Source organism: Streptomyces sp. NPDC048483, from assembly GCF_040651455.1.
Classification (GTDB): Bacteria; Actinomycetota; Actinomycetes; order Streptomycetales; family Streptomycetaceae; genus Streptomyces.
Genome location: NZ_JBEZJZ010000001.1, coordinates 169,333 through 219,038 on the forward strand (window position 1 = coordinate 169,333; position 49,706 = coordinate 219,038).

50 protein-coding genes are annotated in these 49,706 nt (G+C 71.0%); 32 read left to right on the forward strand and 18 right to left on the reverse strand.

Going from position 1 to position 49,706, the window contains the following annotated elements; all coding sequences use genetic code 11:
- Positions 1-314: 314 nt before the first annotated feature.
- Together AB0D04_RS00830 and AB0D04_RS00835 are read left to right on the forward strand one after the other, a co-directional pair.
- Entirely contained in the window at positions 315-905 is a 591-nt protein-coding gene (locus tag AB0D04_RS00830) for a dihydrofolate reductase family protein (protein ID WP_362697527.1), read from the forward strand.
- A gap of 66 nt (positions 906-971) precedes the next feature.
- A complete protein-coding gene (locus tag AB0D04_RS00835) occupies positions 972-1,361 on the forward strand; it encodes a VOC family protein (protein WP_362697530.1) in 390 nt (129 codons plus the stop codon).
- A gap of 174 nt (positions 1,362-1,535) precedes the next feature.
- Here AB0D04_RS00835 and AB0D04_RS00840 read toward each other — a convergent pair whose 3' ends face one another.
- From AB0D04_RS00840 to AB0D04_RS00850, 3 genes are all read right to left on the reverse strand, one after another.
- A complete protein-coding gene (locus tag AB0D04_RS00840; RefSeq protein WP_362697533.1) occupies positions 1,536-2,393 on the reverse strand; it encodes an oxidoreductase in 858 nt (285 codons plus the stop codon).
- 206 nt (positions 2,394-2,599) lie between these two features.
- Complete coding sequence (locus AB0D04_RS00845; RefSeq protein WP_362697536.1) at positions 2,600-3,034, reverse strand: hypothetical protein; 435 nt, start codon at positions 3,032-3,034, stop codon at positions 2,600-2,602.
- Positions 3,028-3,675, reverse strand: coding sequence for a TIGR03086 family metal-binding protein (locus AB0D04_RS00850; protein WP_362697538.1), 648 nt, complete (start codon positions 3,673-3,675; stop codon positions 3,028-3,030). The genes AB0D04_RS00845 and AB0D04_RS00850 overlap by 7 nt, the downstream gene beginning before the upstream one ends.
- Before the next feature lie 52 nt (positions 3,676-3,727).
- Here AB0D04_RS00850 and AB0D04_RS00855 point away from each other — a divergent pair, with 52 nt between their 5' ends.
- Together AB0D04_RS00855 and AB0D04_RS00860 are read left to right on the forward strand one after the other, a co-directional pair.
- Positions 3,728-4,231 (forward strand): MarR family transcriptional regulator, encoded by a 504-nt coding sequence (locus AB0D04_RS00855; protein WP_362697541.1) that lies wholly within the window; start codon positions 3,728-3,730, stop codon positions 4,229-4,231.
- A gap of 156 nt (positions 4,232-4,387) precedes the next feature.
- Positions 4,388-4,717 (forward strand): antibiotic biosynthesis monooxygenase, encoded by a 330-nt coding sequence (locus tag AB0D04_RS00860; protein WP_362697544.1) that lies wholly within the window; start codon positions 4,388-4,390, stop codon positions 4,715-4,717.
- A gap of 70 nt (positions 4,718-4,787) precedes the next feature.
- Here the strand turns inward: AB0D04_RS00860 and AB0D04_RS00865 are convergent, their stop codons facing one another.
- Entirely contained in the window at positions 4,788-5,396 is a 609-nt protein-coding gene (locus AB0D04_RS00865; protein ID WP_362697547.1) for a hypothetical protein, read from the reverse strand.
- Positions 5,397-5,612: 216 nt separating this feature from the next.
- Between AB0D04_RS00865 and AB0D04_RS00870 the strand changes: the two genes are divergently transcribed.
- The 5 genes from AB0D04_RS00870 to AB0D04_RS00890 are packed head-to-tail and all read left to right on the forward strand — an operon-like array spanning position 5,613 to position 11,277.
- Complete coding sequence (locus tag AB0D04_RS00870; protein WP_362697550.1) at positions 5,613-7,238, forward strand: ABC transporter substrate-binding protein; 1,626 nt, start codon at positions 5,613-5,615, stop codon at positions 7,236-7,238.
- A gap of 18 nt (positions 7,239-7,256) precedes the next feature.
- Entirely contained in the window at positions 7,257-8,180 is a 924-nt protein-coding gene (locus AB0D04_RS00875; protein WP_362697553.1) for an ABC transporter permease, read from the forward strand.
- Positions 8,173-9,168 (forward strand): ABC transporter permease, encoded by a 996-nt coding sequence (locus tag AB0D04_RS00880; RefSeq protein WP_362697556.1) that lies wholly within the window; start codon positions 8,173-8,175, stop codon positions 9,166-9,168. The genes AB0D04_RS00875 and AB0D04_RS00880 overlap by 8 nt, the downstream gene beginning before the upstream one ends.
- Positions 9,169-9,179: 11 nt before the next feature.
- Positions 9,180-10,196 carry an ABC transporter ATP-binding protein gene (locus AB0D04_RS00885; RefSeq protein WP_362697559.1) on the forward strand — a complete coding sequence of 339 codons (1,017 nt, stop codon included), beginning with the start codon at positions 9,180-9,182 and terminating at the stop codon, positions 10,194-10,196.
- A complete protein-coding gene (locus AB0D04_RS00890) occupies positions 10,183-11,277 on the forward strand; it encodes a dipeptide ABC transporter ATP-binding protein (RefSeq protein ID WP_362697562.1) in 1,095 nt (364 codons plus the stop codon). The genes AB0D04_RS00885 and AB0D04_RS00890 overlap by 14 nt, the downstream gene beginning before the upstream one ends.
- A gap of 102 nt (positions 11,278-11,379) precedes the next feature.
- Here AB0D04_RS00890 and AB0D04_RS00895 read toward each other — a convergent pair whose 3' ends face one another.
- From AB0D04_RS00895 to AB0D04_RS00915, 5 genes are all read right to left on the reverse strand, one after another.
- Positions 11,380-12,543, reverse strand: a complete 1,164-nt coding sequence (locus AB0D04_RS00895; RefSeq protein ID WP_362697565.1) for a dipeptide ABC transporter ATP-binding protein — start codon at positions 12,541-12,543, stop codon at positions 11,380-11,382.
- Between the two features lie 12 nt (positions 12,544-12,555).
- Positions 12,556-13,620, reverse strand: a complete 1,065-nt coding sequence (locus tag AB0D04_RS00900) for an ABC transporter ATP-binding protein (protein WP_362697568.1) — start codon at positions 13,618-13,620, stop codon at positions 12,556-12,558.
- An 11-nt stretch (positions 13,621-13,631) separates the two neighbouring features.
- Complete coding sequence (locus AB0D04_RS00905; RefSeq protein WP_362697571.1) at positions 13,632-14,603, reverse strand: ABC transporter permease; 972 nt, start codon at positions 14,601-14,603, stop codon at positions 13,632-13,634.
- A gap of 159 nt (positions 14,604-14,762) precedes the next feature.
- Positions 14,763-16,565 carry an ABC transporter substrate-binding protein gene (locus AB0D04_RS00910; protein ID WP_362697574.1) on the reverse strand — a complete coding sequence of 601 codons (1,803 nt, stop codon included), beginning with the start codon at positions 16,563-16,565 and terminating at the stop codon, positions 14,763-14,765.
- A 104-nt stretch (positions 16,566-16,669) separates the two neighbouring features.
- Positions 16,670-17,704, reverse strand: a complete 1,035-nt coding sequence (locus AB0D04_RS00915; protein WP_362697577.1) for an ABC transporter permease — start codon at positions 17,702-17,704, stop codon at positions 16,670-16,672.
- Between the two features lie 488 nt (positions 17,705-18,192).
- On the opposite strand from AB0D04_RS00915, the gene AB0D04_RS00920 reads away from it, so the two are divergent.
- Complete coding sequence (locus AB0D04_RS00920) at positions 18,193-19,293, forward strand: hypothetical protein (protein ID WP_362697580.1); 1,101 nt, start codon at positions 18,193-18,195, stop codon at positions 19,291-19,293.
- A gap of 22 nt (positions 19,294-19,315) precedes the next feature.
- Here the strand turns inward: AB0D04_RS00920 and AB0D04_RS00925 are convergent, their stop codons facing one another.
- The gene (locus AB0D04_RS00925) at positions 19,316-21,499 is read right to left on the reverse strand and encodes a prolyl oligopeptidase family serine peptidase (protein ID WP_362697583.1); all 2,184 of its coding nucleotides are present in this window, start codon (positions 21,497-21,499) and stop codon (positions 19,316-19,318) included.
- 248 nt (positions 21,500-21,747) lie between these two features.
- Between AB0D04_RS00925 and AB0D04_RS00930 the strand changes: the two genes are divergently transcribed.
- From AB0D04_RS00930 to AB0D04_RS00965, 8 genes are all read left to right on the forward strand, one after another.
- Positions 21,748-21,942 carry a hypothetical protein gene (locus AB0D04_RS00930; RefSeq protein ID WP_362697586.1) on the forward strand — a complete coding sequence of 65 codons (195 nt, stop codon included), beginning with the start codon at positions 21,748-21,750 and terminating at the stop codon, positions 21,940-21,942.
- A gap of 99 nt (positions 21,943-22,041) precedes the next feature.
- The gene (gene mshB, locus AB0D04_RS00935) at positions 22,042-22,977 is read left to right on the forward strand and encodes an N-acetyl-1-D-myo-inositol-2-amino-2-deoxy-alpha-D-glucopyranoside deacetylase (protein WP_362697588.1); all 936 of its coding nucleotides are present in this window, start codon (positions 22,042-22,044) and stop codon (positions 22,975-22,977) included.
- A complete protein-coding gene (locus AB0D04_RS00940; RefSeq protein WP_362697590.1) occupies positions 22,974-23,477 on the forward strand; it encodes a DUF6113 family protein in 504 nt (167 codons plus the stop codon). Before mshB ends, AB0D04_RS00940 begins: the two co-directional genes overlap by 4 nt.
- Before the next feature lie 215 nt (positions 23,478-23,692).
- A complete protein-coding gene (locus tag AB0D04_RS00945) occupies positions 23,693-25,906 on the forward strand; it encodes a hypothetical protein (RefSeq protein WP_362697593.1) in 2,214 nt (737 codons plus the stop codon).
- Between the two features lie 173 nt (positions 25,907-26,079).
- Positions 26,080-27,099, forward strand: a complete 1,020-nt coding sequence (locus AB0D04_RS00950; protein ID WP_362697596.1) for an ABC transporter ATP-binding protein — start codon at positions 26,080-26,082, stop codon at positions 27,097-27,099.
- Positions 27,096-27,833, forward strand: a complete 738-nt coding sequence (locus AB0D04_RS00955; RefSeq protein WP_362697599.1) for an ABC transporter permease — start codon at positions 27,096-27,098, stop codon at positions 27,831-27,833. The genes AB0D04_RS00950 and AB0D04_RS00955 overlap by 4 nt, the downstream gene beginning before the upstream one ends.
- Entirely contained in the window at positions 27,830-29,071 is a 1,242-nt protein-coding gene (locus AB0D04_RS00960; protein WP_362697602.1) for a sensor histidine kinase, read from the forward strand. Before AB0D04_RS00955 ends, AB0D04_RS00960 begins: the two co-directional genes overlap by 4 nt.
- A 117-nt stretch (positions 29,072-29,188) precedes the next feature.
- Positions 29,189-29,578, forward strand: a complete 390-nt coding sequence (locus AB0D04_RS00965; protein WP_362697700.1) for a hypothetical protein — start codon at positions 29,189-29,191, stop codon at positions 29,576-29,578.
- A 128-nt stretch (positions 29,579-29,706) separates the two neighbouring features.
- Here AB0D04_RS00965 and AB0D04_RS00970 read toward each other — a convergent pair whose 3' ends face one another.
- Positions 29,707-30,057: a hypothetical protein gene (locus AB0D04_RS00970; protein ID WP_362697605.1), complete on the reverse strand. Its 351-nt coding sequence runs from the start codon at positions 30,055-30,057 to the stop codon at positions 29,707-29,709.
- A 181-nt stretch (positions 30,058-30,238) separates the two neighbouring features.
- Here AB0D04_RS00970 and AB0D04_RS00975 point away from each other — a divergent pair, with 181 nt between their 5' ends.
- Positions 30,239-30,874 carry a response regulator transcription factor gene (locus AB0D04_RS00975; protein ID WP_362697608.1) on the forward strand — a complete coding sequence of 212 codons (636 nt, stop codon included), beginning with the start codon at positions 30,239-30,241 and terminating at the stop codon, positions 30,872-30,874.
- A gap of 76 nt (positions 30,875-30,950) precedes the next feature.
- Positions 30,951-32,060, forward strand: coding sequence for a PP2C family protein-serine/threonine phosphatase (locus AB0D04_RS00980; protein ID WP_362697611.1), 1,110 nt, complete (start codon positions 30,951-30,953; stop codon positions 32,058-32,060).
- 200 nt (positions 32,061-32,260) lie between these two features.
- On the opposite strand, the gene AB0D04_RS00985 is transcribed toward AB0D04_RS00980, so the two are convergent.
- Together AB0D04_RS00985 and AB0D04_RS00990 are read right to left on the reverse strand one after the other, a co-directional pair.
- Positions 32,261-33,121: a transglutaminase-like domain-containing protein gene (locus AB0D04_RS00985; RefSeq protein ID WP_362697614.1), complete on the reverse strand. Its 861-nt coding sequence runs from the start codon at positions 33,119-33,121 to the stop codon at positions 32,261-32,263.
- A gap of 17 nt (positions 33,122-33,138) precedes the next feature.
- On the reverse strand, positions 33,139-34,188 hold the full coding sequence (locus AB0D04_RS00990) for a GNAT family N-acetyltransferase (RefSeq protein ID WP_362697617.1): 1,050 nt from the start codon (positions 34,186-34,188) through the stop codon (positions 33,139-33,141).
- A gap of 140 nt (positions 34,189-34,328) precedes the next feature.
- Here AB0D04_RS00990 and fdxA point away from each other — a divergent pair, with 140 nt between their 5' ends.
- A complete protein-coding gene (fdxA, locus tag AB0D04_RS00995; RefSeq protein ID WP_033319951.1) occupies positions 34,329-34,649 on the forward strand; it encodes a ferredoxin in 321 nt (106 codons plus the stop codon).
- A gap of 163 nt (positions 34,650-34,812) precedes the next feature.
- Positions 34,813-35,910, forward strand: a complete 1,098-nt coding sequence (dapC, locus tag AB0D04_RS01000) for a succinyldiaminopimelate transaminase (RefSeq protein ID WP_362697620.1) — start codon at positions 34,813-34,815, stop codon at positions 35,908-35,910.
- A 75-nt stretch (positions 35,911-35,985) separates the two neighbouring features.
- On the opposite strand, the gene AB0D04_RS01005 is transcribed toward dapC, so the two are convergent.
- Positions 35,986-36,561: an ATP-binding protein gene (locus AB0D04_RS01005; RefSeq protein WP_362697623.1), complete on the reverse strand. Its 576-nt coding sequence runs from the start codon at positions 36,559-36,561 to the stop codon at positions 35,986-35,988.
- A 303-nt stretch (positions 36,562-36,864) separates the two neighbouring features.
- Positions 36,865-37,794: a heavy metal transporter gene (locus AB0D04_RS01010; protein ID WP_362697626.1), complete on the reverse strand. Its 930-nt coding sequence runs from the start codon at positions 37,792-37,794 to the stop codon at positions 36,865-36,867.
- Positions 37,795-37,834: 40 nt separating this feature from the next.
- Between AB0D04_RS01010 and dapE the strand changes: the two genes are divergently transcribed.
- Both dapE and AB0D04_RS01020 read left to right on the forward strand, forming a co-directional pair.
- On the forward strand, positions 37,835-38,926 hold the full coding sequence (gene dapE / locus AB0D04_RS01015; RefSeq protein WP_362697629.1) for a succinyl-diaminopimelate desuccinylase: 1,092 nt from the start codon (positions 37,835-37,837) through the stop codon (positions 38,924-38,926).
- A 150-nt stretch (positions 38,927-39,076) separates the two neighbouring features.
- The gene (locus AB0D04_RS01020; RefSeq protein WP_362697632.1) at positions 39,077-39,826 is read left to right on the forward strand and encodes a TIGR00730 family Rossman fold protein; all 750 of its coding nucleotides are present in this window, start codon (positions 39,077-39,079) and stop codon (positions 39,824-39,826) included.
- Positions 39,827-39,868: 42 nt separating this feature from the next.
- On the opposite strand, the gene folP is transcribed toward AB0D04_RS01020, so the two are convergent.
- Positions 39,869-40,729, reverse strand: a complete 861-nt coding sequence (gene folP, locus AB0D04_RS01025) for a dihydropteroate synthase (protein ID WP_362697635.1) — start codon at positions 40,727-40,729, stop codon at positions 39,869-39,871.
- Positions 40,730-40,821: 92 nt separating this feature from the next.
- Here folP and AB0D04_RS01030 point away from each other — a divergent pair, with 92 nt between their 5' ends.
- Positions 40,822-41,256 (forward strand): DivIVA domain-containing protein, encoded by a 435-nt coding sequence (locus AB0D04_RS01030; protein WP_362697638.1) that lies wholly within the window; start codon positions 40,822-40,824, stop codon positions 41,254-41,256.
- Complete coding sequence (locus tag AB0D04_RS01035) at positions 41,253-41,858, forward strand: DNA-3-methyladenine glycosylase I (protein WP_362697641.1); 606 nt, start codon at positions 41,253-41,255, stop codon at positions 41,856-41,858. The genes AB0D04_RS01030 and AB0D04_RS01035 overlap by 4 nt, the downstream gene beginning before the upstream one ends.
- Before the next feature lie 36 nt (positions 41,859-41,894).
- Here AB0D04_RS01035 and AB0D04_RS01040 read toward each other — a convergent pair whose 3' ends face one another.
- The gene (locus AB0D04_RS01040; RefSeq protein WP_362697644.1) at positions 41,895-42,695 is read right to left on the reverse strand and encodes an enoyl-CoA hydratase-related protein; all 801 of its coding nucleotides are present in this window, start codon (positions 42,693-42,695) and stop codon (positions 41,895-41,897) included.
- Positions 42,696-43,018: 323 nt separating this feature from the next.
- Here AB0D04_RS01040 and AB0D04_RS01045 point away from each other — a divergent pair, with 323 nt between their 5' ends.
- Positions 43,019-43,186, forward strand: coding sequence for a DUF3117 domain-containing protein (locus AB0D04_RS01045; RefSeq protein WP_003985072.1), 168 nt, complete (start codon positions 43,019-43,021; stop codon positions 43,184-43,186).
- A 145-nt stretch (positions 43,187-43,331) separates the two neighbouring features.
- Here the strand turns inward: AB0D04_RS01045 and AB0D04_RS01050 are convergent, their stop codons facing one another.
- A complete protein-coding gene (locus AB0D04_RS01050; protein WP_362697647.1) occupies positions 43,332-44,015 on the reverse strand; it encodes an O-methyltransferase in 684 nt (227 codons plus the stop codon).
- Between the two features lie 177 nt (positions 44,016-44,192).
- Here AB0D04_RS01050 and sigE point away from each other — a divergent pair, with 177 nt between their 5' ends.
- The 5 genes from sigE (at position 44,193) to AB0D04_RS01075 (ending at position 49,638) form a co-directional block, all read left to right on the forward strand.
- Positions 44,193-44,963 carry an RNA polymerase sigma factor SigE gene (gene sigE / locus AB0D04_RS01055; protein WP_362697703.1) on the forward strand — a complete coding sequence of 257 codons (771 nt, stop codon included), beginning with the start codon at positions 44,193-44,195 and terminating at the stop codon, positions 44,961-44,963.
- On the forward strand, positions 44,960-45,871 hold the full coding sequence (locus AB0D04_RS01060) for a zf-HC2 domain-containing protein (protein ID WP_362697650.1): 912 nt from the start codon (positions 44,960-44,962) through the stop codon (positions 45,869-45,871). Before sigE ends, AB0D04_RS01060 begins: the two co-directional genes overlap by 4 nt.
- A gap of 121 nt (positions 45,872-45,992) precedes the next feature.
- Entirely contained in the window at positions 45,993-48,275 is a 2,283-nt protein-coding gene (locus AB0D04_RS01065) for a trypsin-like peptidase domain-containing protein (protein ID WP_362697653.1), read from the forward strand.
- Positions 48,276-48,390: 115 nt separating this feature from the next.
- On the forward strand, positions 48,391-48,873 hold the full coding sequence (locus AB0D04_RS01070; RefSeq protein ID WP_362697656.1) for a sec-independent translocase: 483 nt from the start codon (positions 48,391-48,393) through the stop codon (positions 48,871-48,873).
- Positions 48,874-48,990: 117 nt separating this feature from the next.
- Positions 48,991-49,638, forward strand: a complete 648-nt coding sequence (locus tag AB0D04_RS01075) for a hypothetical protein (protein ID WP_362697659.1) — start codon at positions 48,991-48,993, stop codon at positions 49,636-49,638.
- Positions 49,639-49,706 lie beyond the last annotated feature (68 nt).

Genomic DNA, 49,706 nt, shown 5'->3' on the forward strand with positions numbered 1-49,706 from the left:
GCGCAATTCTCGATCGGACTGTGGGAGGGAACGCGGCTGGACAGCGAGCGAGAGGGGGCGGTCATCCCAAGCCCCTGTCAGTGGCTTGCAGTTGTCGGTCTGCCACACCCAGTCCGGCCAACTCGCATATTCAGCCTATGAGTTGCCGGGGCGGGCGCAGGGCGAAGGGGTCCGGTTGGTGTCCGGCCCGCCGGCCGCCGGGCGTAGGCCTATTGCGTAACCACTACGCATGAAGTACTTTACGCGGAGTGGTTGGCGTGCGGGTCGCTGTGGCGCGTCCCGGCGCATCGGTTACGGGGAAATGGGGGGCAACCTTGCGTAAGCTCACGTACTTCATCGCCTGCTCGATCGACGGCTTCATCGGTGATCCGAGTGGTGACGCGTCGTCCATGTTCCAGTTCCTGGACGAGGAGTTTGTCGGCTACCTCAAGGCGGAGTATCCGGAGACCATCGCGGTCCAGGGCCGTACGCCGCTCGGCCTCGAGGGCGCCGTGAACCGGAGCTTCGACACCGTGATCCAGGGGCGGGCCAGCTATCAGCTCGCCCTGGACATGGACATCACCAGCCCGTACGGGCATCTGCGCGAGTACGTCGCCTCGCGGACCCTGACCGAGTCGCCCGACCCGAATGTCACGCTCGTCTCCGGCGACGTGGTCGGCGCGATCCGCGAGCTCAAGGCGGAGGACGGCGACCTCGGCATCTGGCTCTGCGGTGGCTCGCAGCTCGCGGGTGAGCTGCTGGACGAGATCGACGAGCTCGTGATCAAGACCTATCCGCAGGTGTACGGCTCGGGCATGCCGATGTTCGACTCGGGCTTCGCGGTCGCCGACTTCGCGCTGGAGTCGGTCCGCACCTTTGACAACGGTGTGCTGGTCAGGACGTACAGCCGTAAGCGGCAGTCCTGACGCGGCGAAGCCCACTCCGGCCGCACGGGCCCTGCGCACTCAATCGACCACCAGCTTGGAGCACTTGTGAACGTCACCGCATCCACCGTGTCCCTGAACGTCGACGATGTCGCCGCATCCAGCGCATTCCTCACCACCCACTTCGGCTTCGTCGAGCGGATGGCCGCCGACGGCTTCGCCTCCCTGGGGCGTGACGACGCGGCCCTCGACATCGTCCTGCTCCGGCGCGGGAACGAGGTCCTGCCCGAGGAACAACGCGACCAGCACGCGGCCGGCCTCATCATCGCGCTGACGGTCACCGACCTCGCGGCCGAGGACGAGCGCCTGCGCGGCGAGGGCGCCAACATCACGATGCCGCTGCGCGAGGAGCCCTGGGGCGAGCGGCTGCTCCAGGTCACCGACCCCAATGGCGTCATAGTCCAGTTGGTGGAATGGGTCGCTCCCGCCGGAGCCTGATACGAGGGGCCCGAAGCCTGATGCGAGGGGCCGAAGTCCGATACGACGGGCCCGGCTGCGGATACGGCGACGGGGGTCCCGGCTCCGGGCAGGGTCGGCGCGCACATCATGTGCGGCCGGTCCTGCCCTCGTCCCCCCCCCCGCAAGGTCACGGCGATCCAAGGCTTCCCGAGGTCAGCGGAATGCGGTGTCCGCGCCGATCGCCTCCACCGCGTCCAACTCCTCCAGCCGGGCAAGGAGATGGGTGCGGATCCAGCCGAAGGCCTCCGCCCCCAGGGGGAGGCGGAGCGGCGGTTCGTCGAGGCCGATCGCGGCGATGATGGCCTCGGCGCCGCGGTAGGGGTCGCCCGGCTGGGTGCCGTGTGAGGCTTCGAGGGCCTTGCGGGCGGGGGCGATGAGGTCGGCGTAGTCCTCCATCGGCGTGCCCCAGCGCAGCGACCGTCCGCCGAACTCGGTGCGGAAGGGGCCGGGTTCGACGATGGTGACGCGAATGCCGAGGTGGGCGACTTCGGCCGCGAGGGCCTCGGACATGCCTTCCAGGGCGAACTTCGTCCCGGCGTACGCGGTGCCGCCCGGCCCTGCCTTCACGCCGATCACCGACGACATCTGCACGATATGGCCCGACCGCTGCCGTCGCAGAAGGGGCAGAACGGCGCGGGTGACCGCCATCGCTCCGAAGACGTTCGTCTCGAAGTTGCGGCGCAGATCGCTCTCGCTCAGCTCCTCGAACGCGCCGAGCAGCCCGGCCCCGGCGTTGTTCACCAGGACGTCGATCCGGCCGAAGGCCCGCTCGGCCTCGGCCACCGCGCCACGGACCGATTCGGCGTCGGTCACATCCAGCCGGACGGCGCGGATCCGGTCCGGCGCGATGCGCATCAGATCGTCGAGGGCGGCGACGTCCCGCGCGGTGGCCACCACCCGGTCGCCGTGAGCGATGACGGCCCGGGTGAGCTCTCGTCCGAAGCCGGAACTGGTCCCGGTGATGAGCCAGACCCGGTCCTTGCCCGGCCCTTCGCCGTGCTGATTGCTCATGGTGCTCCTGTGTTGGGGGGTGGCTCTCGGGGGGGCAGTTCGGCGGCCGCGTTCCGTATGCACCTCGTACGTGGCCCATGGCGGGGCGGGCCGATACGGCCCGACGGGCCCGTGCCCCGGCGCACTCTAAAGGTGCTCTGCCGCTGCTGGTAAACGATTTTTCCGGTCTCCGGTCTCAGGTCTCCGCCCTCCGTGCCTGAGTCGGCTCAGGTGGAACTGTTCGGCGGCGGCCGGTCGTTGAAGGGCCGCCGTCCAGGAGTCCGCGGCCGGAGGGCGGCATGTGCGCGGGCCCAGATCTCGGGGGGATCGAAGCGGGCCGCCGTCCAGGTGGTGGAGGTCACCGAGCCGCGCCCCCGGTAGCGCCGCATGATCGCGACATGCGGCGGCCAGGAGACGAAGCCGCGCAGCGCCGCCTCGTCGCGCCAGACGGCGACCGCGCCGCAGCGGCGGGCCGTCGGGGACGTCCAGAGCCAGAGGCCCAGCGCGCCGTCGAGGTCCGGCCAGTCGGCGGTGAGGCTGCGAGCGGCGCGGTGGACGCCGGGCAGGTCGGTGAGCCGCGCGAGCGTGAGGTCGGTGACGCTGACCAGTACGGGCCCGTGGTGGTCGCGCTCCGGTCCGGCCGTCCAGGACGACCTCAGCACGGCGGGGTCCAGGACGGCGAGCGGCCCAGGGTCGTCAGGATCCGGTCCAGCGCGCTCGCGTCGTCGTCCGCCGGGAGGCCGGGGCGGAAGGCGCTGCCGGGGGCCAGCCGGTAGTCGTCGCCGGACGGGACGGCCCGCGCGATCGGGAGCGCGGCCTGCAGCAGCGCCGGGTCCGGGTCGTACGGGAGGCCCAGCGTCCGGGCGACGTCCCAGCCGTGGACGACGTAGTCGATGAAGTGGAAGCCGATGGCCTGGAGGGCCGGGAAGCTCCGGTCGGTGGTGAATTCGGGGAGGGCGAAGGGGGCGTTGGGGGAGGTGACTTCGGCGAAGGCCGCGATGACGTCGTCGGCCGCGGCGGCGTACCGCGCCACCGGGTCCCGGGCGGGTGGGCCCGCCGCCCAGTGCGCCAGGTCCTGGCCGTCCCCGCGGGCGGCCGCCGCGAAGCCCCGGTGCTGGACCGTCATATGGGCGAGCAGTTCTGCCAGGGTCCAGGCCGCGCAGGGTGTGGGCCGGGACAGGTCGGCGGGCGTCACCCGGCGTACGACGGTCACGCTGTCGCGTACGGCCCGGTCGTCCAAGCCCCGGAGGAGAGTCAGGCGTTCGCTGTCCGATGCCGTGGAGGCCCGGCTATTCGTATGCATGTGCTTATGATGTGCGGACGCTTACGAACTGTCAAGGGGTATTTTTCTTGGCATGGCTGAACGCGCTGGTGGCAGGGACGACGCACCCGGGGGGACTGCGGGCGAAGAGGGCCGGCCCGCCCGCCCCGACCTGGCGGCGATGATCGTGCCGTTGGGCCGCGCGCTGATGGCCGCCGAGCAGCCGATCCTGGACGCGCACGGGCTGGCCATGTGGGCCTATTCGGTGCTGCTGCGGCTCGGTGAGACCCCGATCCGTTCGCAGGCGGCGCTGGCCGAGGCCATCGGGGCGGACAAGACGCGGATCATTGCGGTGCTGGACGATCTGGACGCGCGTGGGCTGATCGACCGCCGCCCCGATCCCGGCGACCGGCGGGTGCGGCTGCTGTCGCTCACCCCGGAAGGGCGCCGCCTGCGCGACGCCGTGCAGGCGGACATCCAGCGGGGAGAGGAAGAGCTCCTGGCCCGGTTCCCGGCCGCGGAACGGGACGGATTCGTACGGGTCCTGCGGGCGCTCTCCGCGGCCGCGGCGAAGGGGAACGTCGGCCTCGGTGGATGACGGCCCCATTCGGCTTGTTCGGCTGATCGCCCGTTTCCGCGCCGGTCAGTCGATTCCGCCCCGGTCGCCCGTTTCCGCCTCGTTGCCGGTGGCCCCCGGTACCAGTTGCGAGCGGCCTTGACGCGCGTTGTCAGTGGGCCTTGGCACGATGGGGGAATGACCTGGACCACGATAGAAACAGGGCGCGGCATCGCCACCTTGATCAATGTCTTCACCGTTGCGCCGGAGCGGCAGGCGGATCTGGTGGCATTGCTCGTCAGGGCGACCGAGGAGACGATGCAGGGTCGGGCGGGGTTCATTTCGGCGAATATCCACGCCGCCGACGACGGCCGGCGGGTCGTCAATTACGCACAGTGGGAAAGCGAGGCGCACTTCCGGGCGATGTTGGCCGACCCGGTGGCGCAGGAGCATATGACGCAGGCCGCCGAGATCGCGGAGAGCTATGACCCGCGGTTGTTCTCGGTGGAGTCCGTGCATCACGTGTAGCGCGGGCGGCCGGGCAGGGGGTGGGGTGGGCGCGGCGCGACAAGGGTGCCGGCCGTCCCCGCCCCCTGCGTCACTCCGGGCGTGGTGACGGGTCGGGGATGCCGTAGTCGAACTCCAGGGAGTCGGCCAACTCCTCGGCCACGCCGTCCCAGGCGGGGAAGGTCCCCAGCCACGCGGCGAACCGCCAGCCGTATTCCGCCATGGCGTCCCTGGTGATCGCCGCCTCCTCTTCCGCATCGGGCAGGGTGAGCCCGAAATTCCGCGCCAGCCAGGTGAGGTACTCCTGACGCGCCGGACAGAACTCGCCCAGGTCCTCGTCCTCGTCCGTGGCATCGCGTTCGAGCGGGATCAGCCGGAAGAATTGCGGCAGATTGCGCGCGTGAACCCAGATGTCACCCTCGTCGCCGCAGAAGATGACGGGCAGGGTGGCGAGGTCGCGCCGGTCGTCGCACCGCCAAAGTGACCAGAACGAACCGCTGGCAGTGGCCTCGGCAAAGGGGATGAGCCGGTCGACGAGCTCGGCGTCGTCCGGGTCCCGCGCGGAACTCCCCAGGCAATCCTTGCGGTTGTACTCGAAACCGTTCATCGAGAAGCCGTCCGCATAGCTGTGCACCCCCACCCGCTCCTCGAATTCCTTGAGCAGGTTCAACTCAGGTATGGGGGAGTAGGCATCACTCATCAGGGCCACCGTGCGGAAAAGGGGTGCGTCCGGGTGAATCCATCGTACGGATGCGGTCATCCGCCCGGGGCCATACGGGGGATTTCTCGGGTTTTCGGGGCGCCGACGGCCAACGCTGGGCGCATTATGTCGTCTTTTGCGTTCGTATAGAGCTCTCGTATAGGGCTCTCGAAGAGAGCCAGAGCGCTCCGGGAAGACCTGAGGAGGCATCACCCCATGCGTGGAGCTACGCGCGCGAAGTGGGCCGTATGCGCCGTTGCCGTCGCCCTTGCGGCCACGGCCTGTGGGGGCGGGGGCGGCGGTGGGGAGAGCGCCGGGGTGGTCAGCTCGTCCTGGGGGGATCCGCAGAATCCGCTGGAGCCCGCGAACACCAATGAGGTGCAGGGCGGCAAGGTCATGGAGATGCTCTTCCGGGGGCTCAAGCGCTACAACCCCAAGACCGGTGCCGCCGAGAATGTCATCGCGGACAAGATCGAGACGAAGGACTCGCAGAATTTCACGGTGACCTTGAAGGGCGGATGGACCTTCAGCAATGGGGAGCCGGTCACCGCCAAGTCCTTTGTGGATGCCTGGAATTACGGCGCGCTGCTCACCAACAAGCAGAAGAACGCTTCCTTCTTCCAGTACATCGACGGATTCGACGCGGTGCATCCGGAAAGTGTTACGCCCACCGCCAAGACCCTGTCCGGGCTGGTGGTGAAGGACGACAAGACCTTCACCGTCAAGCTCCGCCAGAAGTTCTCCAGCTGGCCCGACACCCTTGGCTATTCGGCCTTCATGCCGCTGCCCCAGGCCTTCTACAAGGACCACGATGCCTGGCTGCAGAAGCCGGTCGGCAACGGTCCGTACACGGTGGACGAATACACCAAGGGCACCGTGCTGAAGATGCGCAAGTGGGGCAAGTACCCGGGGCCGGATCCGGCGCAGAACGGCGGCATCGATCTGCGGGTCTACACGGACAACAACACCGCGTACACCGACCTGCAGGCGGGGAATCTGGATCTCGTCGACGATGTGCCGGCCGCGCAGCTCAAGAACGTCAAGAAGGATCTCGGGAACCGGTACATCAATCAGCCGGCCGGGATCATTCAGACCCTCACCTTCCCGATGTACGACAAGGACTGGGGCGGCGGCGGGAAGAAGGAGAAGCTGCGGCAGGGGATTTCCACGGCGATCGACCGGGACCAGATCACCCGGGAGATCTTCCAGAAGACGCGGACGCCCGCCACGGACTGGACCTCGCCGGTGCTGGGGAAGGACGGCGGATACAAGGCGGGGCTGTGCGGCGATGCCTGTGAGTTCAACGCGGAGAAGGCGAAGCAGCTCATCAAGGAGGGGGGCGGGCTGCCCGGCGGGAAGATGACCATCGGCTACAACGCGGACACCGGGTCGCACAAGGACTGGATCGACGCGATCTGCAACAGCATCAACAATGCGCTGGGCACCGACAAGGCGTGCGTCGGCGCCCCGGTCGGTACCTTCGCGGACTTCCGCAACAAGATCTCGGCGAAGCGGATGACCGGGCCGTTCCGGGCCGGCTGGCAGATGGACTATCCGCTGATCCAGAACTTCCTGCAGCCGCTGTATTACACGGATGCGGCGTCCAACGACGGGAAGTTCAGCGACGCCGACTTCGACGATCTGGTGAACGAGGCGAATGCGCAGACCGACACCGGCAAGGCCGTCGAGAAATTCCAGGACGCGGAGAAGATCCTGGCCGAGCAGATGCCGGCGATTCCGCTGTGGTACCAGAACGGCAGCGGCGGCTACTCCGACCGGATCAGCAATGTGTCGCTGAATCCGTTCAGCGTGCCCGTCTTCAATGAGATCAAGGCGGTGTGAGGCCCCGGAGGCCCACTCATGGGACGGTATGTGATCCGGCGGCTGCTCCAGATGATCCCGGTCTTCATCGGCAGCACGTTCCTGATCTTCTTCATGGTGTACGCGCTCGGCGACCCGGTCGCCGCACTCTTCGGTGACAAGGCCCCCGACCCCGCCACCGCCGCCCAGATCCGCGCCGATCTCTATCTCGACCAGCCGCTGTGGAAGCAGTATCTGCACTACATGGGGCAGATCTTCCAGGGGAATTTCGGCACCGCGTTCAACGGCCAGTCGGTTACCGAGCTGATGGCGGACGCCTTTCCGGTGACGGTCCGGCTGACGCTCGTCGCCATTGTCATCGAGATGATCGTGGGGGTGGTGCTCGGTGTGTTCAGCGGGCTGCGGCGCGGGCGCAGCGTGGACACCTCGGTGCTGCTGCTCACCCTCGTCGTCGTCTCCATCCCCACCTTTGTCAGCGGCTATGTGCTGCAGTTCCTGTTCGGGGTGCAGTGGGGCTGGGCCGCGCCCACCGTCGCCACCGACGCCCCGCTGAATGAACTCCTGCTGCCGGGGCTGGTGCTGGCGCTGGTCTCGCTCGCGTACGTCACCCGGCTGACCCGGACCTCGATCGCGGAGAACGCGCGGGCCGATTACGTCCGTACCGCCATTGCGAAAGGGCTGCCCCGGCACCGTGTCATCACCCGCCATCTGCTGCGCAATTCGCTGATCCCGGTCGTCACCTTCATCGGCACGGATATCGGCGCGCTGATGGGCGGCGCCATCGTCACCGAGCGCATCTTCAATATCCACGGTGTGGGATTCCAGCTCTATCAGGGAATCCTGCGGCAGAATTCACCGACGGTGGTCGGGTTTGTCACGATTCTCGTGCTGGTCTTTCTGATCGCCAACCTCCTCGTCGACCTGCTGTATGCCGTCCTCGACCCGAGGATCCGCTATGCCTGAGCCCTACGAGCCGTATGAGGCCTATGTGCCGAAGGAAGCCATCGGGCACGGCGACGGCGGCTCCGCCGCGCTGGCCATCGGTGAGGCCGAGTCGCTGGAGCGGCCCCCAGGAGCCGGCCCGCCCGGTGGCGAGCCCACCGGCAAGCCGCGCAGCCTGTGGAGCGACGCCTGGCACGACCTGCGCCGTAACCCCGTCTTCCTGGTGTCCGCGCTGGTCATCGTCTTCCTGGTGCTCATCGCGATCTGGCCGAAGCTGATCGCCTCCGGCAACCCGTACCGCGGCGACCTCGCCAGGGCCCAGCAAGGCGCCGCACCCGGCCACCCCTTCGGCTTCGACACCCAGGGCCGGGACGTCTACACCCGCGTGGTCTACGGTGCCCGCGCCTCCATCACCGTCGGCGTCTGCGCCACCGCGGGCGCCGCGCTGCTGGGCAGTCTGATGGGCGGGCTCGCCGGATTCTTCGGCCGCTGGTGGGACACCCTGCTGTCGCGGCTCGCGGACATCTTCTTCGGCATCCCGGTGATCCTCGGCGGTCTGGTCTTCCTCTCCGTCATCACCAGCAGCACCGTCTGGCCGGTGGTCGGCTTCATCGTGCTGCTGGGCTGGCCGCAGATCTCCCGTATCGCCCGGGGCGCCGTGGTCACCGCCAAACAGAACGACTACGTCCAGGCGGCGCGGGCGCTGGGCGCCGGCAACGGGCGGATGCTGCTGCGGCACATCGCGCCCAACGCCATCGCCCCGGTCATCGTCGTCGCCACCATCGCGCTGGGTACGTACATCGCCCTGGAGGCGACGCTGTCCTTCCTGGGCGCCGGCCTGAAACCGCCCACCGTCTCCTGGGGCATCGACATCTCCGCGGCCTCCACCTACATCCGCAACGCCCCGCACATGCTGCTGTGGCCCGCGGGCGCCCTGAGCATCACGGTGCTGGCGTTCATCATGCTCGGCGACGCGGTGCGCGACGCCCTCGACCCCAAGTTGCGCTGAGGAGTGGGCAGATGACCGAGGAGGAAGCGCCGGGCACGGGCGGTGACGCCCTGCTCGACGTGCGCGACCTGCACGTGGAGTTCCGTACGCGGGACGGGATCGCCAAGGCCGTCAACGGCGTCAGCTACCGCGTCGCGGCCGGACAGACGCTGGCGGTGCTGGGGGAGTCCGGCTCCGGCAAATCCGTCACCGCGCAGGCCGTGATGGGCATTCTCGACTCGCCACCGGGGTTCGTGACCGGAGGCGAGGTCGTCTTCCAGGGACGCGATCTGCTCACGATGGACAAGGACGAGCGGCGCAAGGTCCGCGGCGCGAAGATGGCGATGATCTTCCAGGACGCGCTGTCCTCCCTGAATCCGGTGCTCAGCGTCGGGGCGCAGCTGGGGGAGATGTTCCGGGTCCATGAGGGGAAGTCCCGCAAGGAGGCGCGGAGCAAGGCCGTCGAGCTGATGGAGCGGGTCGGGATCCCGGCGGCCGCGGCGCGGGTGGGGGACTTTCCGCACCAGTTCTCCGGCGGGATGCGGCAGCGCATCATGATCGCGATGGCGATGGCCCTCGCCCCCGACCTGATCATCGCCGACGAGCCGACCACGGCGCTCGATGTCACCGTCCAGGCGCAGGTGATGGATCTGCTCGCGGAACTGCAGCGCGAGTACCACATGGGGCTGATCCTGATCACGCACGATCTGGGGGTGGTCGCGGACGTTGCCGACACCATCGCGGTGATGTACGCGGGACGGATCGTGGAGACCGCCCCCGTCCACCAGCTCTACAAGGCGCCCGCCCACCCGTACACCCGCGGCCTGCTGGAATCCATCCCGCGCCTGGACCACAAGGGCCAGGAGCTGTACGCGATCAAGGGCCTGCCGCCCAACCTGACCGCCATCCCGCCGGGCTGCCCCTTCAACCCGCGCTGCCCGCTCGCCCGGGACGTCTGCCGCACCGACCTGCCGCCGCTCTACGAGGTGGGCCCCGGCCGGGCCAGCGCCTGCCACTTCTGGAAGGAGACCCTCAATGGCGCACGGTGACGGGCCCCAGGCCGTTCAGGAGCCCCACCTCCCCCGGCCCGGCCAGGCGGCGCTCGGTGAGCCGATCCTCGAGATCCGCGACCTGGTCAAGCACTATCCGCTGACCCAGGGCGTGCTCTTCAAGAAGCACGTCGGGGCGGTGAAGGCCGTCGACGGCGTCTCCTTCGACCTGCGCAAGGGCGAGACGCTCGGCATCGTCGGCGAATCGGGCTGCGGGAAGTCGACGCTCGCCAAGATGCTGGTGGGCCTCGAGCGGCCGACATCGGGTCAGATCCGGTACCAGGGACGGGACATCAGCACGCTGTCCGGGCGGGCGATGAAGGAGGTCCGGCGCAACATCCAGATGGTGTTCCAGGACCCCTACACCTCCCTCAATCCCCGGATGACGGTCGGGGACATCGTCGGCGAGCCGTACGAGATCCACCCCGAGGTGGCGCCCAAGGGAGACCGCCGCAAGAGGGTGCAGGAACTCCTGGACGTGGTGGGGCTCAACCCGGAATACATCAACCGCTATCCGCATCAGTTCTCCGGCGGTCAGCGGCAGCGCATCGGCATCGCGCGCGGGCTCGCGCTGCGGCCGGAGATCATCGTCGCCGACGAGCCGGTCTCCGCGCTGGATGTGTCCGTCCAGGCGCAGGTCGTCAATCTGCTGGAGGGGCTGCAGGACGAATTCGACCTCTCCTATGTCTTCATCGCGCACGATCTGTCCGTCGTACGGCACATCTCCGACCGGGTCGCGGTGATGTACCTCGGCCGGCTCGCCGAGACCGGTACGGACGAGCAGATCTACGACCACCCCACGCACCCCTACACCCAGGCGCTGCTCTCCGCCGTCCCCGTACCGGACCCCGAGGCCCGCGAGCGCCGCGAGCGCATCCTGCTGGCCGGTGACGTGCCCTCGCCCGCCAATCCGCCGTCCGGCTGCCGCTTCCGTACGCGGTGCTGGAAGGCGCAGGCGCTGTGCGCGGAGGTCGTCCCGCCGCTGGAGGTACCCGCGGAATTCCGCGAGAGCGAGGGGCCGGCGAAGCATGCCTCGGCCTGCCATTTCGCGGAGGAACGGCACGTGGTGCCGAGCGATTGAGCCGGTGGCCGGACAGCCCGGTGACGGGGCCGTCAGCCGGCCGGACAACGCCGTGGGGGCGCCCGGCCGCCGCGGCCGGACGCCCCCACGTATGACGGGACTTCAGAGGGTCTTGCCGGTCGGCCCCTTCTCGTCCGGGCCGGCCGGACCGTCCTCCGCCTGCTCCTCGATGACCGCCAGCGCCGGGTCCAGGACGATGTCCTCGCCCCGCGCCGCGGTCGTCGGCTCCTCCGGGAAGTGGCAGGCGGTCAGGTGCCCCGCCGCGTTCCCGGAGATCTCAACGAGCGGCGGCTGCTCCGCCGCGCACTTGTCCTGGGCCTTCCAGCAGCGGGTGCGGAAGCGGCAGCCCGAGGGCGGGTTGACGGGGGAGGGGACGTCACCGGCGAGGCGGATGCGCTCGCGGCCCTCGTCCTCGTCCTCCACCAGCTTGGCCTCGGGGACGGCGGAGAGCAGGGCGTGGGTGTACGGGTGGCGCGGGCGGTTGTAGATCTCGTCGCGGGTGCCCACCTCGACGATCTTGCCGAGGTACATCACCGCGACCCGCTCGCTGAAGTGGCGCACGATCGCCAGGTCGTGGGCGATGAACAGGAACGCGATGCCCAGCTCGCGCTGGAGCTTCTGGAGCAGGTTGACGACCTGCGCCTGGATGGAGACGTCGAGGGCCGAGACGGGCTCGTCGGCGACGATCAGCTTGGGTTCCAGGGCGAGGGCGCGGGCGACGCCGATGCGCTGGCGCTGGCCGCCGGAGAACTCGTGCGGGAAGCGGTTGTAGTGCTCGGGGTTGAGGCCCACGGTCTCCAGCAGCTCGCGGACCCGCTTCTCCCGGCCGCCGGGCGGGTTGATCCCGTTGATCTCCATCGGGCCGCTGATGATGGTGCCCACCGTCTGCCGCGGGTTCAGCGAGGCATACGGGTCCTGGAAGATCATCTGGATCTCGGAGCGGATCGGCGCCAGCTCCTTGCGCTTGGCCCGGGTGATGTCCTGGCCCGCGTAGGTGATCTTGCCGGAGGTCGGCTCCATCAGCCGGGTCAGCAGCCGCCCGGTGGTCGACTTGCCGCAGCCCGACTCGCCGACCAGGCCGAAGCTCTCGCCGGCGTGCACGGTCAGGTCCACGCCGTCGACGGCCTGGACCGCGCCGACCTTCCGCCTGAAGGGGAATCCGCCGTAGATCGGGAAGTGTTTGGTCAGGCCCTCGACGGTCAGAAGTGGCTCGCCCTGGGCGGGCGCGAGATCGCGGGGCGCGGGGAGAGTGACGTTGTCGGTCATGGTGATGGCTCCCTAGCCCAGCCGGGGCTTGATCTGCTCGGTGAAGAACGACTGCTTCTGCTCGGCACTCAGATGGCACGCGGCGGCGCGGCCCGCCGCCAGCGGCGGCCGCTCCTTGGTGCAGCGCCCGCCGCCGACCTCGTCGACAAAGCCGCAGCGTGGGTGGAAGGCGCAGCCCGCGGGCGGGTTGAGCAGGCTCGGCGGGGATCCCGGGATCGGGTAGAGGGCCTCGTTGACGTCCGAGGACAGCCGCGGCATGGAGCTGAGCAGGCCCCAGGTGTACGGGTGACGGGGCTGGGTCAGGATCTTCTTGACGGAGCCGCGCTCCACCGCCCGCCCGGCGTACATCACCAGCAGATCGTCCGCGGTGTCGGCGACCACGCCCAGGTCATGGGTGATCAGGATGATCGCGGAGCCGAACTCCTGCTGGAGGTCCTTGAGCAGGTCCAGGATCTGCGCCTGCACGGTGACGTCGAGCGCGGTGGTCGGCTCGTCCGCGATCAGCAGCTCGGGGTTGCAGACCAGCGCCATGGCGATCATGGCGCGCTGGCGCATACCGCCGGAGAACTGGTGCGGATAGTCGTCCACCCGCAGAGTCGGCTGCGGAATGCCGACCTTGGCCAGCATCTCGATCGCCCGCTGCCGGCCCTCGCGCTTGCTGACGCCGGTGTGCTTGATGTACGGCTCCGCGATCTGCCGGCCCACCGTGTAGTACGGCGAGAGCGCGGTGAGCGCGTCCTGGAAGATCATGGCCATCTTGTTGCCGCGGAGCTTTTCCAGGGTCTTCTCCCTGGCCCCGGTCAACTCCTGGCCGTCCAGGGTGATGTCGCCCGTGATGGTGGTGCTCTTGGGGTTGTGCAGGCCCAGGACGGCGAGGTTGGTGACGGACTTGCCGGAGCCCGATTCGCCGACGATGCCGAGCGTCTGGCCGCGCTCCAGGTCGAAGGAGAGGCCGTCGACCGCCTTGACGATGCCGTCCTCGGTGGAGAACCGGACATGCAGGTCGCGGACGGAGAGGAAGGGGTCCGAACCGTTCGGGACCGGCTTCTCCTCGGTCTTGGTGAGGGATGTGGTCACTTCAGGCTCTCCTAGGACAGGCGCACGCGCGGGTCGATAAGGGCGTACGTCGCATCCACGATGATGTTGAACACCAGGATCAGGGCGGCGCTGAAGACCAGTACGCCCATGATCATGGGGAGGTCGAGGGTTTGGACGGAGTTGATCGCCAGCCGGCCCAGGCCCGCGAGCTGGAAGGTGAACTCGGTGATCATGGCGCCACCGAACAGCGAGCTCAGGTCGATGCCGAGGATGGTGACGATCGGGATCAGCGAGCCGCGCCAGGCGTAGCGCAGGAAGACGTAGGACGCCGACATGCCCTTGGCCTTGGCGGTGCGGACATGCTCCTCCTGGAGCTGCTCGATCATTGTCGAGCGCGACATACGGGTGTACTGCGCGGTGAAGATCGTCGACATGACCAGCCACGGCAGCAACAGACCCATGAACCAGCCGGCCGGGTCCTTGGTGAAGTCCACGTACTTGGGCGAGGCCATCATGCCGCTGTAGACGAAGATGCCGAGCACGACCGGGCCGAGGATGTAGATCTGTACGGAGCTGAGCACCATGGACGCACCGGTGACGGCCTTGTCCAGGAAGCTGCCCTTCTTCCACGCGGCCAGCAGACCGGCGCCCAGGCCGATCACCAGGAAGGCGATGGCACCGCCGAGGGCCAGCGACGCCGTGGTGGGCAGCCGGTCCATCATCGTCGCCCAGACGTCCTGCTTGGTGGCGAAGGAGTAGCCGAAGCAGGGGGCGTCGCAGTGCCCCAGGGTGAAGTCGCGGCCGGCGAAGATGCCGACGATGAAGTCCCAGTACTGCTCGGGCACGGGCTTGTCGAGGCCGAGGTTCTGGTGGATGAGGGCGACGTTGTCGGCGGTGCAGTTCTTACCGCAGGCCATCAGGGCCGGGTCGCCCACGGAGAAGAAGACAAAGAAGGTGACGGCACTCAGCAGGACCAGCGTGATGACCGCGCCTGTGATCCGGCGAAAGAGAAAGGGAAGCATGGCAGTTTGCTGCTCTCAGGACGGCGGCGGCTGTGGGGAGTGGGGGGTGGCGGGAAGGTCCCGGAGAGCGCGCGCTCCGCCGTGCCGCGCGCTCTCCGGAAGGCCTCCGTGCTGCTTACTTCAGTGCTGACGTGGGGCGATGCCGACGTGCGGCGCCGCTCACTTCTTCAGGTACAGCGTGTTCACGTCGAGGTAGTTGGTGTCGGTGTTGTAGCGGATACCGCCGACGTTGGAGCCGTAGAGCTGGAGGCTCTTGATGTAGAAGACCGGCGCGGCCGGGTTGACCTTCTCCACGATGTAGTGGTGCAGCTTCTGCCACTCCGGGGTCGCCTTCTTGGCGTCCGAGATCTTCTTGATCCGGTCGATCTCGTCGCTGATGTGCTGGTCGCGCACGTGCGAGTAGTTGGCGTCGCCGTTCTGGATCGTGCGGCCGTCGTAGGACGGCGGGATCACGGTGGAGGCGTCGGGCCAGTCCTGGCCCCAGCCGGTCATGTAGATGTCCAGGCCGTTCTTGACCTTGCCCATCTGCTCGTACCAGGAGGCGGCGTCGATCTCCTTCTTCTGGACGTTGAAGCCGGCCTTGTCCAGCGCATCCTCGATGACCGCGGCTTCCTTCTGCCGGATCTCGGTGTTGGAGTAGGCGTAGACGAGCTTCATGCCCGACTTGCCGGCCTTCTTCAGCAGCGCCTTGGCCTTCTCCGGCTCACCGTTGGGGTGCTTGAGCTTCCCGTACGGGTCGTAGCCCTTCTCGTAACCCGCCACGGTCGGCGCGAGCAGACCGCCGGCCACCTCGCCGCCGTAGCTGCCGCCGTTGATCCGGACGATCTGGGCGTTGGGCATGGCGTAGGTGATCGCGTCACGGATCCGCTTGTCCTTGATGCGGTCCATGTTCATGTTCATCTGCCAGACGTAGGGCTGGTAGCCCTGCACCAGGCGCTTGCTGGCGCTGGGGTCGTCCAGCACCTGCTTGGTCTGCGTCGGCTCCACCGCGTTGGTGAAGCTGATCCCGTTCTTGGCCTCGCCCTGGTCGGACATCAGACGCTTGGTGGAGTCCGAGTACTGGTGGTTGAACGAGATGTCGAAGCCGTCGACGTACTGGTGGCGCATCGGGTCCGTCTTGGGGTCCCAGTGCGTGTTGCGCACCAGCTTGGCGCCCTTGCCGGGCTTGAAGGACGCGAACTTGTACGGTCCCGCGCACACCGGCTTGACATCGTAGCTGTCCTTGGTGTCCTTGGCGCCGTCCGGGACGACGCTGTAGCCCGCGATCGTCAGCGCGTAGGGCAGCTGCGACTGCGGCTGCTTGAAGTGGAAGACGACGGTCTTCGCGTCCGGGGTCTCCAGGACGCTGTTGGGCAGGTGGTCACCCTTGTACGGACCGTCCGGCAGCGCCTTGCGGTAGGTGCTTCCGGAGCCGGACAGCCACTGCTGCACATAGGTGGGGCCGTCGGTGATGAACTTCGCGTACATCCGCTCGATGGAGTGGCGGATGTCCTTCGAGGTGATCGGCTTGCCGTCCTCGAACTTGATGCCGTCCTTGAGCGTGTACTTCCAGGTCTTGCCGCCGTCCGACATCTGGCCCGCGTCGGTGGCCAGGTCGCCGACCACCGTCTTGTTGCCCTTGTCGTCCTGCTTGAAGGTGGTCAGGCCACGGAAGATCAGCTTGGACAGATCGCCCAGGTCGCTGACGTACATCTGCGCCGGGTCCAGGTGGTTGAAGCTGTCCCGCTGGTAGACGCGGACGGTGCCGCCCTTGTGGGCGCCCTTGACCTCGACGGCCGGGCCGGTGGAGTCGGTGACCGTGCCGATCGGCACCGTCTTGGCCTGCGCCGCGGCGTCCTTGTCCGTCTGGGACGTGTCCTTGCCGGAGCCGCCGCCGGCGCTGCAGCCGGTGAGCGCGAGCGATCCGGCCGCCAGGGCCACGAGGGCCGCGCGTGCTCTGCGCGGAGATAGTGCGTTCTTCATGGGGATCCAAGCACCTGCCTGTCGGTAGTGGTCCAGAAGTGCTGCCTGACACATCCGGGACGGAGCCCGGGGTGGGGGTGACAGCAGCCCCCTCAAGTGGACGATCAGCGCCCGGACTTGGGATCGAAGGCGTCCCGGACCGAGTCCCCGAGCAGGTTGAAGCACAGCACGAAGATCACCATCGCGGCGCCGGGGAAGAGAAGGAAGGTCGGGTCGTTCTCGTAGACCATGCCGGCCGTGTGGAACAGTCGCCCCCAGTCCGGGGTCGGTTCCATGATGCCGACGCCCAGATAGGACAGGCCGGCCTCCGCCGTGACGAACAGCGGAAGCATGTAGGTCGCCTGAACGAGGATCGGCGTGACCACATTGGGCAGCAGTTCCTTGCGGATGATCCGCCAGGGGGAGGCGCCGGTGATCTTCGCGGCCTCGACGAACTCCCGCTCACGCAGCGACAGCACCTGACCGCGCAGCAGGCGGGCCAGACCCATCCAGCCCAGGGCCCACTGCACCAGGATCAGCGCAACCACCCGCACATAGGTGGGGGTCTCGTCGCCCGGCGGCACGAAGAGCGCGACGACCACCGGCATGAACGCCACGAACGTCAGCTGACTGGGGAATGCGAGCAGAAAGTCGATGACCCGGCCGAGCCAGTAGTCGGTTCTGCCGCCCAGATAGCCGGCCGTGACACCCAGGACGGTGCCGGTGATGACGACCAGGACCGTCACCGCCAGTGCGATACCCAACGAGGTGCGCATGCCGTAGAGCAGGTTGGTGAACAGATCGCGGCCCAGTGAAGGTTCAATACCGAACCAGAAATCGCCGGAGATGCCGCCGTTGGCGCCCATCGGATAGCCGAACTCGTCGAAGAGACTCGGGTCCTCATTGCCGTAGAAGGTGTACGGATTCTTGCCGTACAGCGTGGCGATCAGAGGGGCGAGCGCCGCGACGACGAAGAAGGCCAGGACGACGAGCGCACAGATCACGCCGGTGCGGTCGCGTTTGAAGCGCCGCCACATCAATTGGCCGGGGGAACGGCCGACGAGCTCACCGCCCTTACGGTCCTTCTCCTTCTTCAGACCCTTGGGGCCAAGTCCTGGGGTGTCGGACTTGGTAGCCGCGGTCTGGGATGGACTAGTCATCGCGAAGTGCCCCCGCGCCGAGTTCTCTTGGAACATGAAGCGGCGCCGAGTTCGCGCCGTTGGATGAGCGCGACTTTGGCAAGTGATTTATGGCGGAGTCAAGGGTATGCGGTGTGCCGGTGTGCAGGTCGTCCGCTTCTTGAGCGAAGATTGCGCAGATTGACGCATAGACGTGCTTGACAGGTCACCCTCATGTACGGCATGGGGGACATATCGCACCCAACTTCTTTAACGAGAAGGCAACTTCGCCGTCGCAACACCGATATACGGACGCGGCATGATGAACAACGTACGGCCGTGCGGGTGCCGTAGACCGGTCGGGGACTCCCACGCGGACCCCGGCCGGTCGCCGTTTTGCCAGTGTTTGCCGCCCCCGCGGATACGCATCTGTTGTCCCGGTCCCCCGCGTGGAGTAGACCTGCGGTAGGCGCCCCGCACCGGCGGGCGGCCAGGACGACACAGCGCATCGACGCGGACGGGGGCGGGCCGTGTCCACCAGCAACAAGAGCGGTCTCAGCGGCGGCGCGCGCGGCATCGGCGCGCTGGCCTGTCTGCTGATGGCGCTGCTGAGCGCCGGCTGGATCATCCGGGACCTCGACATCGCCCAGCAGCCCGCCGACCTGTGGTGGACGTGGCTGGGCGAGGCCCGCCGCCCCGGTGAGTTCACCGCCTGGGCCACCTCTGCCCTCGACCCGCTGCTGGTGCTCGGCGCGCTCGCCGCCGGGGGCGCCGCGCTGCGCGCCGCCTCGTCCGTGGCCTCCGGCGCGCTGCTCGCCCTGGCGGCCGCCACGGCGCTGCTGCGGCTCCCACTGCTGTGGGTGCTGGGCGCGAGCTGGCTCCAGGGACTGGAGAGCGGACTGACCGGGCGGGCCCGGCTGACCGCCGGCACCCAGCTCGCCCTCGCCGTGGTGCTCGTCGTCGCGGTCGCGGCGGGCCGCCGGCCGGACGGGCGTACGGACCGCGGCCTGCGCGGGATGGCACGGACGGCGTACGGCGTGGTCCACCGTGTGCCGTACGACGGTGAGAGCACCGCGGTGCCCGGCCGGCCGCGCAAGGGGCCTGCCCGCACCCTTGGCGTCCTCCTGGGCGCCGCCGGGCTGTCGATCGCCGCCTGGGAGGTGCACTGGTGGCTGCGGCTGGACTGGGAGACGTACCGCAAGGGGCTGCTGGGCGATGCCTCCGTCTTCCGGGCGCTGCTCCAGCCGCCGGTGCACTGGCAGGTGGTGGTGCTCGCCCTGCTGGCCCTGGGCGGCGCGGCGGCGGCGCTCCGCCGGGCGTCCTGGGCGCGGCCCGCGGCCATGGCGGCCGGTGCCCTGCTGTTCGCGCAGGCGGCCGCGGCGCTCGCCTTCGCCGGCAGCACCGGGCAGCTGGACCGCCTCCCGGTGCTGCCCGGCCAGGCCCAGCTGGAGCTCGGCACCATGCTGTTGGTGGCGGTCGCCGGGCTGGCCGCGGTCGTGGTGGCGGCCCGGCCCGGAGTGCCGGACGAGAGCCGGGACGCGGACGGGGCGGTGGCGTACGGCGCCTCCCCGGCGGCGGAGCGGCCGCCGCACGCCCCGCCCCCGCCGTCCACGCTCCCGCCCGGCTGGTGAGGGGCCGGTCACCCAGGGCCGGTCACCGAGCGGCCGGTCGTTCCATCCCGAGCGACCGCTTGAGGAAGTCCACCTGGAGCAGCAGGAGGTTTTCGGCCACCTGTTCCTGGGGCGTCATATGGGTCACCCCGGACAGCGGCAGCACCTCGTGCGGGCGGCCCGCCGCGAGCAGCGCCGAGGACAGCCGCAGCGCATGCGCCACCACCACGTTGTCGTCCGCCAGCCCGTGCACGATCAGCACCGGCCGGTGCGGCTCCACCGCTCCCGACAGCCCCTCGTCCGTGACCAGCGAATTCGCGGCGTAGACCGCGGGTTCCTCGGCCGGATGCCCCAGATACCGCTCCTGGTAGTGGGTGTCGTAGAGACGCAGATCGGTGACGGGCGCGCCCACCACCGCCGCATGGAAGACATCGGGGCGGCGCAGCGCGGCGAGCCCGGCCAGGTAGCCGCCGAAGGACCAGCCGCGGATCGCGACCCGCTCCAGGTCGAAGGGAAAGGTTTCGGCCAGCGCCTGGAGGGCGTCGACCTGGTCCTCCAGCACGACCGCGGCAAGGTCCCGCGACACCGCCTTCTCCCACCCAGGGGAGCGGCCCGGCGTACCCCGCCCGTCCGCGACCAGCACCGCGAACCCCTGGTCGGCGAACCACTGTGACGTCAGAAAGGCGTTGTGCGCGGCGACCACGCGCTGGCCGTGCGGCCCGCCGTACGGGTCGAGCAGCACCGGCAGCGGACCGTCGGCGTCCGTATAGCCGGTGGGCAGCAGCACCGCACACGGAATCTCCCGGTCCCCGGCGAGCGCGAAGCGGGGCCGGGCGGTGAGCGCCGGCTCCTCGGCGTACGAACCGATCGTGGCGAGGGTCTTCTCGCCGCCGTCCGCGTCCAGCCGGATCACCTCCACCCGGGCGCCGGGCCGCTCGGCCGATGCCTGGGAGAGCACCACCACCGCCCCGCCGCGCACCGCCGAGGACACCGTCGGATACGGCCGCCCGCCGACCCGCTCCCAGCCGCCCTGGTCGCCGCTGCCCCGGAACCACGCGCGGTAGACGCCGATGTCCTTCATATCGGTGCCGCTCGCGGAGAAGAGGACATCGTCCTCCCCGATGTCCAGTACGGCGCGGACGTGCAGCGGGGCGCCGGTCAGCGGGCGGTCCCCGACGAACAGCTTCCGCGCCCCGCCCTCGTCCGCGATCCGTACGAGCCGGCCGTCCGGCGTCCAGCCGGGCGCCCCGGGGAACGGTTCGACCCAGACCTCGTCCTCGTCGTCGTGCACCGTACGGGTCGCACCGGTCGCGGTGTCGACCGTCAGATAGCGCTGGTCGCGCTGGTCGCGGGACTGCACCAGCAGCAGCGGCGGACCGGCCGCGGACCAGTGGACGCGCGCCAGATAGGGGTAGCGCGCACGGTCCCAGGTGACCTCCGTACGGGAGCCGTCCAGGCCGAGCAGCGCCAGGGTGACATCGGCATTGTCGGTGCCCGCCGCCGGGTACGGGATCTGCGCGGGCTCGCGGTCCGGGTGGGCGGGGTCGGCGATCCACCAGCGCCGCACCGGGGAGTCGTCGACCCGCGCGGCCAGGATCCGGTCGCTCTGGGGGGACCACCAGTAGCCCCGGTGGCGGCCCATCTCCTCGGCGGCGATGAACTCCGCGAGGCCCCAGGTGATGCCGGGGCCTTCGGGTTCGGCGAGTACGCGGTCCGCGCCGCCGTTCCCGGTCCCGTCCGCGCCGCCGTCCGCCGCGACCACACACAGCCGGCCGTCGGCCACGAACGCCACGTGGCGCCCATCCGGCGACGGCCGCGGGTCCACCACCGGCCCCTGGACCGGAAGTTCGCGTGTGGTGCCGGCCCGCAGCTCACAGACGAAGAGCCGGCCCGAGAGGGTGAACGCCGCCAACTCCACCGCGGCGTCCACCGCGTAGTCGACAATGCCCGCCGAGCCCTCCCGGGTGCGCTCGCGCCGTGCCCGCTCCTGCGCGGAGAGCTCCTCGTCCGCGCCGGCCAGCAGCGTCTGCGGGTCGGCGGCGGTGAACTCCCGCCCCTCGTCCACGGCGAGGACCCACAGCCGCTGGGCGCGGTCGGTCCCCGAGGGGGAGCGCAGGAAGACGACGCGGGCGCCGTCGGGGGAGAGGGAGTAGCCGCGCGGAGCACCCAGCGTGAAACGCTGTGTACGGGCGTACTGCCGGGGGAACGATGGCTGTCCGGTCGTCATGGACCGAGCCTAGGGCGCGGCCACGCTCCGGGGGGCGTGGACCCATGTCCGGTCGCACCAGCGAAGACCGCATGCGCCCCTCCTCTGCTCCCGTGCACCGACTTATGCGCTCGGACGGAAAGTTATGATCCCTTGCGCGTCGTGGGTACGGGGTAAAGAGCCCATGGCATACCCGGTGTGCGGCTCGTCGCGGCGAGTCGTGCACCATCAACTCTGTCCGGTCCGTGCGTACTTGGAGGTGAGCCGCCGTGGCACTCTCGATTTCGGCGGTGGTGCTGCTGGCGATCATCGTCTTCTTGCTTGTCAAGAAGTCCGGGCTGAAGGGCGGGCATGCATTTGTCTGCATGCTGCTGGGTTTCTACCTGGCCAGCTCGTCCATCGCTCCCACGGTCAAGCAGCTGACGACGAATGTCGCCAGCATGCTCGGCAACATCAAGTTCTGATCCGTTCCCGGCAGCTCCGTCCGTCCCCCGATCGGGCGTATGGACGGCGGCCGGGATCGCGTGCTGAAGGCCGGGCGGCCGACTCGTAGGCTTGTCCGTATGACCCACCTTCCCGCCCGGCGTCTGCTGCTGGTGCATGCGCACCCGGACGACGAGTCGATCAACAATGGCGTGACCATGGCCAAGTACGCGGCCGAGGGCGCCCTGGTCACCCTGGTGACCTGCACACTCGGCGAAGAAGGCGAGGTCATCCCCGCCGAGCTCGCCCATCTTGCGCCCGACCGCGACGACACCCTGGGCGCGCACCGCGTCGGCGAGCTGGCCGCCGCCATGGCGGCCCTCGGCGTCACCGACCACCGCTTCCTCGGCGGCGCGGGCCGCTACCGTGACTCCGGAATGATGGGCGCCCCCCAGAACGACCGGCCGCACGCCTTCTGGCAGGCCGACCTGGACGAGGCGGCCGCCCACCTGGTGGCCGTCATCCGCGAGGTCCGGCCGCAGGTGCTGATCACCTATGACCCGAACGGCGGATACGGCCACCCCGACCACATCCAGGCGCACCGCGTCGCGATGCGCGGCGCCGAGCTCGCCGGGCAGGCGGAGTTCCGGCCCGATCTCGGACCCGCGTACGCGATCGGGAAGATCTACTGGAACTGCAACCCACGCTCGGTCGTCGAGGAGGGCTTCGCGCGTCTGCAGGCGGCCGGCGTCAGCTTCCCCGGTGTCGCCTCCGCGGACGATGTCCCGGGCGTGGTGCCCGACGCGGAGGTCACGGCGTCCATCAGCGGCGGCCCGGTCCACGCGGCCGCCAAGACCGCCGCGATGCGCGCGCACTACACCCAGATCGCGGTCGACGGGCCGTTCTTCGCCCTCTCCAACGACTTGGGGCAGCCGCTGTTCGGCAGCGAGCACTATCTGCTGGTGCACGGTGAGGCCGGCGCTTCCAAGGGCGGGCGCGAGGACGACCTTTTCGCGGGAATCGCCGTAAGTGCGGACAGGGGCCGAAGCGTCCGGATGGAGGAGGCCGCGGAATGAGTACGGGAAAAAGCGGCGGCGCAGGCAACGGGGCCGAGGGCGCCCGCCGGTCGCGGGCGGGCAGCGGTAACGGCTCCGGCCGGCGCCCCGCGCCCCCACGCCCCGCCGACAACGGGATGTCCGCACCGGTGACGCCGGGCCGGGTGGGCCTGTACGTCCTGCTGCTGGTCGCGGGCGCGCTGGTCGCGCTCGCCGGGACGCTCGTCCAAGCGGCATGGTTCCCGGGCGGGTTGCTGCTGGCGCTGGCCGGGACCGGCGCCCTCTTCTACGGAGGTGCCACTGCGACCGGCACCGTGGCCGGCGTGCTGATCCCGGGCGCGGGCTGGCTGCTGTCCGTGTTCGGGCTGCTCAGCCAGGTCCGGCCGGAGGGCGACTTCCTGTTCGGCGCGGGGACCAGCTCGTACATCTTCCTGGCGGGCGGCATCGTGGTCGCTGTGATCTGCGCCACCGTCGCCCAACGGCGCACTACGGGCGTACCGTACGGCCGAGTTGGCGGATGACATGGTCCATACCAGGACGGATGCCGCAAGCGGCCCGGTGAACGGTTCCGGTTCCGGGGGTTCGCCCGAGCCAGCGGTGTTCGTACGCTCTTCAGGTGTCCTTCGGCGGCGGCCAGTATGGTGGTGCGCGCCGCCGCGCCGCCCTGGGGGCACCTCCTGGCCTGCGGCCGGGGATCATCTCTGACGAGCGGCGGAGCCAACCGGGAGAACCTGCTTTGAGTCGTGAATCTGACAGTTCGTCCTCCGGCCCCCAGGGCCGTGGCGGAGCCGCGTACCCCTCGGGCACGCAGCCGTACGGCTCGCCCGGGGGAGACGCCGACGACGCCGCGGCCCGGCCGGAGGAGCCGAAGACCGAGACCACACTGACGACGCGGATCAAGATCAACATTCCGGGGTCCCGCCCCATCCCGCCGGTCGTCGTGCGCAAGCCCGTCGGTGAGGAGTCCGGCATGAACCCATCGGCCGCACCCGGCTCTTCCGCCGGCTCCCGGGGCGCGCCGGGTCCCGTACGCGGCGCCGAAGCCGGCGGCGAACGTACCGGGAACACCCCGCGGCCCGAGGCCTCCGCCGAGGCGCCGCCCGCGGGCGGCCCCGCCGAGAAGACCAGCGACTGGTTCGCCCCGCGCAAGCCGCAGGCCGGCCCCGGCGGCGGGTCGTCGACCACCGGGACGCACGCGGCACCGCCCGCCCCCTCCGGCGCGACGCCGCCGCGCGGCCCGTCGGGCGGCCCGGGCACGCCGGCGGGCGCAAAGCCTGCGCCGCAGCGCCCCGATCTGCCCTATTTCTCCGACGGCCAGGACGCGCCGGGCGGCGGCTCGCCGTTCGACACCGGGGTGCCGCAAGGCGGTTCGCCGTTCGACACCGGGGTCCCGCAGGGCGGCTCGCCCTTCGACGGCTCCCCGTACGACGGCGACGCACACGGCGGCTCGCCCTTCGACGCGCCCGCCCCGCCCGCGCGCGAGCGCAGCCCCTTCGACTCCCCGATGGGCGGCGCGGCCGGCGGCCCCGTGGGACCGAGCGGCCCGACGACCGGCCCGGCACGCGGCGACAGCACGCTGGGCCTCCCGCCCGGCTTCCGCGACCCCGCGCCGGGCGCCACCCCCGGCAGGCCCGACGACACCGCCGAACTCACCCCGCAGCCCCCGGCGCCCCCGCTGGCCGGGCCGGGCAACGGCATCGGCGTCACCGGCGGCGTCTCGGGCGGACTGCCCGGCGGCGCGGCCACTGCGCCGCCCGGCACCGCCAAGAAGGGCGGCCGCAGGGGCGGTGTGCCCGGCGCCGTCGGCGCGGACACCGGCCTGCGCGGCGGGTCCGCGCCCGGTGCGCGGGTGTCCGGCGACACCCTGGTCAGCGGCATCCCGACGACCTCCGACGGCCCGTCGTCCCCGTCGCCGTTCGCGTCCGGCCCGGCCGACGGCGACGAGAGCGCCGCCCCGGCGCCCCGCCGCAAGATCCCCGAGCCGATCAATCCGCCCAAGAAAAAGGGCCGCAACAAGATCGTCCTGGCGGGTGTCGGCCTCGTGGTCCTGGCCGGTGTCGCCTACGGCGCCGGTCTGCTGCTCGACCATGCCGATGTGCCCAACGGGACCACCGCGCTCGGCGTCGACATCGGCGGCCTGACGAAGGACGAGGCCGTCAACAAGCTGGAGAAGGAGCTGGGGGACCGGCGCACCGCGCCCCTCAAGCTCACCGTCGCCGGCAAGCCCGCCACCCTCCAGCCCGCCCAGGCCGGCCTGAACATCGACCTCCAGGAGACGGTCCGTGGCGCTGCCGGCCGGGACTACAACCCCGTCTCCGTCATCGGCTCGCTGTTCGGCGGCACCCGCGTCGCCACGCCCGCGATGATCGTCGACAACGAGAAGCTGGGCGTCGCGCTGCAGAACGTGGCCGGTTCCGCGGGCGCCGCCAAGGACGGCGGGATCACCTTCGAGAACGGCAAGGCCGTGCCGCACTACGGCGTGCCGTACAAGTCGGTCGACACCGAGGCGTCCCAGACCAAGGTCTCCGACGCCTACCGCGACCGCGCCTCGACCGGCACCGACACCCCCGTCGTGCTGGCCGCCACCACCCAGCAGCCCAAGATCAGCAAGGCCGCGGTGGACAAGGCGATGAAGTTCTACGGCGAGCCCGCGATGTCGGGCCTTGTGACGGTCCGTTCGGGGGCGCACACGGTCTCCTTCAGCCCGCAGAAGTCGATCCCGAAGTTCCTGTCCATCGCGCCGGGCAGCACCGGCGCACTGACGCTCAAGTACGACCTGCCGGCCCTCAAACAGCTCTACGGCGACACCTTCAACGGCGTCCTGCTCACCAAGGGCAACGGCTCGAAGAAGCCGGTCAGTGTCACGGATGTGGCGAGCGCGGTGGGCAAGGCGCTGCTCGGCCGCACTCCCGCCGAGCGGATCCAGACGATCGGCGCGGACACCCAGTGACCGCCGGCGCGACCGGCAACTGACCGCCGTACCGCGCGGAACCGCAGGTGGAGGCCCCCTCGGGGCGATTCCTCAGGGAATCCCCCAGGGGGCCTCACCCATGACATCTGTCATGCCGAAGTCCCTACACACGACACTGCCCGCCGGCTCGCGCATCCGTGAAGCTGAATGGCATGACGACGACAACCACCACCACAGCCACCGCCGCGCGGGCCGCGGGCCGGGTTCCCGTGGTCAGTTTCCGGGGGGTCGGCAAAAGCTACGGCGCGGTGCGCGCGGTGGCCGATCTGGACCTGGAGCTGTACCCGGGCGAGACCGTGGCCCTCCTCGGGCCGAACGGCGCCGGCAAATCCTCCACCCTCGACCTGCTCCTCGGGCTGCGCAGCCCCGACTCCGGCAGCCTGTCGCTGTTCGGTACGACCCCGCAGCGTGCCATGGCGCAGGGCAGGGTCGGCGCGATGCTGCAGAGCGGCGGCCTGATGGAGGGCGTCAAGGTCAAGGAGCTGGTGGGGCTCGCCCGCGATCTGCATCCGCGCGGCCTTCCCCTCGACCAGATCATGGCCACCGCCGGCATCACCGAAATCGCCGACCGCATGGTCGACAAGCTCTCCGGCGGCCAGGAACAGCGGGTGCGCTTCGCCCTCGCCACCGCCGGCGCCAATGACCTGATCGTGCTGGACGAGCCGACGACCGGCATGGACGTCTCGGCGCGGCAGACCTTCTGGGGCGCGATGCGGCAGCAGGCCCGGCAGGGCCGTACGGTCCTGTTCGCCACGCACTACCTCGAAGAGGCCGACGAGATCGCCGACCGGGTGATCGTGCTGCACCGTGGCCGGGTGCTGGCCGACGGCACCGCCGCCGAGATCAAGGCCCGCGCCGGCGCCCGCCGGGTCACCTTCGACCTCGAGGAGCCCGTCGACCGCGAAGCGCTGCACGGCCTGCCCTTCCTGACCTCCCTGGAGATCTCCGGGGAACCGCGCGGCAACGGCACCGGCAACGGCAACGGCACCGGCACCGGCCGCACGGTCCGCATACGGTCCCAGGACGCCGACGCGACCGTGCACGCGCTCTACGGCCTCGGCGTTTACCCCCGCAATCTCGAGGTCTCCGGCCTCGGCCTGGAGCAGGCCTTCATCGCCCTCACCACGGCATCCGACGCGACCCCCGCCACCGCCGAGGAGGCGGCACGATGACCACTCTGATCAAGCTGGAGATCATCCGCGCACTGCGCAACAAGAAGTTCATGTTCTTCTCGGTGATCTATCCGCCGGTGCTGTACCTGATCATCGCCGGCGGCGCGGACAGCAGGCCGATCCCTGGCATGAAGCTCGACATGGGGCTGTACTACATGGTCTCCATGGCAGCATTCGGTGCCATGACCGCCGTTCTGCTCGGCAACAGCGAGCGCATCGCCAAGGAGCGCGAGAACGGGTGGGTGCGCCAGCTGCGGCTGACGGCCCTGCCCGGCCGCGGCTATGTCGCCGCCAAGATGGGCGCCGCCGCGACGGTCAGCCTGCCCTCGATCCTGCTCGTCATGATCGTCGCCGCAGCGGTCAAGGGCGTACGGCTCGAGGCCTGGCAGTGGATCACCATCGCGGCCTGCACCTGGCTCGGCAGCTTTGTCTTCGCCGCGCTGGGCGTCGCCATCGGCTACATGGCCACCGGCGACGCGGTCCGCCCGATCGCGATGCTGATCTACTTCGGCCTGGCGTTTCTCGGTGGCCTGTGGATGCCGCTGACGATCCTGCCGCAGTGGGTGCAGAACGTCGCCGAGTGGTTCCCGACCCACGCGTACGCCGCGCTGGGCACCGCGGTGGAGGCCGGCGCCGCACCGCACATCAAGGACATGGCGATACTGGCCGGCTACCTGCTGGTCTTTGCCGGCGGCGCGGCCTGGCTCTACCGGAAGGACACGCGCAGGGCATGAACGAGCCGGAGGCCGGACAGAACCCGGTCCTGATCGGGACACAACCTCGCAACCTCAGGCAGGTGCTGGTCAAGTGCCTGTGGATCGGCATCTGGTTTTCCTACCTGTCCGGCCCTGTCGGGCAATTGCTGGACGGCAGGATGTCCCCGGCCCGCGAGACGCTGGGCTGGAGCGGGCTCAGCGTCTTCGCCCTCACCTACTTCGCCCTGGTCTTCCGGCAGATCATCCATCTGCCGACGGGAGGAAGCCTGGTGCGCTGGGTGCTGGGCTTCCTGGCAGCGCTCGCGGGACTGCTGTCGTTCACGCTCGGCCCCAACTGGCTGGTGCTGTTCACCTTTGTCGCCTGCGCCGCCGCGATGACGCTGCCCTTCTCCCTGTCGCGGTGGGTCATCCCCGCGCTGACCGCCGCGCTCATCGCCATCGGCCTGCGCTACGAAGATGCGCGGATCTATCTGTTCGCCTACGCGCTGCCCTGCCTGCTGAGCGGCTTCGCCCTGGTCGGGGTGCAGCATCTGATCCGCACGACCGCCGAACTGCGCTCCGCCCGCGAGGAGGTCGCCCGCCTCGCCGCCAACGAAGAACGGCTGCGCCTCGCCCGCGACCTTCACGACCTCCTCGGCCACTCCCTCTCCCTCGTCGCCCTCAAGAGCGAGTTGGCCGGGCGGATGCTGCCCGACCGGCCCGAGGACGCCGCCCAGCAGGTCGCCGACATCGAGCGGGTCAGCCGGCAGGCGCTGGTCGACGTCCGGGAGGCGGTCACCGGCTACCGCCGGCCACGGCTCGCCGTCGAGCTGGCCGGGGTGCGTGCGGCACTCCGTACGGCCGGTGTGGAGACCACCGTCGGCCCGGCCCTGGAGGGCGAGCACCACGGCCTCGCGGCCGACCAGGAGGGCGCGCTCGCCTGGTCGCTGCGCGAGGCCGCCACCAACGTCGTACGGCACAGCGGCGCCCGCCACTGCGAACTGCTGCTGACCGAGGAGTGGGAGTCCGACGAGCGCCGCTATCTGTGTCTGACGGTGCTCGACGACGGCGCGGGCCCGCCCCGCGCCCTGCACGACGGCAACGGCCTCAGCGGCCTGCGCGAGCGCCTCGCCCTGGCCGACGGCCGCCTGGAGACCGGTCCCGCACCCCGCGGCCGCGGCTTCGCCCTGCGCGCCTACGTCCCCCTGGGAGGCCCGGCACCGTCCGGCGGCGGCATGACCGGGACGGCCGCCCGAACCGTTGGGCCACCCGGCTGAAATTCACCAGCGAGGGTTTGAGTTTGTGCGGTTCGACGGCGTGGCGGGCGGACAGCGGCAGCACGATATGTCTGACCACCCACCAGGACGAAGGCTAGGAGCACCGTGAGAAGACTTGTGCAGGCGGGAAGTGTTGTCGGGGCGTGCGGCCTGATGCTGCTCGGCGCCGGAACCGCCAGGGCCCAGGACCCATCGCTGCTCGAGGCCGCGGTGGGCGTGGATCTCGCCGATGTGACCGGCATGGTTTCCAACACCATGTGCAACAACCGCCTCGCCGACTTCAATTACAAATCGCCGAGGATCAAGTCGCCGCACCCCTGCATCAACGGGCCTTCACACAGCGGGAACAGCTTGCACAGCGGAAACTTCATCAATCGCGGAAATCCGAACAATAGCGGAAATCTCAGCAGCACCAATGGTTCCACCAATAGCGCCAATTCCGCCTCGGGGAATCAAGCGGGCAGCGAAAACAACATTCAGCGGCTCCTCGGTGGACTCCGCCACTGATAAATCATCACGGAATGCTCCGCTGAAAACGCAACAAAACACCTCCGCCCCGGTACGTTCCGGGGGCGGAGGTATGTGTCCGTCGGCGCTGCGTCACAGGTGCCGCGAGGCCCCGGCCTGGAGCCGGGCTAGAGCTTCTGCTGGTTGTTCTCGCTGTCCGCCTCGTTCCCCTTGGCGGTGTTACCGGAGTCGGTGGTCCCGTTGGTGTTGGTCGGGCTCCCGCTGTTGCTGGCGGTGCCGCCGATGTAGATATTCTCCGAATTCCTGAGGTTTCCGCTGTTCACCGGCCCGTTGATGCACACCCTGGCCCGGTGCCGGCACACGAGATTCGAGTTCATCTCGATCCATGTGTCGCCGTTCGCCGAGCCCCCCCAGTCCTCGTACCCGCTCCATGCCATGGCGGGCGTCGCCCCGCCCAGAGCCAAAAGCACCCCGCAAGCGCCTGCAATCCAGTGGTTGGTGCGTGCCGATTTCTTCACCTTGTGGTCCTGCCCCTCACGGTTGGTAAGTCGCAGTCTTGCTACCGGCTGAGCACCCCTCCACCAAGCTTGTACGACGGCCCGTCCCCGTATTCACTCTCCCCGCCCGCCGGATTCACCGTGTCGGCTCTCCCCGGCGTCAACATCCCGGCACGCCCGCCACGCTGGCTACCCTGGGCGCATGACCGACCCGGACGGCGAACGGCCCGTGACCTGCGTAAGACTGCTCCTCGTCGAGGACCAGTCGATGGTCCGGGAGGCGCTGGCCGCGCTGCTGTCCCTCGAACCCGATCTGGAGGTCGTCGCCCAGGCGGCCCGCGGCGACGAAGTGCTCCCGGCGGCCCGCGCCCACGCCGTGGACGTCGCCCTCCTGGACATCGAGATGCCCGGCATCAGCGGCCTGGACGCGGCGGCCGCGCTGCGGCACGAGTTCCCCGGCATCAAGATCGTCATTCTCACCACCTTCGGCCGCCCCGGCTATCTGCGCCGCGCCATGGAGGCGGGCGCCGACGCCTTCCTGGTCAAGGACGCCCCGGCGGCCCGGCTCGCGGAGGCCGTGCGGCGTGTACTGCGCGGCGAGCGGGTCATCGACCCGGCCCTGGCCGTGGCCGCGCTCGCCGACGGCGCCAGCCCCCTGACCGAGCGTGAGCGCGAGGTGCTCCGGATGGCCGACGGCGCCACCAACGCCGAGATCGCCGCCGACCTGCACCTCTCCCAGGGCACCGTCCGCAACTACCTCTCCCTCGCCATCCAGAAGACCGGCGCCCGCAACCGCGCCGAGGCGGTCCGCACCGCCCGCGACAAGGGCTGGCTGTAGATCCTCCGCCGGGCCCGGCCCTGAGGACCTTCGTCCCTGTGCGGCGCCGCCCGCCGTCCCGCAGGCTTGAACTGTTATGCCCTACACCCGCCCGCCGGAGAGCGGCCGCCGCGCGGCCCTGCTGCTGATCCTCGCCATCGCGATCGTCGTGGTGCTGGACGCGACGACCGGCCCGGAGCTGCACATCTCCTCCTTCATGGGCATCGCCCCACTGGTGGCCGCGCTGCGCTGCTCGTACCGCTGGTCGGTGGTCGTGGCGGCCGTCTACGTGGTGTGCCTGACCTACATCGACATCCTGACGGTGCCGGACTGGGCCCCGGCCAGCCGCGTCGTCGGCGTCTTCGGCGCGGTTCTGGTGGCCGTCTTCGCGCTGGTGCTGTGCCGTACCCGGCTCGAGCGCGAGGCGCTGCACGCCCGCACGAGCCTGGTCGCCGACACGGTGCAGCGGGCCGTGCTGCGCGAGCTGCCGCTGCGCGCCGGGCCCGTCGAGGCGCACGGTTTCTATGTCTCGTCCCAGGAGGGCGCCCGGGTCGGCGGCGACATCTTCGAGGCCGTCGAGCCCCCGCACGGGCTGCGGCTGATGATCGGCGACGTGCAGGGCAAGGGCATGCCGGCCATCGGCGCGGGCCTGGAGGTGCTGGCCTCGTTCCGGGAGGCCGCCCATTACCAGGAGTCGCTGGAGTCGGTGGCCGAACGCATGGAACAGGCCCTGACCCGCTACAACACCCGCTCTGCCGAGCAGGGCACCGACGAGCGCTTTGTGACCGCGCTGCTGATGGAGGTGCGCGCGACGCACCAGGGCCGGGTGCTCTCCTGCGGCCATATCCCGTACTACCGGGTGCGCGACGGGGCGGTGGAAGAGCGCAGCGACGGCGAGGGCGGCCTGCCGCTGGGCCTGGGCACGCTGAGCGGCGAGCCGCGCCGCAGCGTACGGGTCCGCCCCGAGCCCGACGACTGGGTGGTGATGTGCACAGACGGCGTGACCGAGGCGCGCGGCGCGGACGGCGACTTCTACCCCCTGGGCGAGCGGCTGGCCGCCTGGACCCACCTGCCGCCCGCCGAACTGGCCCGCACCCTCCGCGCCGACCTGGAGGACTTCACCGAGGGCGACCTCAAGGACGACGCAACGGCACTGATCGTGCACCGCACCGGGTATGCATCGGCCTGGGGCGCCGGCTCTCCCTAGGGGCTCCCCCTACGGGTAGCGAACGCCCCAGGCCGATCCCTACCCGCGGAGCGCAGGAATCAGCTGCGGAGCTGCGGAGCGGCGGAACCAGCCGCGGCACACGGACGGACCGGGGCGGGCCCGGCGGCCCGCCGTACGCGGCCGGGCCCGTCCCGCCCCGTCCCGCCCCGCCCCGTCCCGCCCCGTCCCGCCCCGCCCCGTCAGTTGAGCATCGCGCGGGCCGCCGCCGCCTGCCGTCGGATCGCGGTGGCGCCGGCCGGTTCGACCGCCTCCACCACCCGCGCGTACTCCTCCAGCTCCGCCGCCCCCGCGGTGAACTCCCCCCGCTGGACGAGGAGTTGGGCCCGTTCGTGGCGCAGCCGCGCCGGATGGCTGGGCAGCAGAAGTGACAGGTCCAGCGCCCACAGCTGGACGGCGCTGTGCTCGGGGCGGGCCTGCGCCCAGGCCCGGATGTTGTTGAGGATCCGCAGGACGGTCTCCAGCGGATCGGCCGGTGTGAGCATCCGCTCGGTCAGCGCCCCGCCGGTGGCACCCCGTACCAGCAGCGCCGCATCCTCCTCGCCGACCAGCCGCCCGCCCGCGAACGGGTCCACCAGCACATGCGCACCGTAGGGATCGCCGAAACCGGCGATGAAGTGGCCCGGCAGCGCCACCCCGTACACCGGCGCCCCGGCCCGCCGCGCGACCTCCAGCCACACCACCGACAGCAGGATCGGCAGACCCCGGCGCCGTCGCAGCACCTCGTGCAGCAGCGACGACTCCAGCCGCTGGTAGTCGGCGGGCGAACCGCCGAAGCCGCAGCGGGTGCCGAGCAGCTCGGCGAGATTACGGGCCCAGGCGCCAGGGCCTCCGGTCGGCGCGTACGGGAGCATCCCGGCCAGCCGGTCCAGTTCGATCTGCGCCTCGTCGATGCCCGCCTCGCCCAGCTCCGGGTCGGCCTCCGCGGCGATCAGCAGGCACAGCAGGGCCAGGTCGGGCTTCTCCGCGCGGGCGGCCTCCGCGAACTGCCGCCGCCGCGCGGCGCGAGCGCCGTCCGCCTCCGGCTCGGATTCCTTGGCCATAGCAGTGGGATACCCGTTCAGTCCGCGGCGCCCGGCAGGGCACGCCGGTAGTGGTAGCGGTGATGGTTGGTGAACCCGAGCCGGTCGTACAGCGCGCGGGCACCCTCGTTGTCCGCCTCCACCTGGAGGTACGCGGCCGAGGCGCCCTCCTCCAGGGCCCGCTCGGCGAGCGCCGCCGTCACCAGGCCGGCCAGCCCCTGACGCCGCTGCGCGGGGGCCACCTCTATGGCCGCGAAGCCCGCCCAGCGCCCGTCGGTCACCACCCGGCCGATCGCCGCGGCGCGCCCGTCCGGCCCCGGCACCGTCGCGAACCACACGGAGGGCCCGCCGGTCAGGACCTTGCGTACCTCCGCGGTGACCGCACCGGCCCGGTTGTACAGCCCGAGCCACTCGGCGTCCGGCTCCCGGGCGAGGATGACGCTCCCCCAAGCTCTCGGCTTCGCTCCAACAGGGGGGACCCCCATGGTGTCCACGTCGGTGTCGGCGAGCGGCGCCAGCGCGGAGATCCGTACCACCGTGTGTGCCTCGTCCGTCCACCCCCGCTCCGCCAGCGCGTCCGCCAGCGTCTCGTCGGTGTCCGCCCGCCCGGTGGCCACCGTGATGACCGCGGGCAGCCCGCGCTCGCCGTACCAGTGCGTGACCCGCTCCAGCGCCGCATCCAGCGGGAGGCCGGGATCCCCGAGGGGCAGTACGGAATTCGCTCGCCGCGTAAAGCCTCCGGAGGCCCGCAGCGTCCACTCCCCGAGACGCTTCGTTTCCACGGCCGGCCAGCCGCGCGCGGCGACCTCCTGGAGCTCGCGGGTACTGGCCGCCGGGCCCTTTCTGCGGGCGGGCTGCGCGGGGACCACTTTGGCCGCGACCAGCGCCCTCTCGTCGATCCGTACGGTCTCACCATTGCGCCGTGTGATGCTCAGCACACCCTCGTCCCAGGATGTGAGAACGCCGACCGCATCGGTGAACGCCGCTTCCCCCGGCCCACCCCCGGACAGACGGCGAACGGATACCCTTTTTCCCACGTCAGCAAGGGTGATACGGACTTCCGCACGACCGCCGGCCATGAATTCCATCGCTCTTCCCGCCCCTCTTGTTCGTCTCGTGCCCGGGAACGGAGATACTAGGTGGCGGGCATCGACGACGCCGCGCTCCCGCGCGCCCAGCGGCGGTACTGCCTATCGGACCGCCGGCCCTACTGAGGAGGAACGACAGCGTGACCTACGTCATCGCGCAGCCTTGTGTCGACGTCAAGGACAAGGCATGCATCGAGGAGTGCCCCGTCGACTGCATCTACGAGGGTTCCCGGTCCTTGTACATCCACCCGGACGAATGTGTCGACTGTGGTGCGTGTGAGCCGGTGTGCCCCGTCGAGGCGATCTTCTACGAGGACGACACTCCGGAAGAGTGGAAGGACTACTACAAGGCGAATGTGGAGTTCTTCGACGAGCTCGGTTCGCCCGGTGGCGCCAGCAAGCTCGGCCTGATCGAGCGCGACCACCCCTTCATCGCAGAGCTGCCGCCGCAGAACCAGTAACACCCCGGGGGACCGGGAGGGCGCCCGTCCGCCCCTCCCGCCTCCGAGAGTCAGCGGTCGCACGGCGCCGCCCGGTCCCGTACGGCCACGATGCCGTACGGGACCGAAGCATTTTTGCGTCGCCGGCCCCCGCGTCACCCGCCTGAGAAAGTGAGCACCGATAGTGGGCGCAGTCTCCTCCCGTCTCCCTGTCTTTCCCTGGGACCGGCTCGAGCCGTACAAGACCACCGCCGCCGCACACGCCGACGGCATCGTCGACCTCTCCGTCGGCACCCCGGTCGACCCCGTGCCCGCGGTGATCCAGCAGGCCCTGACCGACGCGGCGAACAGCCCCGGCTATCCCACGGTGTGGGGTACGGCCGCGCTGCGGGACGCGCTCACCGGCTGGGCCGCCGCCCGCCTGGGCGCCCACGGCCTGGAGCACACCAACGTGCTGCCGATCGTCGGCTCCAAGGAACTGGTGGCCTGGCTGCCGACCCAGCTGGGCCTGGGCCCCGGCGACAAGGTGGCCTACCCGCGGCTGGCCTACCCCACCTACGAGGTCGGCGCCCGCCTGGCCGGCGCCGAGCCCGTCGTCTACGACGAGCCGACCGACCTCGACCCCACCGGGCTGAAGCTGCTCTGGCTCAACTCGCCCTCCAACCCCACCGGTCGGGTCCTGACCGCCGACGAGCTGCGCCGCACCGTCGCCTGGGCCCGCGAGCACGGCGTGCTGGTCTTCAGCGACGAGTGCTACCTCGAGCTGGGCTGGGAGGCGGACCCGGTCTCCGTACTGCACCCGGACGTCTGCGGCGGCTCCCTCGATGGCATCGTCGCCGTCCACTCGCTCTCCAAGCGCTCCAACCTGGCCGGCTACCGCGCCGCCTTCCTGGCCGGTGACGCCGCCGTCCTCGGCGAGCTGCTGCAGATCCGCAAGCACGGCGGCATGATGGTCGCCGCGCCCGTCCAGGCCGCCACCGTCGCCGCGCTCGGCGACACCGCCCATGTCGCCGAGCAGCGCGAGCGCTACGCCCGCCGCCGCACCGCCCTGCGCACCGCTTTCGAGGCGGCCGGCTTCCGTATCGAGCACAGCGAGGCCTCGCTCTACCTCTGGGCGACCCGCGACGAGCCCTGCTGGGACACCGTCGGCGACCTCGCCAAGCGCGGCATCCTGGTGGCCCCCGGCGACTTCTACGGGACCGCGGGGGAGCGGTTCGTACGGATCGCCTTCACCGCGACCGACGAGCGGGTGGACGCCGCGGTACGCCGTCTCACCGAGTGAGCCGCTGACATACGAGAACGCGCCGGGGCCCGGGGAGAGCAGCGCTCCCCGGGCCCCGGCGCGTGGCGCGGACGCTCAGCCGCTGATCGGCATACCACCGATCATGCCCTGCACCGGACCGCCGAGCAGGCCGGCCACCGGAGCGAGCACGCCCGGGGCCGCAAGGGGCATCGCGTCGGCCGACTTGCCCTTCTTGGCGACCCCGCCGACGACACCCTTCGCCTTCTGGGAGACGCCCTTGGCGAGCGGCGCGGCCTTCACCAGCGACACACCCTTCGCGACCGGCGCGCCCTTCGCGGCGCCCTTCACCAGCGAGACGCCCTTGGAGACCGCCGCGCCCTTGGCGAGCGACGCGGCGTTCGCGATCGGCGCGGCCTTCGTGACCAGCGGGATGACGGCCTTGGCCGCCGACGGGGCGAGATTCGTGGCGGTCTGCTTGCCCGCCTCATTGACCAGGCCGACGCCGGTCGCGGCGGTGCCGCCCAGGTTCTTGCTGGTGCTCGCGGAGTCCGGGGCGCTCAGTCCGCTCAGGCCGGGTGCCGCGGGCAGGGTTGCGGCCTCGGCGGAGCCGGCCGCCGCCACCACGGGAGCGGCACCTGCGGCAATGAGCAGGGCGGCTCGGGCGATCCGACGCGTAACGGGGAGGGACATGGTGCTCCTTTTACGGAGAGGGACTCGTAACTTCTGACAGATGTGCCATGTCCGCCTGGCGGACGCACTGAATATCGCGTCAGGTCCCCGAAGGTTGCGGTGAACTCAGGTAAAGAGTTGGTAACGCGTCACATAATCCGCCCTGGATAAAGAGGGGCAATATGCCTGCCGCGCGAGGACGTGAGGAAACGTCACAGCCCTTTCGGCGCAAGGCGATTGCCCGAAACTGTGGCGTGCGCTCGGCCAACTCCCCGGCCGTAAAAGGGAATTGGCGCCGGTGACCCTTTCGGGGGATCCGGCGGACTACTGCGCGGTGATGATGCGGACGCCGCCGGTGTCCGCCCCGGAGGCGTCCGGCCGCTGCTGCCAGCCCTTCCCCGCATCGGCCGCCGACCACATGCGGTCGGCGTAAGAGATCTGTTCGATGCGCAGCTCCGCGGAGTGTGCCATCGCCCAGGACGCCAGCTCCCAGCCGCGCCGTGTGCGGTCGCCGTCGGCGCCCGCCCCGTCCCGCTGCACCGGCACCGTCACCCTGCGCTCCCCGGCCGCCGCCCGGCCCCCGGCGCCGGCCACACGCGGCAGCACCTCGGGCCCGAACTCCCGCACCAGCTTCTCCCGCACCGCGGCGACCCCGCCGGCCTTGCCGTCCACCGGGCGGCTCTGGCTGCACACCAGCGCCGCATGATCGCGGCCGGTCAGTGCCCCGGTCAGCCGCGCGGCGTTCGCCTCGTGCTTCGCGTACGCCTGCGGATAGCCGCTGCGCTGCACCTTCTGCGCGGCGGCGGTCAGCGGCAGCCGGGAATAGCCGGGCACCTTCGCCAGATGCGTGTAGAACTCCCCGGCCGCATACACCGGGTCCATGATCTGCTTGACGGTGCCCCAGTCCTGGGACGGCCGCTGCTGGAAGAGCCCGACCGAGTCCCGGTCACCGAAGTCGATGTTGCGCAGCCCCGACTCCTGCATCGCGGTCGCCAGCGCGATCGTCACCGCCCGCTCCGGCAGCCCGCGCGAGGACGCCACCGCCGAGATCGTCGCGGCGTTCGCGGCCTGCTCGGGGGTCACCTCGTACGGCTTGTCGTCGCCCTCGGCCTGCACCAGGCAGTGCGGCGCACCGGGGCCGCCGGTGACGTACTGCACGACCAGATAGACGGCCAGCCCGATCAGTACGGCGAAGGCCGCGGCGATACGCCAGAGGCGCTTGCGGGAGGCGGGGGCTTTGGGCTGGGCGGACACGCGCCCACCGTACTGGAGTGCTGCCGATAGGGTCGGATCCATGGAGCGCTCTGCACACCACCCCGCCCTCGACCTGTCGCTCGACGCGGCCCGGCTCACCGCGCAGCTTGTCGACTTCCCGTCCGTCAGCGGCGACGAGAAGGACCTCGCCGACGCGGTCGAGAACGCCCTGCGCGCGCTGCCGCACCTGACCGTCGACCGCTACGGCAACAACATCGTCGCCCGCACCCACCTGGGCCGCGACGAGCGGGTGGTGCTCGCCGGACACCTCGACACCGTGCCGATCGCCGACAATGTCCCCTCCCGGCTGGACGAGAGGGGCGTCCTGTGGGGCTGCGGCACCTGCGACATGAAGTCCGGCGTCGCGGTCCAGCTGCGGATGGCCGCCACCGTCCCCGCACCCAACCGGGACCTGACCTTCGTCTTCTACGACCAGGAAGAGGTCGCCGCCCACCTCAACGGCCTCGGCCGCGTCGCCGACGCCCACCCCGACTGGCTCGTGGGCGACTTCGCCGTGATCCTGGAGCCCTCCGACGGGCAGGTGGAGGGCGGCTGCCAGGGCACCCTGCGGGTCCTGCTGCGCACCACCGGTGAGCGCGCGCACTCCGCCCGCAGCTGGATGGGCGCCAACGCGATCCACGCCGCCGCCCCGATCCTGGCCAAGCTCGCCGCGTACGAGCCGCGCCGCCCGGTGATCGACGGCCTGGAATACCGCGAGGGCCTGAACGCCGTACACATCGAGGGCGGCGTGGCCAACAACGTCATCCCCGACGCCTGCACGGTCACCGTCAACTTCCGCTATGCGCCCGACCGCACCCCCGAGGAGGCGCTGGCCCACGTCCGGGAGGTCTTCGCGGACTGCCCGGTGGACGAGCTCGTCGTCGACGACCACTCGCCGGGCGCGCTGCCGGGCCTCTCCCACCCGGCGGCCAAGGCCTTCATGGAGGCCGTCGGCGGCAGCGCGCTGCCCAAGTTCGGCTGGACCGACGTCTCCCGCTTCAGCGCGCTCGGCGTCCCGGCCGTCAATTACGGGCCGGGCTACGCCCTGCTCGCGCACAAGAAGGACGAGCGGGTCGAGGTCGAGCGCATCTCGCACTGCGAGGAGCGGCTGCGCGCCTGGCTGACCGCCTGACCGCCTGACCGCCCGACCGCCCGACCGCCCGGCCGCCGCGCTCCCCGGGACCGCCCGCCGCCTGCCCGCGTACCGGCGGAATTCCCCTCCGCGCCACGCCGGTGGATCTACGCTGAAGCGGCAACGATCTGTCAGCGGAGGGAGCACGTCATGGCCAACCCCGAGGGAGCACCGACCCCCGAGGAGCAGCGGCTGGGTCCCGTACTGCGCCGTCACGACCAGGTGCAGCCGGGCACGACGGACCAGCGGCTGCTGGACTCCGAAGGGCCCTCCGAGTGGGTGCACACCGACCCCTGGCGGGTGATGCGCATCCAGTCGGAGTTCGTGGAGGGCTTCGGCGCGCTGGCCGAGCTGGGCCCGGCCGTCAGCGTCTTCGGCTCCGCCCGTACCCCCCAGGACTCCGCCGAGTACGACGCCGCGGTGCGGATCGGCGCGGCCCTGGTGAAGGCCGGGTTCGCGGTGATCACCGGCGGCGGGCCCGGCGCCATGGAGGCGGCCAACAAGGGCGCCAGCGAGGCCGGCGGGGTCTCCGTCGGCCTGGGGATCGAGCTGCCCTTCGAGCAGGGCATGAACCCGTATGTGAACCTCGGCGTCGACTTCCGCTACTTCTTCGTCCGCAAGACGTGCTTTGTGAAGTACGCGCGCGGGTTCGTGGTGCTCCCCGGCGGGCTGGGCACCCTGGACGAGCTCTTCGAGGCGCTCACCCTCGTCCAGACCCGCAAGGTGACCCGCTTCCCGATCGTGCTGTTCGGCTCGGCCTACTGGGGCGGGCTGATCGACTGGCTGCGCGGCACCCTCATCGCCCAGGGCAAGGCCTCCGCGCACGACCTGGAGCTCTTCCACGTCAGTGACGACGTGGACGAGGCGATCGCGCTGGTGACCAAGGAGGCCGGGATCTAGGGCCGGGTTCCAGGGCCGGGATTCAGGGGCGGGCGGGGCGGCCTACGCCAGTCCCCGGCGGGCGACCGCCGGGGGCCGGTGGCCGGCGATGGAGGCCACCATGTCCAGCACCTGACGGGTTTCGGCGACCTCGTGGACCCGGTAGACCTGGGCGCCCAGCCAGGCCGAGACGGCGGTGGTCGCCAGGGTGCCCAGCACCCGCTCCTTGACCGGCCTGTAGAGCGTCTCGCCGACGAAGTCCTTGTTGGACAGGGAGACCAGCACCGGCCAGCCGGTCGCCGTCATCTCGCCGAGCCGGCGGGTCGCCTCCAGGCTGTGCCGGGTGTTCTTGCCGAAGTCGTGCCCGGGGTCGATCAGGATCCCGTCGCGCCGTACGCCCAACTCCACGGCCCGCTCCGCCAGGCCCAGCGTCACCCGCAGGATGTCGGCCATCACGTCGTCGTACGTCACCCGGTGCGGGCGGGTACGCGGCTCGGCGCCGCCCGCGTGGGTGCACACCAGGCCGGTGCCGTAGCGCGCCGCGACCTCGGCGAGCGCCGGATCCACGCCGCCCCAGGCGTCGTTGAGGAGATCCGCACCTGCCTCGCAGACCGCCTCGGCGACCTCGTGCCGCCATGTGTCGACGCTGATCACGACATCGGGGAAGCGCTTGCGCACCTCGGCCACGAACCCGACCGTACGACGGGCCTCCTCCTCGGCGTCGACCTCCTCGCCGGGACCGGCCTTGACGCCGCCGATGTCGATGATCGTGGCGCCGTCCGCCACCGCCTGCTCGACGCGGGCGAGCGCGGGCTCGTCCTGGAAGGTGGCCCCCTGGTCGTAGAAGGAATCCGGGGTCCTGTTCACGATGGCCATGATCACCGGCTCGTGCGCACCGAACTCGCGATTTCCCAGCCGCAGCATTCCCTGACTCCCTCTCCGTGGTCCGTGAGCGACCCTAACTGTCGGACCCGCATGGCACGATCAGTAGCAGGCACAAGTGCGGGGAGTTGGTCGTGTTCTGGTTCTTGCTGATCGCGATGGTCGTGGTGGTGGCCGCGGTCACCCTCGTCGTCGTGGGCGGGGGCGACGGCGGAGAGGACGGCGGCCTGCGGGACGCCGAGCCGGACCGGCTGTACGACCCGCTGCCCGCCGACCGCCCCCTCGCCCGCGCCGATGTGGAGGCCGTCCGCTTCCCGGTGGGCGTCCGCGGCTATCGGATGGACGACGTCGACGACGCCCTGGACCGCCTCGGCGCCGAGCTGGCCGAGCGCGACGCGCGGATCGCCGAGCTGGAGGCGGCGCTGGCCGGGGCGCATGCCGCCGCGATGGGCGGACCGGGGCTGATACGGGATGCGGGCGCGGGCTCCGGGGAGGACGCGCGGCCCGGTGGCCGGGCCCCCGAGGGCCCGGCGGACTCCACTGACGAAGAGGGCGAGGGACGGGCATGAGCGGTGTGGTGACGGCTCCGGACGGCGTACCGCGCTGCCCGTGGGGCATGGAGTCGGAGCAGATGGCCGACTACCGCGCGTACCACGACACCGAGTGGGGCCTGCCGGTCCACGGGGACGACGCACTCTTCGAGCGCCTGAGCCTGGAGGCGTTCCAGTCCGGGTTGTCCTGGATCACGATCCTGCGCCGCCGCCCCGGCTTCCGGGCCGCGTTCGCCGACTTCAAGATCGCGGCGGTGGCGCGGTTCACCGATGCGGACGCCGAGCGGCTGCTCGCCGACCCCGGCATCATCCGCAACCGCCTCAAGATCGCCGCGACGATCGCCAACGCCAAGGTCGCCGCCGAACTCGCCCCCGGCGAGCTCGACGCCCTCATCTGGTCCTACGCCCCCGACCGGACCGGCCGCCCGGTGCCGCGCACCGTCGGCGATCTGCAGCCGGTGACCCCGGAGTCGACGGCGCTCGCCAAGGACCTCAAGAAGCGCGGCTTCCGCTTCGTCGGCCCGACGACGGCCTACGCCATGATGCAGGCGTGCGGCCTGGTCAACGACCACCTCGCGGACTGCCGTGCCCGCCGGAGTGCGGAGGCGGCGGCCGGCTGAGCCGGGCCGCCCGGCCCGGCCCGCAGCCGTAGGGGATCAGCGGCCCAGGAAGGCCGGCTTCTCCTTCTTCACGAACGCCTCGACCGCGATCTGGTGGTCCTCGGACGCCCCGGCCCGGCCCTGGAGCTCGTCCTCCTTGCCGAGGGTCTCGGCGAGCGAGTGCCCGGCCCCGTAGGCCAGCGACTCCTTGATCGCGGCGTAGGCGGCGGTCGGCCCCTGGGCCAGGCGCCGGGCGACCGCCGCCGCCTCCCCGGCCAGCTCGGCTGCCGGGACGACCTTGTTGGCGATGCCGAGCTCGTACGCCTCCTGGGCGCCGACGTTGCGCGGGAAGAGCAGCAGATCGGCGGCCCGGCCATGGCCGATCAGCCGGGGCAGCGTCCAGGACATCCCGGAGTCGGCGGTCAGCGCGACGCCCGCGAAGGAGGTGTTGAAGGACGCGGAATCGGCGACGACCCGGTAGTCGGCGGCCATCGCAAAGCCCGCGCCCGCGCCCGCCGCGACCCCGTTGACGCCCGCGACCACGGGCTTGGGCATCTCCGTCAGCGCCGTCACGATGGGGTTGTAGTGCTCGCGCACGGTGTTCATGGTGCTGCCCGAGCCCGTCGCCCGGTCCTCGGCCAGCAGCCCGATGTGCTCCTTGAGGTCCTGCCCGACGCAGAAGGCGCGCCCGGTGGCGGTCAGCAGCACGGCCCGTACCGCCGGGTCGGCGGCGGCCTCCTGGAGGATGTCCCGCAGCGCGACCTTCGCCTCCGTGTTCATCGCGTTCATCGCGTCGGGGCGGTTGAGGGTGATCGTCGCGAGTCCGTCGCTCACGTCGTAGAGCACGGTGTCGGCCATAGTGGGGGTCCCCTCCGTCGCGGCTCGGACTGCCCGGTGGTGGCAGTCAGCGCTCAGGATGCCGGAGATCATCGGGCTTCGGCATGTGACGTACATCAAACAACTGGGGCGCGTCGGACGTCGAAGGGTGGCGCAGTATCGCAGCCCCCTCCCCGAATTGAGTGGTTTTGGCCGAGCGCGTTGCGCAAGGGATGCTCCCCGATGTTGGTCATCGGGTCGTTCGATGCGGGATAATGGCCTGGAAGCAATGTGTTCGATGCCGGTGACACGCGCCTATCCAGGCCGTCGGCTGAGATGAGCTGGTTTCAGGAAGGGGAACGAGCATGGCGGCCATGAAGCCGCGGACGGGCGACGGCCCGCTCGAGGTGACCAAGGAGGGGCGGGGCATCGTCATGCGCGTTCCGCTCGAAGGCGGCGGGCGGCTCGTCGTCGAGCTGACCCCCGACGAGGCCAAGGCGCTGGGTGAGGCCCTGGAGAAGGTCACCGTCTGACGAGGGCGGAACAACCGCTGCGGTTTCCCGGGGGCTGACCCCCGGTACCCCCAGCCGAGACCCCGGCCCCGGCAGGGGGCGCGCAGAGACGGCGCGCCGCCTGCCGGGGCCGTTTTCGTCGCCTCGCGCCATATGCAGGCGGCGGTCAGCCGCGCTTGACCGCGCAGAGCAGCCCGTCGCCCACCGGAAGCAGGGCCGGCACCAGCGTGGTGCTCTCCCGTATGGCCCGCAGCAGTTCGCGCAGCCGCAGCACCTCCGCCGGCTGCACCGCGGAGTCGACCGTACGGCCGTCCGCGAAGACGCCCTCGAAGCACACCAGGCCGCCGGGGCGCAGCAGACGCAACGATTCAGCGAGGTATTCCAGGCACTCCATCAGGTCCCCGTCGCAGAAGACGAGGTCGTATCCGCCGTCCGCGAGACGGGGCAGTACGTCCAGGGCGCGGCCGGGAATGAAGCGCGCGCGGTTGCCGGCGAAGCCCGCCTCGCGGAACGCCGTCCTGGCGAACGCCTGGCGCTCCGGTTCGAGATCGACGGTGGTCAGCACGCCGTCCGGCCGCATGCCGTGCAGGAGATAGATGCCCGACACGCCGGTGCCGGTGCCGATCTCGGCGACCGCCTTGGCGTCCGCGGTGGCCGCGAGCATCCGCAGGGCCGCGCCGGTGCCGGTCGACACCGTACGGATGCCGGCCTCCCGTGCCCGCTCGCGGCACCAGCTCAGGGCGGCCTCGGAGGTGTCGTCGATGGTCCCGGCGCCGTACGCCTCGGCGAATGCCAAGCTCGTCTGCCGGTTGCCGGTAATGGCCCTCTCCTGTCCCCGTAGTTGACGCAACCGTGACTGTATCCGCTGTGTGCGGGAACCCGCAGATGGGACCGGACGTTAGGAGAAAGCAGGGGGAATTGCAGGGGGGAGGCACCCATGAAGACGGTGCAGGAGACGAGACAGGGCCGGTTCCAGGACCAAATGCAGGTCAAAACTGCTTATCCGGAGCTAACGGGCGGGGTGGATATGGTAGGGGCTCTACTGGACACCACCAGAGCCACCAGGGGAGGTGCGGCTGCGGCGGGTGACCGAAAGGTGCGAAGGCGCTTGAAACGGTTGTCTGCCGAGCCGAAATCCGTGACAAACACTGCTGAAGGTCTCCGTACCACCGACTCCGCAACCACCGCGACCTTTGCCGAGGGCGCGGATGCGCAGACGTGGACCCCGCCCACCTGGGAGGAGATCGTCAGCACCCACAGTGCACGGGTCTACCGTCTCGCCTACCGCCTCTCCGGCAATCAGCACGACGCCGAGGACATCACCCAGGAGGTGTTCGTCCGCGTCTTCCGCTCGCTGTCGTCGTACACCCCCGGCACCTTCGAGGGCTGGCTGCACCGCATCACGACCAATCTCTTCCTCGACATGGTCCGCCGCCGCCAGCGCATCCGCTTCGACTCGCTCGGTGACGACGCCGCCGAACGGCTGCCCAGCAACGAGCCCGCGCCGCAGGAACACTTCGACGACACCCACTTCGACGCCGACGTCCAGCACGCACTGGACACCCTCGCGCCCGAGTTCCGGGCCGCCGTCGTCCTGTGCGACATCGAAGGCCTCTCCTACGAGGAGATCGCCGCAACCCTGGGCGTCAAGCTCGGCACGGTCCGCAGCCGGATCCACCGCGGCCGCTCGCATCTGCGCAAGGCGCTCAAGCACCGCTCCCCGGCGGCGCGCGCCGAGGAGCGCAAGCAGCAGCGGTCGCTGGCGGTGGTCTCCACCGGGGAGGTCGGGATCGCGTGAGCCTCAGTGGCGGTCCATCCCCCGCCGAGCAGCATCTCGGCGACCGCCTCGCGGCCCTGGTCGACGGCGAGTTGGGGCATGACGCGCGCGAGCGGGTGCTCGCGCATCTTGCGACGTGCGGAAAATGCAAAGCAGAGGCCGACGCCCAGCGCCGGCTGAAGAGCGTCTTCGCGCAGACGGCACCCCCCGGCCCCTCCGAGGGGCTGCTGGCGCGCCTTCAGGGGCTGCCCGGCGGTGATCTGGGCGGTCCCGGCAGCCGGCTTGGTGGCGGCGCCCTCGGACGCGGCGACTTCGCCCGGGGCGGCGGCTCCTTCGGCTATGTCCCCGCCGACGACCACGGCCGGCGGGCCGAGCGGGCCATGGCCGGCCTTGCCGGGCCGCCGCGGCAGCGCGGCTTCCGGGTCCACGAGGCCGAGCGGCCCGCGCCGCAGCGGCGCCGGTTCGCCTTCGCGGCGGCCGGGGCGGTCTCGCTCGCGGCCATTGCGCTCGGTGGTGCCCTTCCGCTGGAGGCGGCCGTCGATACACCCGGCGGCCGCGGCGACGGCGGCGCCACGGCCGTCACCCCGCTCAGTGCCACCCCGGTGGCGGGCAGCGGTCCGCTGACCCGCACCGGCGCATTCCTGGCGACGGGGGAGGCCGGCACCGGCCCGCGGATCGGCGCGCCCACCGCGGCGCCGGCCCCCGGCGCCATGAGCCTCTACGGCCCCGGCGCGGCGCTCTCGCTCTCGCTCTCGACGGACCCGAACCCGCCCGGACGCTTCGGCCTGCCGCCCCTGATAGCCGCGACCGGCCCGGCCTCGCCGTACCACCTCTCCCCGCTCTCCCCGGTGGAGCCCAAGCGGCCACTGATCGGCTCCGCGGCACCCTCCAGCCCCGCCGCCCCCGGCGCAACTCCCGACCGGCACTGACCGCGCACTGCGCAGCCCCGCGCAGAACTGGTTGAATCCCTGGTGGGCTTCGCACCCCTGTCCGGGGCGCGGGCCGCGAGGTGGCGGTGGCCCGCGAGTGCGGGCGAAATCTGGGGAGAGCATGGACGACGGTAAGGCCGCCGGGCCGAAGCTGAAGTGGTGGAGCCGCCCGGGACGCCCGGTGACGCAACCGCCCACCGAGGCCGGTCCGCAGGCACCGGTGTCTTCCGCCGGTCGGACGGCGGGGGTGCCGCGTGCGTCCGGGGCGGGGGATGCGGCCGATGGAGCCGATGCGGCGGTGGCGTCCGGGGCATCGGCGGTGCCCGAGGCGCCGGTGGTCGCCGATGCGCCGGAGCGGGCCGATGCGCCTGAGCCGGCCGGTGTGGCGGACCGGGCCGATGCTGCCCGTACGGCCGAGGTGACCGCGGTGGTCGCCCCCGTCGACGGGTCGGCGACGGCAGCGGACCCCGCGGCGGCCCAGGGCGACGTACCCGACGCCGACGCCGACGCGGCGGTCCGGGACCGGGGCGTGGCCTCGACCGTGACGTTCGGTCAGGCCGCCGCCGGCGTACGGGAGGAGACGGCGGCCGGCCACCGGGACGAGGTGCCGGGTGGCGGGACCGCGACGGTCACGGCCACGGCCGGGCCGAACGGTGCGCCGGAGCGGCCGCGGCCGCTGCACGCCGAGGACCCCTACGGCACGCCTCCGTACGGCGGCCCCGGGCCGTGGGCGCCCGCGCCACCCGTACAGCGGCCGATGGCGACCCCGGCTCAGGGCACCAGGCTGCCGCCGCACGCGATGCCCCCGCAGGCCCCGATGCCCGGCGCGTCCTACCAGGGCCCGCCGCCGTCCCCGCAGCCGGCCGCGCCCGGAGCCCCCGCCCCGCAGCCGCCGGGCGACCCCGCTCCGCAGCCGCCGACCGTGCCCGCCACACCGGCCGCGCACCCGGCCATGGCCCCCGCCACACCGGCCGCGCACCCGCCGACCGCCCCCGGCACCCCCGCCCCGCCCGCCGACCCGGCGCACCCCGCCCCGGCGGCCTCCGCAGGTGACGACGGCCCCTCCCTCCAGAAGCCCGTCGCCGGCCCCGACGCCACCGACACCACCGCCTTCGTCCCGCACCCCGGCGACGGCGGCCCCCGCCCCGCCGGGAACCGTGCGGCCATGCCGGCAGGCGGCGGCCACGGGCCGGCCCCCACCGGCGCCTGGCAGCAGTACGACCCCTGGAGCGCGCCCCAGCACGGCGGCCCCGCCGCATCGCCGCCGGTCGGCGCAGGCAAGCGCGGCCGGCGTGCGCCGCTGGTGATCGGTGCCGTGGTGGCGGCCCTGCTCGCGGGCGGGGTCGGCGGCGTCATCGGCGCGTACATCGAGCGGTACGGCGGCATCGACGACATCAAGCTCCCGCAGGCCGCCGGCGACGACGGCAGCCGTAACCCGGACAGCGTCGCCGGGATCGCGCAGCGGGCGCTGCCCGGCGTGGTCACCCTGCATGTGCGGGGCAATGCCGAGCAGGGCACCGGCACCGGCTTTGTCCTGGACAACAAGGGGCACATCCTCACCAACAACCACGTCGTCGAGCCGGCCGGCACCGGCGGCGAGATATCGGTGACGTTCAGCGGCGGCCAGACGGCCAAGGCCAAGGTCGTCGGGCGGGACGGCGGCTACGACCTCGCCGTCGTCCAGGTGGAGGGCGTCACCGGACTGCGCCCGCTGCCCCTCGGCAACTCCGACGCGGTGCGGGTCGGCGACCCCGTCGTGGCGATCGGTGCCCCGTACGACCTCGCCAACACCGTCACCTCCGGCATCATCAGCGCCAAGCAGCGCCCGATCACCGCAGGCGGCCAGGGCGGCGGCAGCGATGTGTCGTACGTGGATGCGCTCCAGACGGACGCCCCGATAAACCCGGGCAACTCGGGCGGTCCGCTGGTGGACGCCAAGGCACGGGTGATCGGCATCAACAGCGCCATCCGGGCGGCCGACAGCGGCGGCGGGCTGGACGGCGGCGGCCAGGGAGGCGGCCAGGGCGGCAGCATCGGCCTGGGCTTCGCGATACCCATCAACCAGGCCAGGCGGGTGGCCGAGGAGCTGATCAACACGGGCCGGGCGACACACCCGGTGATCGGCGTCACCCTGGAGATGGAGTACGCGGGTGACGGCGCGCGGGTCAGTGCCCGGAGCAAGGACGGCAGGGCGCCGGTCATCCCGGGCGGGCCCGGCGCCAAGGCCGGGATCCGGCCCGGCGATGTGATCACCAAGGTGGACGATGCGCCGGTGCACAGCGGCGAGGAGCTGATCGTCAAGATCCGCAGCCACCGGCCCGGCGACACGCTGGTGCTGAGGCTCCAAAGGGGCGGAAAGGAGCAGACCGTTCGGCTGACGCTGGGCTCCTCCAGCAGCGGTTGATCGTTTTCCCCGTGTTGGCACGGGTGACTCCCGCCCGGCGCAGCGGGCCAGGTACCGTGATAGTCGGCCTGGCCCCTAGGCCATTGAGGCCGCGGATAATCCAAGGAGCTGCAAGGTGTTCTTCGACATAGGACCCCTCGAGCTGGTGGCGCTCGTGATCCTTGCGATGCTGATCTTCGGGCCGGACAAGCTGCCCAAGGTCATTCAGGACGTCACGGGCTTCATCCGCAAGGTGCGCGCGTTCTCCGACACCGCCAAGGAGGACATCCGCAGCGAGCTGGGCCCGGAATTCAAGGACTTCGAGTTCGAGGACCTCAAGCCGAAGAATTTCGTCCGCAAGCATGTCCTGGAGAAGGACGAATACGGCCTCAAGGAGCTCCAGGAGATCCGCAACGGCTTCGACTTCAAGTCCGAGGTGGCCGATCTCGAGGACGTCGTCCACGGCCGCGACGGCGCCGCTGACGCGCCCGTGAGCCCCTCGAACGGCGCACGCGCCAATCTCACCAAGGAATCCGGCGGCGGCCGCCCCGACCTGGTCAAGAAGAGTGACCGGGACGGCGCGCCGGAGCGTCCGCCTTTCGACGCCGACGCCACCTGATACTCCCGTATGCCCGGCTGTGTTGACCCCTATGGCTATGCTCCCGGTGTCCGGGGTGAGGACGCCTGAGGGGGGCGGGCCGCCCACGACGCAGGGCAACAAGGAGGCGCCGCGCAGATGGAGACGACGAGTCCGACACCGAGCCACGAGGTGTCAGCCGACGTCGGCCGGAAGGTCGACGGCTATCTGCTGGCCGCGTTCCCGTGGTACGGCCTCGACGAGGCATTCACCGGGCCACGCTGGCTGATGCAGGTCGGCGCGGCCGCGGACGGCACCGTCGAACACGGTGCCACCGGGCACGGCCAGCAGCCCACCATAAAGGCGGAGACGGGCAAGGACGACGACCGGTTCGCGGTCGTGGTCACCGTCGCCAGCCGCCCCGTACGGCGCAGCGCCGACGGTACCGGGGTCCTGGAGGCCACCTCGGTCTCCACGGCCGCCTGGCTCGCCGGATCCGGCCTGCTCGCCCGGACCTGGCCGTCCCACATGGACCGCTCGCTGCGCCAGGACTGGCTGGACCAGCAGACGATGCTCGCCTGGGAGCTGGCCGACGACCTGGGCGGGGAGAGCTGGAGCGAGCTGACGCTGCCGGTGGACGGTGTGCCGATGCGGTTCCACTACCGCGAGTCCGAGTACGGCTGGGTGCTGGCCGGCTCGTCCGGCGACGGCCCCGCCGGCGTGCACATCGGCGCGTACGGGCGCGGAATGAGCGCCTACGGCCTGGGCTTCTCGGTCGTCAAGGATCTGGCGGCGTACGAGGGCTGAGGCGGGGCCCCGGCGCACGGGGCGCGCGACGGCTTCCTTGCGGGTGGGCGCGGTCATGATCCCTCTCC

What these genes read in the sequence shown, in the direction of transcription:
- AB0D04_RS00840 (WP_362697533.1), bottom strand. Translation starts at nt 2,393, where the DNA reads ATGAGCAATCAGCACGGCGAAGGGCCGGGCAAGGACCGGGTCTGGCTC.
- AB0D04_RS00850 (WP_362697538.1), bottom strand. Translation starts at nt 3,675, where the DNA reads ATGCATACGAATAGCCGGGCCTCCACGGCATCGGACAGCGAACGCCTG.
- AB0D04_RS00855 (WP_362697541.1), top strand. Translation starts at nt 3,728, where the DNA reads ATGGCTGAACGCGCTGGTGGCAGGGACGACGCACCCGGGGGGACTGCG.
- AB0D04_RS00860 (WP_362697544.1), top strand. Translation starts at nt 4,388, where the DNA reads ATGACCTGGACCACGATAGAAACAGGGCGCGGCATCGCCACCTTGATC.
- AB0D04_RS00865 (WP_362697547.1), bottom strand. Translation starts at nt 5,396, where the DNA reads ATGAGTGATGCCTACTCCCCCATACCTGAGTTGAACCTGCTCAAGGAA.
- AB0D04_RS00870 (WP_362697550.1), top strand. Translation starts at nt 5,613, where the DNA reads ATGCGTGGAGCTACGCGCGCGAAGTGGGCCGTATGCGCCGTTGCCGTC.
- AB0D04_RS00875 (WP_362697553.1), top strand. Translation starts at nt 7,257, where the DNA reads ATGGGACGGTATGTGATCCGGCGGCTGCTCCAGATGATCCCGGTCTTC.
- AB0D04_RS00880 (WP_362697556.1), top strand. Translation starts at nt 8,173, where the DNA reads ATGCCTGAGCCCTACGAGCCGTATGAGGCCTATGTGCCGAAGGAAGCC.
- AB0D04_RS00885 (WP_362697559.1), top strand. Translation starts at nt 9,180, where the DNA reads ATGACCGAGGAGGAAGCGCCGGGCACGGGCGGTGACGCCCTGCTCGAC.
- AB0D04_RS00890 (WP_362697562.1), top strand. Translation starts at nt 10,183, where the DNA reads ATGGCGCACGGTGACGGGCCCCAGGCCGTTCAGGAGCCCCACCTCCCC.
- AB0D04_RS00895 (WP_362697565.1), bottom strand. Translation starts at nt 12,543, where the DNA reads ATGACCGACAACGTCACTCTCCCCGCGCCCCGCGATCTCGCGCCCGCC.
- AB0D04_RS00905 (WP_362697571.1), bottom strand. Translation starts at nt 14,603, where the DNA reads ATGCTTCCCTTTCTCTTTCGCCGGATCACAGGCGCGGTCATCACGCTG.
- AB0D04_RS00910 (WP_362697574.1), bottom strand. Translation starts at nt 16,565, where the DNA reads ATGAAGAACGCACTATCTCCGCGCAGAGCACGCGCGGCCCTCGTGGCC.
- AB0D04_RS00915 (WP_362697577.1), bottom strand. Translation starts at nt 17,704, where the DNA reads ATGACTAGTCCATCCCAGACCGCGGCTACCAAGTCCGACACCCCAGGA.
- AB0D04_RS00925 (WP_362697583.1), bottom strand. Translation starts at nt 21,499, where the DNA reads ATGACGACCGGACAGCCATCGTTCCCCCGGCAGTACGCCCGTACACAG.
- mshB (WP_362697588.1), top strand. Translation starts at nt 22,042, where the DNA reads ATGACCCACCTTCCCGCCCGGCGTCTGCTGCTGGTGCATGCGCACCCG.
- AB0D04_RS00940 (WP_362697590.1), top strand. Translation starts at nt 22,974, where the DNA reads ATGAGTACGGGAAAAAGCGGCGGCGCAGGCAACGGGGCCGAGGGCGCC.
- AB0D04_RS00950 (WP_362697596.1), top strand. Translation starts at nt 26,080, where the DNA reads ATGACGACGACAACCACCACCACAGCCACCGCCGCGCGGGCCGCGGGC.
- AB0D04_RS00955 (WP_362697599.1), top strand. Translation starts at nt 27,096, where the DNA reads ATGACCACTCTGATCAAGCTGGAGATCATCCGCGCACTGCGCAACAAG.
- AB0D04_RS00960 (WP_362697602.1), top strand. Translation starts at nt 27,830, where the DNA reads ATGAACGAGCCGGAGGCCGGACAGAACCCGGTCCTGATCGGGACACAA.
- AB0D04_RS00975 (WP_362697608.1), top strand. Translation starts at nt 30,239, where the DNA reads ATGACCGACCCGGACGGCGAACGGCCCGTGACCTGCGTAAGACTGCTC.
- AB0D04_RS00980 (WP_362697611.1), top strand. Translation starts at nt 30,951, where the DNA reads ATGCCCTACACCCGCCCGCCGGAGAGCGGCCGCCGCGCGGCCCTGCTG.
- AB0D04_RS00985 (WP_362697614.1), bottom strand. Translation starts at nt 33,121, where the DNA reads ATGGCCAAGGAATCCGAGCCGGAGGCGGACGGCGCTCGCGCCGCGCGG.
- AB0D04_RS00990 (WP_362697617.1), bottom strand. Translation starts at nt 34,188, where the DNA reads ATGGAATTCATGGCCGGCGGTCGTGCGGAAGTCCGTATCACCCTTGCT.
- AB0D04_RS01005 (WP_362697623.1), bottom strand. Translation starts at nt 36,561, where the DNA reads ATGTCCCTCCCCGTTACGCGTCGGATCGCCCGAGCCGCCCTGCTCATT.
- dapE (WP_362697629.1), top strand. Translation starts at nt 37,835, where the DNA reads ATGGAGCGCTCTGCACACCACCCCGCCCTCGACCTGTCGCTCGACGCG.
- AB0D04_RS01020 (WP_362697632.1), top strand. Translation starts at nt 39,077, where the DNA reads ATGGCCAACCCCGAGGGAGCACCGACCCCCGAGGAGCAGCGGCTGGGT.
- folP (WP_362697635.1), bottom strand. Translation starts at nt 40,729, where the DNA reads ATGCTGCGGCTGGGAAATCGCGAGTTCGGTGCGCACGAGCCGGTGATC.
- AB0D04_RS01035 (WP_362697641.1), top strand. Translation starts at nt 41,253, where the DNA reads ATGAGCGGTGTGGTGACGGCTCCGGACGGCGTACCGCGCTGCCCGTGG.
- AB0D04_RS01040 (WP_362697644.1), bottom strand. Translation starts at nt 42,695, where the DNA reads ATGGCCGACACCGTGCTCTACGACGTGAGCGACGGACTCGCGACGATC.
- AB0D04_RS01045 (WP_003985072.1), top strand. Translation starts at nt 43,019, where the DNA reads ATGGCGGCCATGAAGCCGCGGACGGGCGACGGCCCGCTCGAGGTGACC.
- sigE (WP_362697703.1), top strand. Translation starts at nt 44,193, where the DNA reads ATGGTAGGGGCTCTACTGGACACCACCAGAGCCACCAGGGGAGGTGCG.
- AB0D04_RS01065 (WP_362697653.1), top strand. Translation starts at nt 45,993, where the DNA reads ATGGACGACGGTAAGGCCGCCGGGCCGAAGCTGAAGTGGTGGAGCCGC.
- AB0D04_RS01075 (WP_362697659.1), top strand. Translation starts at nt 48,991, where the DNA reads ATGGAGACGACGAGTCCGACACCGAGCCACGAGGTGTCAGCCGACGTC.